This is a genomic window from Stenotrophomonas sp. TWI819, from assembly GCF_039673075.1.
Taxonomy (GTDB): domain Bacteria; phylum Pseudomonadota; class Gammaproteobacteria; order Xanthomonadales; family Xanthomonadaceae; genus Stenotrophomonas; species Stenotrophomonas rhizophila_B.
Genome location: NZ_JBDJKY010000006.1, coordinates 227,797 through 284,315, shown reverse-complemented (window position 1 = coordinate 284,315; position 56,519 = coordinate 227,797). Strand labels below are relative to the sequence as shown.

The 56,519-nt window shown below is 66.9% G+C and carries 51 protein-coding genes (2 of these 51 only partly in view); 33 read left to right on the top strand and 18 right to left on the bottom strand.

Annotated features, from left to right (window positions below; translation table 11 throughout):
* Positions 1 to 684, top strand: the 3' end of a protein-coding gene (locus ABE463_RS10930) for an FUSC family protein (protein WP_346468177.1). It extends 1,374 nt beyond the left edge of the window; only the last 684 of its 2,058 coding nucleotides appear in the window; the start codon falls outside the window, past its left edge; its stop codon occupies positions 682 to 684.
* Between the two features lie 85 nt (positions 685 to 769).
* Positions 770 to 1,165, top strand: a complete 396-nt coding sequence (locus tag ABE463_RS10925) for a hypothetical protein (RefSeq protein ID WP_088435243.1) — start codon at positions 770 to 772, stop codon at positions 1,163 to 1,165.
* A gap of 14 nt (positions 1,166 to 1,179) precedes the next feature.
* Here ABE463_RS10925 and recD read toward each other — a convergent pair whose 3' ends face one another.
* Genes recD through recC form a run of 3 tightly spaced genes read right to left on the bottom strand, consistent with a single transcriptional unit; the run spans position 1,180 to position 10,057 of the window.
* Positions 1,180 to 3,075: an exodeoxyribonuclease V subunit alpha gene (gene recD, locus ABE463_RS10920; protein WP_346468176.1), complete on the bottom strand. Its 1,896-nt coding sequence runs from the start codon at positions 3,073 to 3,075 to the stop codon at positions 1,180 to 1,182.
* On the bottom strand, positions 3,072 to 6,713 hold the full coding sequence (gene recB, locus ABE463_RS10915; RefSeq protein ID WP_346468175.1) for an exodeoxyribonuclease V subunit beta: 3,642 nt from the start codon (positions 6,711 to 6,713) through the stop codon (positions 3,072 to 3,074). Before recB ends, recD begins: the two co-directional genes overlap by 4 nt.
* Positions 6,710 to 10,057, bottom strand: coding sequence for an exodeoxyribonuclease V subunit gamma (recC, locus tag ABE463_RS10910; RefSeq protein WP_346468174.1), 3,348 nt, complete (start codon positions 10,055 to 10,057; stop codon positions 6,710 to 6,712). The genes recB and recC overlap by 4 nt, the downstream gene beginning before the upstream one ends.
* A gap of 224 nt (positions 10,058 to 10,281) precedes the next feature.
* Here recC and ABE463_RS10905 point away from each other — a divergent pair, with 224 nt between their 5' ends.
* From ABE463_RS10905 to ABE463_RS10880, 6 genes are all read left to right on the top strand, one after another.
* Entirely contained in the window at positions 10,282 to 11,070 is a 789-nt protein-coding gene (locus tag ABE463_RS10905; protein WP_019183992.1) for an ATP-binding cassette domain-containing protein, read from the top strand.
* Entirely contained in the window at positions 11,070 to 11,819 is a 750-nt protein-coding gene (locus ABE463_RS10900) for an MlaE family lipid ABC transporter permease subunit (RefSeq protein ID WP_019183993.1), read from the top strand. Before ABE463_RS10905 ends, ABE463_RS10900 begins: the two co-directional genes overlap by 1 nt.
* A 116-nt stretch (positions 11,820 to 11,935) precedes the next feature.
* Positions 11,936 to 12,463 (top strand): outer membrane lipid asymmetry maintenance protein MlaD, encoded by a 528-nt coding sequence (gene mlaD, locus ABE463_RS10895; RefSeq protein WP_019183994.1) that lies wholly within the window; start codon positions 11,936 to 11,938, stop codon positions 12,461 to 12,463.
* Positions 12,460 to 13,122, top strand: a complete 663-nt coding sequence (locus ABE463_RS10890) for an ABC transporter substrate-binding protein (RefSeq protein WP_019183995.1) — start codon at positions 12,460 to 12,462, stop codon at positions 13,120 to 13,122. Before mlaD ends, ABE463_RS10890 begins: the two co-directional genes overlap by 4 nt.
* Positions 13,112 to 13,423, top strand: a complete 312-nt coding sequence (locus tag ABE463_RS10885) for an STAS domain-containing protein (protein WP_346468173.1) — start codon at positions 13,112 to 13,114, stop codon at positions 13,421 to 13,423. The genes ABE463_RS10890 and ABE463_RS10885 overlap by 11 nt, the downstream gene beginning before the upstream one ends.
* Before the next feature lies 1 nt (position 13,424).
* Entirely contained in the window at positions 13,425 to 14,423 is a 999-nt protein-coding gene (locus ABE463_RS10880) for a VacJ family lipoprotein (RefSeq protein ID WP_346468172.1), read from the top strand.
* A 56-nt stretch (positions 14,424 to 14,479) separates the two neighbouring features.
* Here the strand turns inward: ABE463_RS10880 and ABE463_RS10875 are convergent, their stop codons facing one another.
* The 4 genes from ABE463_RS10875 to ABE463_RS10860 all read right to left on the bottom strand — a co-directional run bounded on the left by ABE463_RS10875 (position 14,480) and on the right by ABE463_RS10860 (position 18,169).
* Complete coding sequence (locus ABE463_RS10875) at positions 14,480 to 15,040, bottom strand: glutathione peroxidase (protein ID WP_088435249.1); 561 nt, start codon at positions 15,038 to 15,040, stop codon at positions 14,480 to 14,482.
* A gap of 56 nt (positions 15,041 to 15,096) precedes the next feature.
* A complete protein-coding gene (locus ABE463_RS10870; RefSeq protein WP_259260753.1) occupies positions 15,097 to 15,453 on the bottom strand; it encodes a hypothetical protein in 357 nt (118 codons plus the stop codon).
* A gap of 87 nt (positions 15,454 to 15,540) precedes the next feature.
* Entirely contained in the window at positions 15,541 to 17,124 is a 1,584-nt protein-coding gene (gene rmuC, locus ABE463_RS10865) for a DNA recombination protein RmuC (protein ID WP_346468171.1), read from the bottom strand.
* Positions 17,125 to 17,161: 37 nt separating this feature from the next.
* Positions 17,162 to 18,169, bottom strand: a complete 1,008-nt coding sequence (locus tag ABE463_RS10860; protein WP_346468170.1) for a zinc-binding alcohol dehydrogenase family protein — start codon at positions 18,167 to 18,169, stop codon at positions 17,162 to 17,164.
* A gap of 90 nt (positions 18,170 to 18,259) precedes the next feature.
* Here ABE463_RS10860 and ABE463_RS10855 point away from each other — a divergent pair, with 90 nt between their 5' ends.
* The 3 genes from ABE463_RS10855 to ABE463_RS10845 all read left to right on the top strand — a co-directional run bounded on the left by ABE463_RS10855 (position 18,260) and on the right by ABE463_RS10845 (position 20,413).
* Positions 18,260 to 19,183 carry a LysR family transcriptional regulator gene (locus ABE463_RS10855; protein ID WP_346468169.1) on the top strand — a complete coding sequence of 308 codons (924 nt, stop codon included), beginning with the start codon at positions 18,260 to 18,262 and terminating at the stop codon, positions 19,181 to 19,183.
* Positions 19,184 to 19,244: 61 nt separating this feature from the next.
* Entirely contained in the window at positions 19,245 to 19,871 is a 627-nt protein-coding gene (leuE, locus tag ABE463_RS10850) for a leucine efflux protein LeuE (RefSeq protein WP_102788761.1), read from the top strand.
* Positions 19,872 to 20,056: 185 nt separating this feature from the next.
* Positions 20,057 to 20,413 carry a hypothetical protein gene (locus ABE463_RS10845; protein WP_346468168.1) on the top strand — a complete coding sequence of 119 codons (357 nt, stop codon included), beginning with the start codon at positions 20,057 to 20,059 and terminating at the stop codon, positions 20,411 to 20,413.
* A 10-nt stretch (positions 20,414 to 20,423) separates the two neighbouring features.
* On the opposite strand, the gene ABE463_RS10840 is transcribed toward ABE463_RS10845, so the two are convergent.
* On the bottom strand, positions 20,424 to 21,323 hold the full coding sequence (locus tag ABE463_RS10840) for a LysR family transcriptional regulator (RefSeq protein ID WP_346468167.1): 900 nt from the start codon (positions 21,321 to 21,323) through the stop codon (positions 20,424 to 20,426).
* Positions 21,324 to 21,424: 101 nt separating this feature from the next.
* Here ABE463_RS10840 and ABE463_RS10835 point away from each other — a divergent pair, with 101 nt between their 5' ends.
* The 3 genes from ABE463_RS10835 (at position 21,425) to ABE463_RS10825 (ending at position 24,490) form a co-directional block, all read left to right on the top strand.
* A complete protein-coding gene (locus ABE463_RS10835) occupies positions 21,425 to 22,420 on the top strand; it encodes an aldo/keto reductase (RefSeq protein ID WP_346468166.1) in 996 nt (331 codons plus the stop codon).
* 100 nt (positions 22,421 to 22,520) lie between these two features.
* Positions 22,521 to 22,931: a hypothetical protein gene (locus ABE463_RS10830; protein WP_346468165.1), complete on the top strand. Its 411-nt coding sequence runs from the start codon at positions 22,521 to 22,523 to the stop codon at positions 22,929 to 22,931.
* Between the two features lie 146 nt (positions 22,932 to 23,077).
* Positions 23,078 to 24,490 (top strand): amino acid permease, encoded by a 1,413-nt coding sequence (locus ABE463_RS10825; protein WP_346468164.1) that lies wholly within the window; start codon positions 23,078 to 23,080, stop codon positions 24,488 to 24,490.
* Between the two features lie 125 nt (positions 24,491 to 24,615).
* Here ABE463_RS10825 and ABE463_RS10820 read toward each other — a convergent pair whose 3' ends face one another.
* Positions 24,616 to 25,869 carry a dipeptidase gene (locus tag ABE463_RS10820; protein ID WP_346468163.1) on the bottom strand — a complete coding sequence of 418 codons (1,254 nt, stop codon included), beginning with the start codon at positions 25,867 to 25,869 and terminating at the stop codon, positions 24,616 to 24,618.
* 159 nt (positions 25,870 to 26,028) lie between these two features.
* A complete protein-coding gene (locus ABE463_RS10815) occupies positions 26,029 to 27,198 on the bottom strand; it encodes a class I SAM-dependent rRNA methyltransferase (protein WP_346468162.1) in 1,170 nt (389 codons plus the stop codon).
* Positions 27,199 to 27,593: 395 nt separating this feature from the next.
* Here ABE463_RS10815 and ABE463_RS10810 point away from each other — a divergent pair, with 395 nt between their 5' ends.
* Together ABE463_RS10810 and ABE463_RS10805 are read left to right on the top strand one after the other, a co-directional pair.
* Positions 27,594 to 28,553 (top strand): TerC family protein, encoded by a 960-nt coding sequence (locus ABE463_RS10810; RefSeq protein ID WP_070474178.1) that lies wholly within the window; start codon positions 27,594 to 27,596, stop codon positions 28,551 to 28,553.
* 97 nt (positions 28,554 to 28,650) lie between these two features.
* The gene (locus ABE463_RS10805; RefSeq protein WP_346468161.1) at positions 28,651 to 29,433 is read left to right on the top strand and encodes a rhomboid family intramembrane serine protease; all 783 of its coding nucleotides are present in this window, start codon (positions 28,651 to 28,653) and stop codon (positions 29,431 to 29,433) included.
* A gap of 123 nt (positions 29,434 to 29,556) precedes the next feature.
* Here ABE463_RS10805 and ABE463_RS10800 read toward each other — a convergent pair whose 3' ends face one another.
* The 5 genes from ABE463_RS10800 to rpmH all read right to left on the bottom strand — a co-directional run bounded on the left by ABE463_RS10800 (position 29,557) and on the right by rpmH (position 34,535).
* Positions 29,557 to 30,612 (bottom strand): glycerophosphodiester phosphodiesterase, encoded by a 1,056-nt coding sequence (locus ABE463_RS10800; protein WP_346468192.1) that lies wholly within the window; start codon positions 30,610 to 30,612, stop codon positions 29,557 to 29,559.
* 136 nt (positions 30,613 to 30,748) lie between these two features.
* Positions 30,749 to 32,092, bottom strand: coding sequence for a tRNA uridine-5-carboxymethylaminomethyl(34) synthesis GTPase MnmE (mnmE, locus tag ABE463_RS10795; protein WP_346468160.1), 1,344 nt, complete (start codon positions 32,090 to 32,092; stop codon positions 30,749 to 30,751).
* A 108-nt stretch (positions 32,093 to 32,200) separates the two neighbouring features.
* Complete coding sequence (gene yidC / locus ABE463_RS10790; protein WP_346468159.1) at positions 32,201 to 33,898, bottom strand: membrane protein insertase YidC; 1,698 nt, start codon at positions 33,896 to 33,898, stop codon at positions 32,201 to 32,203.
* Positions 33,898 to 34,389, bottom strand: a complete 492-nt coding sequence (gene rnpA / locus ABE463_RS10785; protein ID WP_346468158.1) for a ribonuclease P protein component — start codon at positions 34,387 to 34,389, stop codon at positions 33,898 to 33,900. The genes yidC and rnpA overlap by 1 nt, the downstream gene beginning before the upstream one ends.
* A 5-nt stretch (positions 34,390 to 34,394) precedes the next feature.
* A complete protein-coding gene (gene rpmH / locus ABE463_RS10780; protein WP_006404565.1) occupies positions 34,395 to 34,535 on the bottom strand; it encodes a 50S ribosomal protein L34 in 141 nt (46 codons plus the stop codon).
* Between the two features lie 253 nt (positions 34,536 to 34,788).
* Here rpmH and dnaA point away from each other — a divergent pair, with 253 nt between their 5' ends.
* The 16 genes from dnaA (at position 34,789) to ABE463_RS10700 (ending at position 52,537) form a co-directional block, all read left to right on the top strand.
* Positions 34,789 to 36,123, top strand: coding sequence for a chromosomal replication initiator protein DnaA (gene dnaA, locus ABE463_RS10775; RefSeq protein WP_346468157.1), 1,335 nt, complete (start codon positions 34,789 to 34,791; stop codon positions 36,121 to 36,123).
* A 276-nt stretch (positions 36,124 to 36,399) separates the two neighbouring features.
* Entirely contained in the window at positions 36,400 to 37,500 is a 1,101-nt protein-coding gene (dnaN, locus tag ABE463_RS10770) for a DNA polymerase III subunit beta (protein ID WP_346468156.1), read from the top strand.
* A 1,148-nt stretch (positions 37,501 to 38,648) separates the two neighbouring features.
* Positions 38,649 to 39,746: a DNA replication/repair protein RecF gene (recF, locus tag ABE463_RS10765; protein ID WP_259260735.1), complete on the top strand. Its 1,098-nt coding sequence runs from the start codon at positions 38,649 to 38,651 to the stop codon at positions 39,744 to 39,746.
* Between the two features lie 113 nt (positions 39,747 to 39,859).
* Positions 39,860 to 42,319: a DNA topoisomerase (ATP-hydrolyzing) subunit B gene (gyrB, locus tag ABE463_RS10760; protein WP_123730945.1), complete on the top strand. Its 2,460-nt coding sequence runs from the start codon at positions 39,860 to 39,862 to the stop codon at positions 42,317 to 42,319.
* A gap of 73 nt (positions 42,320 to 42,392) precedes the next feature.
* Positions 42,393 to 43,253: a CPBP family intramembrane glutamic endopeptidase gene (locus ABE463_RS10755; protein ID WP_346468155.1), complete on the top strand. Its 861-nt coding sequence runs from the start codon at positions 42,393 to 42,395 to the stop codon at positions 43,251 to 43,253.
* 72 nt (positions 43,254 to 43,325) lie between these two features.
* Positions 43,326 to 44,132, top strand: coding sequence for a M48 family metallopeptidase (locus ABE463_RS10750; RefSeq protein WP_259260731.1), 807 nt, complete (start codon positions 43,326 to 43,328; stop codon positions 44,130 to 44,132).
* Between the two features lie 142 nt (positions 44,133 to 44,274).
* On the top strand, positions 44,275 to 45,468 hold the full coding sequence (locus ABE463_RS10745) for a tetratricopeptide repeat protein (protein ID WP_346468154.1): 1,194 nt from the start codon (positions 44,275 to 44,277) through the stop codon (positions 45,466 to 45,468).
* Positions 45,469 to 45,724: 256 nt separating this feature from the next.
* Positions 45,725 to 46,282, top strand: a complete 558-nt coding sequence (locus tag ABE463_RS10740; RefSeq protein WP_259260794.1) for an energy transducer TonB — start codon at positions 45,725 to 45,727, stop codon at positions 46,280 to 46,282.
* 86 nt (positions 46,283 to 46,368) lie between these two features.
* Positions 46,369 to 47,127: a TonB-system energizer ExbB gene (gene exbB, locus ABE463_RS10735; protein WP_259260728.1), complete on the top strand. Its 759-nt coding sequence runs from the start codon at positions 46,369 to 46,371 to the stop codon at positions 47,125 to 47,127.
* Between the two features lie 57 nt (positions 47,128 to 47,184).
* The gene (locus ABE463_RS10730; protein ID WP_046272259.1) at positions 47,185 to 47,610 is read left to right on the top strand and encodes a biopolymer transporter ExbD; all 426 of its coding nucleotides are present in this window, start codon (positions 47,185 to 47,187) and stop codon (positions 47,608 to 47,610) included.
* Positions 47,611 to 47,613: 3 nt separating this feature from the next.
* On the top strand, positions 47,614 to 48,027 hold the full coding sequence (locus tag ABE463_RS10725; RefSeq protein WP_046272258.1) for a biopolymer transporter ExbD: 414 nt from the start codon (positions 47,614 to 47,616) through the stop codon (positions 48,025 to 48,027).
* A gap of 115 nt (positions 48,028 to 48,142) precedes the next feature.
* Positions 48,143 to 49,603 carry a cardiolipin synthase gene (gene cls / locus ABE463_RS10720; RefSeq protein ID WP_152152796.1) on the top strand — a complete coding sequence of 487 codons (1,461 nt, stop codon included), beginning with the start codon at positions 48,143 to 48,145 and terminating at the stop codon, positions 49,601 to 49,603.
* Between the two features lie 68 nt (positions 49,604 to 49,671).
* Complete coding sequence (locus ABE463_RS10715) at positions 49,672 to 49,932, top strand: hypothetical protein (protein WP_070474188.1); 261 nt, start codon at positions 49,672 to 49,674, stop codon at positions 49,930 to 49,932.
* Positions 49,933 to 49,936: 4 nt separating this feature from the next.
* Positions 49,937 to 50,680 carry a pyridoxine 5'-phosphate synthase gene (locus tag ABE463_RS10710; RefSeq protein ID WP_346468153.1) on the top strand — a complete coding sequence of 248 codons (744 nt, stop codon included), beginning with the start codon at positions 49,937 to 49,939 and terminating at the stop codon, positions 50,678 to 50,680.
* Positions 50,681 to 50,964: 284 nt separating this feature from the next.
* Positions 50,965 to 52,056, top strand: a complete 1,092-nt coding sequence (locus ABE463_RS10705; protein WP_346468152.1) for a PA0069 family radical SAM protein — start codon at positions 50,965 to 50,967, stop codon at positions 52,054 to 52,056.
* Between the two features lie 103 nt (positions 52,057 to 52,159).
* Positions 52,160 to 52,537 (top strand): hypothetical protein, encoded by a 378-nt coding sequence (locus ABE463_RS10700; RefSeq protein WP_346468151.1) that lies wholly within the window; start codon positions 52,160 to 52,162, stop codon positions 52,535 to 52,537.
* Here the strand turns inward: ABE463_RS10700 and ABE463_RS10695 are convergent, their stop codons facing one another.
* From ABE463_RS10695 to ABE463_RS10685, 3 genes are all read right to left on the bottom strand, one after another.
* Entirely contained in the window at positions 52,538 to 53,248 is a 711-nt protein-coding gene (locus ABE463_RS10695) for a 2OG-Fe(II) oxygenase (protein WP_346468150.1), read from the bottom strand.
* 109 nt (positions 53,249 to 53,357) lie between these two features.
* Entirely contained in the window at positions 53,358 to 54,374 is a 1,017-nt protein-coding gene (locus tag ABE463_RS10690) for a class 1 fructose-bisphosphatase (protein WP_123730956.1), read from the bottom strand.
* Between the two features lie 131 nt (positions 54,375 to 54,505).
* Positions 54,506 to 55,708: an amino acid aminotransferase gene (locus ABE463_RS10685; protein WP_346468149.1), complete on the bottom strand. Its 1,203-nt coding sequence runs from the start codon at positions 55,706 to 55,708 to the stop codon at positions 54,506 to 54,508.
* A gap of 176 nt (positions 55,709 to 55,884) precedes the next feature.
* Here ABE463_RS10685 and ABE463_RS10680 point away from each other — a divergent pair, with 176 nt between their 5' ends.
* A protein-coding gene (locus ABE463_RS10680) for a TonB-dependent receptor (RefSeq protein WP_346468148.1) crosses the window boundary here: on the top strand, positions 55,885 to 56,519 show its 5' portion. Its footprint extends 1,495 nt past the window's final position; the window shows 635 of its 2,130 coding nt (coding positions 1-635); its start codon is at positions 55,885 to 55,887; the stop codon falls past the right edge of the window.

Here is a 56,519-nt window from a genome sequence, read left to right as displayed (position 1 = left end):
ACCGCATTGATCGGCCTGCCGCTTACGGTGAATCTGGTGGCGCTGCTGAACGTGCAGAACACCTACAGCGCCAACATCCAGAGCTTCATCAATTCGGCCGTGGCGATGTTCATTGGGATCGGCTTTGCGGTGGTGATGACGCGGCTGTTCCGCTCGGTGGGTGCCGAGTGGACCGCACGCCGGCTGGTACGCCAGGGCTGGAACACGCTGGCCGATGCGGCCGAGGGCCGTGGCCAGCAGGACCGCCAGCAGTTCGCCGCGCGCATGCTCGATCTGCTCGGCCTGCTCGCGCCGCGCCTGGCGGCGACGCCGGAAGGCAGCGATATCGCCTCGGTGGACATGCTCACCGAAGCGCGGATCGGCCTGAACATCCTGCAGCTGCGCCGCTCACGGCACGGCCTGCCCCCGGCCAGCGTGGCCGCGATCGACGCGATCCTGGACGACATCGCCCGCCATTACCGCGCCCAGGCCGCGCAGCGCCGGCCGGTGCCCGCCCCCACCGGGCTGCAGGCCCGGCTGGAGGCCTCGCTCAAGCGCGTGCAGACCGTGGCGGCCGGCAAGGCCCGCGATGAGGCGCTGATGGGTCTGATCGGGCTGCGCTATGCCCTGTTCCCCGAGGCGCCGGTGGTCGATACCCCTGCCGAGACCCCCGCAGCGGCACCCGGCCTGCCCACGTCGCGCTGAACCGGCCTGGCCGCAGACCGGCCGGCCCACGCCGATCAGGGCTATCCTGACGCATGCATTTGCGCATGGATCAAGGTGATTTCCAATGAGTTACGACCTGATGGTGTTCGACCCCGCCGTCGCCCCGCGCGAGGCCGAGGCCTTCCTGCAGTGGTATGACGCGCAGACCGAATGGAACGAGACGCACGACTACGACGACCCGAAGGTGTCGGTGCCGGCGCTGCAGGCGTTCTTCGCCGCGCTCGCCGAGCACTACCCGCCGATGGACGGCCCGCTGTCCGATGAGGAAGATGACCGCCCGGAAGTGACCGACTACAGCATCGGCCAGCACGTGGTCTATGCCTCGTTCGATGACGAGGTGGCCGAGAACGCGCACGGCCTGGTGCAGGTGCTGGCCAACACCCACCAGCTGGGCTTCTTCGATGTCAGCGGTGACGGCGCCATCGTGTTCCCCGATGGCACCGTGGTGATTCCGGAGTAAAACCGGACGCGGGGCTAGAACAACTGCCCTTGGGCCGGCGCCGTCACGACGGCGTCGGCTACTGCGTCCCCCTGGCCGCCCTGCAGGCGCGCCGCCAGGCCGGACAGACGGCTGGCATGCCGCGCCAACGCGGCCTCCAACACTTCCGCACTGCCGAGCACGTGCAGCGACTGCCGCGCGCGGGTCATGCCGGTGTAGATCAGCTCGCGCGACAGCACGCGGTTGTCGCGTCGCGGCAGCTGCAGCCAGACCTCATCGAACTCCGAGCCCTGTGCCTTGTGCACGGTCATCGCGAACGCACTCTCATGTGCGGGCAACGCACCCGGGTGGAAGCCGCGCGGCTGATCCGGCGTCTCGCCGGGGAACCATGCCGTGACGCTGCCGTGCCGATCAATCAGGCAGATGCCGATGTCGCCGTTGAACAGGCGGTGCCGGTAGCTGTTTTCAGTGATCAGCAGCAGCCGACCGTGGAAATAACCCGGCGCCATGCCCGGCCGCGGCACACCGGCCAGCAGTGCCTCGATGCGCGCGTTGAGCCCGCGCGCCCCCTGGGGGCCTTCGCGCACGGCGGTAAGCAGGCGGATGCGGCCGGCATTGGCCAGCGCCTGACCGGGATCGGCGGCTTCGCCGAGGCCACGCCAATGCCCGAGCAGGTGCTCGCGATGATGCTGCAGCGGGTCGCTCTGGTCCTCGTGGAAGTGCACACCGGCCAGCGTGCCCACGCGTAGCAGGGCAAGTGCGGTGGCACTGTTGCCCTCGCGCACGGCATGCGCCAGCGGCGCCAGATCGAGCGCGTCGGTCTGCCGGTAGCCGCGCTGCAGCTGCACGCGCCGGCCCGCGAACCGGCGTGGCGGTGCCAGCGGTTGCAGCGCGTCGGGCGCGAGCAGCGCCCGTAATGCCTGCGCGTCGTCGGCCTGCGTGCCCAGACCATCGCCACTGGCACGCAGGATCGCACTGAGCACATCGCCGGCTTCCACCGAGGGCAGCTGGTCCGGATCGCCGAGCAGCACCAGCCGGCTGCCATCGGCGACCGCCTCGACCAGCTTGGTCATCAACGGCAGATCGATCATCGAGGCCTCGTCCACCACCACCACGTCATACGGCAGCGGGTTGTCGGCGTGATGGCGGAAGCGCGGCGAATCCGGGATCACCCCGAGCAGGCGATGCAGGGTAGTGCCGGTGCTCGGCATCGCATCGCACAGGGCCGGCGCGATGCCGACCAGCCGCAGCCGCTGCACGGCCAGGCGCAGGCTCTCGGCCATGCGTTCGGCGGCACGGCCGGTCGGCGCGGCCAGCGCGACCCGTGGCAATGCCTGGTCCGCCTGCACCGCCTGCGCGGCCAGCAGTACCAGCAGCCGCGCGATGGTGGTGGTCTTGCCGGTGCCGGGGCCGCCGGTCACCAGCACCAGCGGATGGCAAAGGGCCACGGCCGCCGCACGGGCCTGGTGATCGATGCCGTCGCGCGCCTGCGGGAACAGCTGGCCGAACAGCGTGGCCAGGGTGCCGGGATCGGCCTCGGCCAGCGGATGCGTGGCGATGCGCTGCAGACCAACGGCGAGGCGGCGCTCGTACTCGCGGTAACGGCGCAGATAGAGCAGCCCGTTCTCCAGTACCAGCGGCGCATCCCCGGCGACCACGTCATCCGTCTCCGGCACATCCACCCACGGTGAGGCGCGCAGCTGCGCCAGCCAAACGTCGGGCGCAGGCCACTCGGCGTCGGCCTCGATCAGCCGCTGCGGTTGGGTCGGGTCCAGACCGGCGTGCCCGTCCGACACCGCCAGCGATGCCAGTGCAGCACCGAACAGCACCGCCTCGGGCGTGTCCGGGCGCAGCCGGCGCAGGCTCTGCGCCAGTGCGTGATCGAGTGTGCGCAGCGCATTGCCGCGGTACAGCGTGGTAAGCAGGCTCATGCGTCCCCCCGTGCGCGCGCGGCCATGCGGGCCTGTGCGTGTTCGCCACCGGCGAACAGCGCATCCAGTGCATCGACCAGGGCCGGATCGAAGCGGTGTGCGTACAGGCCGGGACTGTCTTCGCGGCGGGCATCCAGGCCGCGGCAGAACAGATAGCGGATGCCGCCCATGTCACGGGTGTAGTCGTACTGCGCACCCAGCCGGAAGCGCAGCCAGCGATGCAGTGCCACGGTGTAGATCAGCGCCTGCAGGTCGTACTCGCTGTGCTGCATGGCGCTCGTCAGCCGGGCTGCGTCGTAGCCGGGCAGGCGATTGGATTTGTAATCGAGCACGTACCAGCGGTCCGCACGCACGTAGGTGAGGTCGATCTTGCCGGTCATCAGGCCCTCCAGCCGCCGCCGTGTGCCGAAGCCATGGCGGTCACGCACCAGTCCATGCGCGTGCAGCAAGGTCAGCAGGGCGGGCACGGCGGTCGGCTGCATCGCGAAGTGGAACTCGATCTCGGCACGGCGTGCATCGGCCGGCAGGTCGTGCAGTGCGCCGCCTTCCGGCAGGGGCACGGTCAGGGTCTGGCCGACCAGCGCGGTCAACATGGCCACGCCATCGTCCAGATCTTCCTCGGCATAGCCTTCCGCGCGCAGCGAAGCACGCAGGACCTCGGCTTCCTCGCCGGGTGCCGGCTGCCCGGCCTGCCAGCCGCCCCACAGCGCGAAATCGGTGTTCTCCAGCGCATCGTGCAGCACATTGCCGAAGCGGCTGCCCATGAAACGCGGGTCGATCTCGTCGCTGGCCACGGCCGGTTGCTCGGCGTCCAGGGTGAGGTCCACGCCGGCCGGTTCGTCGGCCGCGGGGGCCGGCACTTCGGTCGCGGCGGCATCGGTGTCGTGGCCCGCATCGGCATGCGCCAGCTGGGTGAAGCTGTACACCCACCAATCGTGCGGCACGCGGCGGGTCAGCGCGCGTACCGGCGGCAGTTCGCCCTCGCGTTCGAAGGCGAGCTGGGCCGGCCGGGTCTCCACCGGGCCTTCGATCACGGCGATGTCCGGGTGGTCACGCAGGGCGGCCATGTTCGACAGCATCGGTGCCAGGCGGGTCTTCGCCAGGCCGGCGAGATCACCGGCGGCGATCCACAGCGCGTGCTCGGCGCGGGTCAACCCGACATAGAGCAGGCGCGCGTCTTCGGCCTCCTGTTCCTGCGCGCTGCGCGTGCTGGCCGCGCTCCAGCTGTCGTCCTTGTCCAGTTTCCAATGCAGCTCGCGGCGGCCGTTGGCGTACACCGTGCAGTTGGCCTCGGTGTTGGGCGCGCCACCACCGATGCCCACGAACGGCAGGAACACCAGCGGATACTCCAGGCCCTTGCTCTTATGCAGGGTGATGATCTGCACGCGGCGCGCATCCGATTCCAGGCGCAGCAGCTGCTGCTCGTCGTTCTGGTCGGCATGCGCCATCTGCACCTGCAGCCAGTCGAGCAGGCCGTGCATGCCCAGCGTCTGCCCGGCCGCCTGCTGCAGCAGTTCGCCCAGCTGCAGGTAGTTGGTCAAGCGGCGCTCGCCATCGAGCAGGCCGAGCAGGCGCTCGGCGTGCTCGGCACAGAGATCGGTGATCACCGCGAACGGGCCGCCGCGCTGCCAGCGCTCACGCCATTCCAGCAGCCGCACCTGGAACGAGCGTTGTGCATCCCCTTCGCGCTCCAGCGCATCGATCGCCTCGGCATCTTCGCCAAGCAGCACGGTCGACAGCGCGGCGCGCAGCCGTCCTTCATCGGCAGGCTGCAGCAGCGCCAGCAACAGCAGGCGCAGGTCGTGCGCTTCGGGCGTGGCATACAGGCTCTGCTTGCCTGCAGCGACGGCGGGAATACCCACCGCACCGAGCGCCTGCTGGATGCGCGTGGCCTCCTTGTGCGAGCGCACCAGCACCGCGATGTCGCCGGGCTGTACCGGCATGTCGCGCAGCAGCGCGCGCCCTTGCCGGGCCTCGCTGAGGATCTGGTGGATCGCGGCCACGCAGGCGTCGCTGGCCTGCTGGCGCGAGGGATCGGCCTTGAGATCGCCGGCCTCGGTGTTGTGCAGCACGCGCACGGTCAGGCCGGGTGCGGGAATCCCGTCGCGCAGGAAATCCGCATCCACGCGGGTGCTGCCGGGGTGCACCGGCTCGAAGGCGATGTCGGCTTCGAGGAAGGCGCGTTCGCCGGCATTGGCGTACAGCGCTTCGATCGCGTGCAGCACCGCCGGACGCGAGCGGAAGTTGCGGTCCAGCGCGGGCGCTGCATCGGCCTGGCGTTTGGCTTTGAGGTAGGTGTGGATATCGCCGCCACGGAAGCCGTAGATCGCCTGCTTCGGATCGCCGATCAGGAACAGCGCCGGTGTCAGGCCGGCCTCGCGGGTCTCCTGCGAATCGCCGAACACGCGCTGGAAGATGCCCCACTGGCGGTCGTCGGTATCCTGGAACTCGTCCACCAGCGCGATCGCGTACTGCGCGCGCAGCTGCTGCACCAGGGTGGCGCGGTGCGGGCCGTCGAGTGCATCGGCGACACCGTCGATCAGGTCATCGTAGGTCTGCACGCGTCCGATCCGCTTGAGCTCAGCCAGGCGCGCACGCGCTTCATCGCGCAGGTCATGCAGGAACGCGGTGGCCTGCTGGCGCAGCCACTGCTCGCGCGCGTCGGCGGCGTGCCACCAGCGTTGCAGTGCATCGAACAGCGGCGAGACCGGGCACTGGCCGTCCATGCCGTCCTTGCAGAAGGCCAGCAGCTGCACCGGCAGCAGCTTGCCGAGGTGGCTCTTGTCACCGCGCGGCCAGTGCTGTGCGCTGCGGCCGGCGAACAGCTCGCCGAAGGCCTTGTCGAAGCTGGGCCGTTTGGCACGGCGACCATCGAAGACCTTGCGATCGAAGGCGGCGGCGATCTGTGCCTGCGCGTCTTCGCCGTGGCTCTCGATCGCCTCGGCCAACGCGGCCGCGGCGAGCCGCAGCTGCGGCGCGGGGTCGTCGAAGGTGTGGGTCGGCCGCGCTGGGAGCAACGGCAACGGCTTGATCAGCGTGGTGAGATCGCCGGCCAGCGCCTCGGGCGAGGACCACAGCCAGGTCAGCGCATCGACCGTGGCCGCGTCGTTGGCATGCACGCGCCACAGGTCGGCGGCGAGTTCCTCGTGCAGCGCGCGTTCGCTCGGCAGCAGGGTCGGCGGATCGAAGGTGTGTCCGCTCTCCAAGGCATGCTCACGCAGCACGCGGGTGCAGAAGCCATGGATGGTGAAGATCGAGGCGAGATCGATTTCGTCGGCCGCGGTCTGCAGCCGGCGCGCCAGCGCGGCCGGCGTTTCTTCGCCGAGGGCGAGCTGGCGGTGGAGGATCACCTGGGTCAGGACGACCTCCGGGCTGTCCTGTTCGCTCGGCGCGCGCTCGACCAGCTGTGCGGCCAATGCAAGGCGCTCGCGGATGCGCTTGCGCAGTTCCTGCGTCGCGGCATCGGTGAAGGTGACCGCCAGGATCTGGCCGATGCGCCAGCCCTTCTCCACCACCAGCCGGGTGAACAGCGTGGCCAGGGTGAAGGTCTTCCCGGTACCGGCGCTGGCCTCGATCAGGCGCACGCCCTCCAGCGGCAGCGCCAGATAGGGATCGTTGAGCAGGTCGTGGTCGATCATCGCAGGGCTCCTTCCTCGTCAAAGCCCGGGAACACACGGCCTTCGCGCACCGCGGTGAACACCACGAAGCTGTTGTGCAGCAATTGTCGGTAGCTGTCCGCGCTGGCGAACGGATCATGGCCACGCAGCGCGAGCTGGTAGCCGGCGCCGGTGGATTCGCCCCAGGTGCGTTCGCTGCCATGCCACTTGGCGCGGCCCTCGGCTTCGCGCTTGGCCGCGGCGGCGGTGTACAGCACCCAGCCGGTGGACGGGCCGTACAACAGCGGCGCGCGCAGCCCTTCGCTGCGCAGCTGCAGCAGGCGCCGCAGCACCTCGTGCGCCCGTTCGGCCTCCAGCGGCGGCAGCGTGTGTGGGCCCAGCCCGTCATCGCCCGCGTCGTGGAACTGGACCAGCGGCTGTGGGTCGCCGGCGGCGTTGGCGAGCAGCCAGTCCAGGCCCTGGCGGATCGCGGCACGGCCATTGAGCGGGCCCGGACGCAGGCGCACCAGGCCATGCGGATGCAGGCCGTCGACGCGGCCGTGCAGGCGCACCCCGTCGATATCCACTTCGTAGCGGCGGCTGCCGGCCGCAGTACCGGCCTGCCATTGCGCCAGCGCCTGTGCGTAGGGTTCGGTCTGCGCCTGCAGCAGCGCGAACTGACGCTCGCCCAGTGCACCGGAGGGCAGCAGCGCACGCGCGCGCAGCCGGGGGTACAGCGGCGCGGCATCCTCGTCGAGGGTGGCCTCGATCACCGCCTGCTGCAGCAGTACGGTATCGCCACCGCGCGCCGCCATCACCAACGGCTCCACATCCTCGGCGTTGTCCACGTCGTCGGGCAGGCGCAGGCCGAGCCGTTGCGAGAGGAACTGGCTGGCCGGATCGGTGAGGAAGCGACGCAGCGCATCCACGCTCAGTTCCGCCTCGCCCACCACGCTCTCCATCGGTGGCAGTGGCCGTGCGAACCAGGGCGCCAGCGCACGCCGTGCGCCGCCAAGCGAGCCGGCGGCCGGGTGCCATTGCTGGCGATAGCTGAAACGTCGCGGTTCCTCACCGCCACCGAAGGCCGCCGGTGCAAACGGCTGCAGCGAGTGCCGCACCGTCATCCGCTTGGCCGCCGCGGGCGGATCCAGGTGGTACTCGGCAGCGGCATCGATCAGCTCGCTGACCAATACTGACGGTTCGCGCACGCTGCCATCGCGCGGATCGGCGCCCAGGTAGCTCAGGTAGAACACGTCCTGCGCCGAGGCGAACAGCTGCAGGAACAGGAAACGGTCGTCCTCGCGCAGCGAGCGGTCGCCATGCCGGCGCTTGTCGGTGCCCAGTTCGGCGGTGAGCTGGTTGAGCCCAGCAGCCGGGTCGCGGCGCGGGAAATCGCCATCGTTCAGCCCGAGCACGCAGATCACCCGGAACGGCAGCAGGCGCATCGGCACCATCCGCCCGAAACTGACGCCGCCGGTCAGCAGCGGCGCACGTGTATCGGCCTGCGCGAGCACGCCGGCGAAATGCGCGCGCAGCACCTCCGGCGGCACGTCGCCCTCGAAGCCGGCGGTATCCGCATCACGGGCGAACTCGTTGATCAGTTTGCGCAGCCGCTCCAGCGCGCGCTGGCTGTTGGCGGCCTGCGGCGGCTCCGGCAGCAACGCATCGAGCAGCGCCAGCAGACGCTGCCGCCACTGGCCGGGCGACATCGCCTCTCCCAACGCCTTCTGGTAGCGCGCCAGCACCCGCAGCAGGCCGAGCAGGCGGTCCAGCGCATCCAGCGCGCTGCCTTCCAGCTCCGGCCACGGCGCGACCCCGGCGATATCGCCGTCGCTGCCGCTGGCATGACCCAGCAGCAGGCGATCGAGTGCGAACTGCCAGGTGAAGGCGTCATCGACCGGGGCCTGGTGCTGGCCGCGATGGGCGGCATCCAGCCCCCAGCGCGCGCCCGCGGCCTGCAGCCAGTCGTGCAGGCGGTCGAACGCCGCCGCATCCAGACCGGCCGCTTCGGCCAGCGGCGCGCTGGCGAGCAGATCCAGCACTTCGTTCAAGCCGAAGCGCGAGACCGGCAACCCGAGCAGGTGCACGAACACATCGGCCAGTGGCTCACCCGCCAGCGGGCTGGTGTCGGCCAGCGCATAGGGAATGTGGTCATCGCCGCCGCCGCGCCCGCCGAACACCGCTTCCAGGTAGGGCACGTAGGGATCGATGTCCGGCGCCAGCACCGCGATCTCGCGCGCCTGCAACGGCGGATCGAAGCGCGGGTCCTGGAGCAGGCCGCGCAGCTGGTCGTGCAGCACCTGCAGTTCGCGCAGGCGGGTATGGCAGGCATGCACCTGCAGGCTCGGGTCGTCGTAGCGCAGCGCCTCGCGCAGAGGCCCGGCGGGCTGCCCGCGGCGGTGGAACAGGTCGCGCTGCAGGCGATGCAGCAGGCTGTCGGACAGGCCGCCGGCGTCCATGTCCGGGCGCGCGTCCTCTTCGGGATCATCGTAGGCGGCGATCTCACCGGAGGGGTGCACGACCTCGTAGCTGCCCAGCACCGCCATGAAGTCGCGGCCCGCCGCGCCCCAGGCCTGCAGCAGGCGGTTCTCGCCGGCCGCCTCGCCGAACGGATCGGGCGCGCCACTGCGCAGCTTCTCGCCCAGGGTCTGCAGATCGCCCCAGTAGGCCTGGGTGGGCGTGGGCAGATAGAAGTGCATCGTGCCGACCCGCGCCTGGGTGGCCATCACCCGCAGCACGTCCGGGGAGATGTTGAGCGTGGCGAAGGCGAACACCCGCGCCGGCAGGCCCTGCGGCAGCGGCTGGTCGGCGCCCTCGAAACGGGCGAGATAGGCATCGATGCGGCGCGCACGGTACTGCTTGCCGCTGGCGATATGCCGCCACAGGATCGCCTGCGGGTCGCTCGGTGCCGCGCCGGCCTCCCAACGCAGCAGCCAATCGCGACGCCAGGCCTGGTACTTCTCGAACACCGAGGCCAGCTCGGCGGCCAGCGCCCACGGCTTGAGCGGATCGGCCGCGGACAGGTAGGCCTGCAGGGCCGCCATCGGCGGCTGCGCCATCAGCACCGGGTCACGCAGCGCGGCGTACAGCCCCCAGCGCAGGCCCTCGGCATTGAGATCGTCATGTTCGCCGGGCACGTTGGCGTTGAGGGCGCGGGCGACCAGCTCACCGGGGGTGAGGAACTCGAGATTGGCGGCAATGCCATACTCGGCCGCCAGGGTCGATTGCAGCCAGCGGCGCATCGCGACCTGCGGGATCAGGACCACCTCCGGCACCAGGATCGATTGGCCCGGCACGGGCGTGCGCAGCGTCGTGGCCAGCAGGGCGGCCAGCACATCGAGCGAGTTGGAGTGGTACAGGCGGAAGTCTGAAGCGGCGTCGGTCATCGCAGGAGTGTGCCGCAGCCCGCGCACGAACGCAGCGCTGAGGGGTGTCCGGACGTGGAAAAGGCCGTGGCCGGTACCGGCCCGACACGCTGTGTTGCAGCCCACGGCATGGCCGTCGGGGCGCTGCCCTCACCTGCCCGTGCGACAATACTGCACGGTGCAGTTCGGTTATGTTCAGCCGTTCACGACGATCTTACAACGTTGGAATTTTGTTAATGGCGCTCATGACGGTTTCCGAAGAGAGTCTGGTGCAGTTGTCCAACGTCCGCATCGACCGCGGCGGACGTACGATCCTGCGCGACGTTTCGCTGACCGTTCCGCGCGGCAGCATCACGGCCGTGCTCGGCCCGTCGGGCAGTGGCAAGTCCACCCTGCTGGCCGCGCTGACCGGTGAGCTGCGGCCGGTTGCCGGCGAAGTCACCCTGTTCGGCCAGCCCATCCCGACCGGCGCACGCGCGCTGTTGGAGATGCGCAAGAGCGTGGGCGTGCTGCTGCAGGGCAACGGCCTGCTGACCGATCTGACCGTGGCCGAGAACGTGGCGCTGCCGCTGCGCACCCACACCCGCCTGCCCAAGCCCGTATTGCGCCGCCTGGTGCAGATGAAGCTGCACGCGGTCGGCCTGCTGGCCGCTGCCGATGCCTGGCCGCGCGAGCTGTCCGGCGGCATGGCGCGCCGTGTGGCCCTGGCCCGCGCGCTGGCACTGGACCCGCCGCTGATGATCTACGACGAGCCGCTGACCGGGCTGGACCCGATCGCCTCGGGCGTGATCATGAGCCTGATCCAGCGCCTCAACCACAGCCTGGGGCTGACCAGCATCATCGTCAGCCACCACGTGCACGAGACCCTGCCGATCTGCGACCAGGTGATCGCGATCGCCAACGGCGGCATCGTGTTCCAGGGCAGCCCGGCCGCACTCGAATCCAGCCAGGACCCGCTGCTGCGGCAGTTCCTGCATGGTGAACCGGACGGCCCGATCCCCTTCGATGCCGCACCGCGTGCGAGGGTTGCCTGATGCCGTTCGTTGACGCCACCCGCTCGCTCGGTCGCGCCGGCCTGTTCTCGCTGACGGTGCTGCGCGGCTCGCTGCCGACCGCCGATTTCCTGGCCGAGCTGACCCGCGAGATCTACAAGATCGGCGCACGTTCGCTGCCGATCATCGCCGTGGGCGGTGCCTTCGTGGGCCTGGTGCTGACCCTGCAGGGCTACCGCACGCTGACCACCTTCGGTGCTGCGGACGCCTTGTCCACCCTGCTCGGCCTGTCGCTGTACCGCGAACTGGCCCCGGTGCTGACCGCGCTGCTGTTCATCGGCCGCGCCGGCAGTTCGATCGCCGCCGAGCTGGGCCTGATGCGGGCCACCGATCAGATCAAGGCCCTGGAGCTGATGGCGATCGACCCGGTCGCCAAGGTCGTTGCTCCGCGCTTCTGGGCGGCGGTACTGACCGTGCCGCTGCTGACCGGCATCTTCTGTTCACTGGCGATCAGTGCCAGCTACTTCGAGGCCGTGCACGTGCTCGGCCTGGACAATGGCGTGTTCTGGTCGGCGCTGAGCAACAGCGTGGACTTCTGGGACGACTTCGGCGTGGCGATGCTGAAGTCGGCGATCTTCGGCGGCACGGCGGCCCTGGTGGCCTCCTATGTCGGTTTCCATGCCGAACCCACCATCGAAGGCACCTCGGTCGCCACCACGCGTGCGGTGGTCAACGCCTCGCTGCTGGTGCTGGTCTTCAACTTCGTGCTGTCCGCCATGATGTTCCAGTAGGTACCGACCGTGGGTCGGTACGGCCGTTGTCCCTGGCCAGTAACCCGCTTGAGTACGCAAAGACTTCCCGCCCGGACACCTGTCCAGGCACCTGACAAAGAACAGTGAGATATCCCATGGCCATCCGCGGTCCCAGACTCGAATTTTCCGTCGGCGCGTTCCTGCTGCTGGCGCTGGCCTCGCTGCTGGTGCTGGCCGTGGCCTCCACCAATCAACGGTGGGGCACCGGTGGCAGCGGCTACGAACTCAAGGCGCGCTTCACCCAGATCGGCCAGCTGCGCAAGCAGGCCCCGGTCAAGATCGGCGGCGTCACCATCGGCCAGGTCTCGGGCATCGAGCTGGATCCCCAGAAGTTCGACTCGATCGTGACCCTCAAGCTCGACGGCAAGTTCAAGGATCTGCCCGCCGATACCTCGGCCGGCATCTTCACCAGCGGTTTGCTCGGCGAGAGCTATATCGGACTGCAGCCGGGCGGAGATCCGGACGTGCTCAAGTCCGGCGACGAGATCGTCTTCACCCAGCCGGCGGTGGACCTGCTCCAGCTGGTCGGCAAGTACATGTTCAGCGGTCCGGCCAACACCGGTGGCGCTGACTCCCACGATGGCAACGGCGCGCCCGCGCCTGCAACGGAACCGCAACCATGAAAAAGACCCTGATCCCGGCGCTGCTGGCCTCGGCCCTGCTCGCCGCCACGCCCTCGCTCTCCTTCGCCCAGGCTGCCCCGGCGGCCGCTGCCGCCCAGCAGGGCCAGGCCAGCAAGGCCGTGATGGACGCCAGTACCCGCATCCTGACCTCGCTGCAGCAGCGCCGCACCGAGTTCCGGGCCAACCCGGCCGTGCTGCGTGACTTCATCAACAGCGAGCTCAACAAGACCTTCGACCGCGACTACGCCGCCCGCCTGGTGCTGGGCGTGCACGGCCGCGGCGCGTCCGATGCCGACGTCAAGCTGTTCGCCGATGCGATGGCCGACAACCTGATGCAGCGCTACGGTTCGGCCCTGCTCGAGATCCAGGGCAAGCCGACCTTCCGCCTCAAGAGCGAGTCGCCGCTGCCGGGCAACCGCGGCGTGCGCGTGTCCACCGAGCTGATCCGCGCCGGCAACGAGCCGACCCCGGTCGACTACCTGATGCGCAACGTCAACGGCCAGTGGAAGATCTTCGATGTGATGATCGAAGGCATCTCCTACGTGCAGACCTTCAAGACCCAGTTCGACGCCCCGCTGCGCCAGAAGTCGATCCAGCAGGTCGCCACCGAACTGCGCAACGGCAGCATGCAGGCCGGGCAGGCCCCGCGTGGCAAATAACAGCGCCAGCGTGCAGCACAACGGCAGCTCGCTGGTGTTCAGCGGGCCGCTCGACCGCGCGGCGGTGACGGCCCTGTGGCCCTCGCTGACCGCGCTGGACGGCGTGCAGCAGGTGGATCTGGCGGCGGTGAGCCGGCTCGACAGCGCCGGTCTGGCGCTGCTGGCCGAGCTGGCCGCCCGCCTGCGCGCAAACGGGACAACGCCGACGATCGTCGGCAGCCCGGACGGTTTCACCGACCTCAGTGCCGCCTACCGGCTGGCACCCACCCTGGATTTCCATGCCCTTTCTGCGGCGAGCTGACATGAACGTCATACGCACCCTCCCCCTCCTTGTGCTGGCGCTGGCCCTGAGCGCCTGTGCCGGCAAGCCTGCACGCGACAGCGCACCGGTCAGCGTCGAGGTCACCCCTGCGGCGGCACCGGCTGCCGATGTCGCCAACACCGATGCGGTACCGGCCGAGGCCGTCGCCGACACGGCCACCGAAGCAACGCAGGCCAGCACCGATCCGGCGGCCGCACCGGTCACCGGCGGCACCGCGCCGACCAATGCCGAGGACGACTTCGCCGCGCTGTACGGTGGTCCGGCCCCGACCGCAGACGGCACCGAGCCCACCGGCGCGCCGTACGATCCGTGGGAACCGTTCAACCGCAAGGTGCACAGCTTCAACAACGTGGTCGACCGTGCGGTCGCACGTCCGCTGGCGGTGGCCTACACCAACGTGGTGCCGCGCTTCGCACGCACCGGCGTAAGCAACTTCTTCAGCAACCTGCGCGCGCCGGTGACGATCACCAACCAGCTGCTGCAGGGCCGTCCGGACGACGCCTGGGACAGCCTGGGCCGCTTCCTGATGAACTCCACGCTGGGTATCGGCGGTCTGTTCGATCCGGCCAGCAAGGCGATGGTGCCGCGTCGCAAGGAAGACTTCGGTCAGACCCTGGGCACGTGGGGCTGGCGCCGTTCGCGCTACGTGGAACTGCCGTTCTTCGGCCCGCGTACCGTGCGTGACGTGTTCGGCCTGGCCGGCGACATGCCGCTCTCGCCGATCCGCACGATCGAGGACGACAAGATCCGCATCGGCCTGCAGGGCCTGCAGCTGGTGGACATGCGTTCGCAGCTGCTGGCGGTGGATGACATGCGCGACAACGCCGTGGATGAGTACTCGCTGGTCCGTGATGCGTGGCTGCAGCGCCGCAACTACCAGATCGAGAACGACCTGCGCGGCAAGCATGCGCGCGGCAAGGACGATCCGGACGCGCCGATTCCGGTCGATGCGATGCCGATGCCGAACTGGGGTAACTGATACCCACGAAAAAGCCCCGCCGAAGCGGGGCTTTTTTTTGTTTCCGGGTCCGCCGATCAGGCCGCCAGCGCGGCGTCGATCGCGGCCACCAGGCGGGCATCGTCAGCCGGCACGTCCGGGGCGAAGCGTGCGATGACCTGGCCGTCGCGGCCGATCAGGAACTTCTCGAAGTTCCACAGCACGCCCGGGGCGGCATTGACCACCAGCTCCGGATACTTGGCCACCGCGCCCTGCAGCTTCTCGCGCATCGGGCCTTCGCCGGTGGCGGCCGGCTGCGCGGCGGTCAGCTGCTGGTACAGCGGATGGGTGTCCTCACCGGCCACGCTGATCTTGGCGAACATCGGGAAGCTGACGTTGTATTCCAGCTGGCAGAACTGCTGGATGTCCGCTTCGCTGCCCGGCTCCTGGGCCAGGAAGTTGTTGGCCGGGAAACCCAGCACTTCCAGGCCGGCGGCCTGCTTGTCGGCGTACAGCGCCTGCAGGCCTTCGTACTGCGGGGTCAGGCCACACTTGGAGGCGACGTTGACGACCAGCAGCACTTTGCCGCGGTAGTCGGCCAGCGAGGTCGGCTGGCCTTCGATGGTGGTCACGGGGATGTCGTAGACGGTCTGGCTCACTTCGGGTTCCTTGCGTTGCATCGGGGGAGGCACAGCATAGCCGTGCCGTTGGTAAGTCAGTCGACGCAGATCGTGCCCAGGGTCACGCCGCCATCGATGCGCTGGCGGCAGCCGAAGTTCTGGCTGACATCGCGCTGGCAGACGCCACGCGCGGCCGTTCCCGGTGCGGCATCGCCGGTGGCCAGGCACTGGCCACTGCAGTCGGCCTTGGCGCTGCAGGCCTTGCCGGCATCGGCGTAGGGCACCACGCACTGCACGCGCTGCAGGCGACCCAGCGGCTGCAGGCTGCCACCGGCGGCGGTGCATTCGGCGGCGCTGGGCGTTGTCGGTGTCGCTGCGGTGGTGTCGGCAGGTGGGGTGCTGCTGCACCCGGCCAGGGCGAACAGGAGGGACAGCATCAGGGGCAGGCGCATCGGCGGTTCCTTGAAAGGACGGAAGAAGGCAGGCAAAAGAACGTGCCACGCAGCATGCGCGATCGCGTGCATGCGTGGCGTCGGCGCTCAGTCCTGCACGGCGCTGGTTTCGTCGCCGGCCACGTCCTCATCCTCGCCGCTCATATCGCCAAGCAGGTCCTGGGTCTGTTCGCTGCCCAGCGTTTCCACGCTGCGCAGGCGGCGCTCGATGGTGCGCGTCTTGCGGCTGGCTTCGCCGAGGCTACGGCCGACCGTGGTGATCTGCTTCTCGGCCTTTTCCAGGATGCCGGCGAACTTGCCGAACTCGCTCTTGACCGCACCGAGCAGACCCCACACTTCACTGGAGCGCTGTTCGATGGCCAGCGTGCGGAAGCCCATCTGCAGGCTGTTGAGCAACGCGGTCACGGTGGTCGGGCCGGCCACCACCACGCGATGGTCGCGCTGCAGCAGATCGATCAGGCCAGGGCGGCGGATCACTTCGGCGTACAGGCTTTCAGTAGGCAGGAACATCACCGCGAAATCAGTGGTGTGTGGCGGGGCGATGTACTTGTCGCAGATCGATTTGGCCTGGATGCGGATCGCGCGCTCGAGCTGCGCGCCCTGCACGCGCACGCCCTCGACGTCGCCCTGCTCTTGCGCATCGAGCAGGCGCTCGTAATCCTCGCGCGGGAACTTGGAATCGATCGGCAGCCACACCGGCGTGTCTTCATGGCCGCGGCCCGGCAACCGCACGGCGATATCGACGATCTCGTTGCTGTCCGGGCGCACTTTGACGCCGCGCGCGTACTGCTCCTGGGTGAGCGTCTGCTCGAGGATGTTGTCCAGCTGCACTTCACCCCAGCTGCCACGGTTCTTGACGTTGGTCAGCACGCGCTTGAGGTCGCCCACGCCGGTGGCCAACTGCTGCATTTCGCCGAGGCCGCGCTGGACCTGCTCCAGCCGCTCGGAGACCAGCTGGAACGAAGCGCCCAGCCGCGTTTCCAGGGTGGTCTGCAGCTTCTCGTCCACGGTCACCCGCATCTGGTCGAGCTTCTCGGCGTTGTCGCTCTGCAGGCTCTTGAGCTGCTGCTCGAGCGTGGCGCGCATCTCGCCGATACGCTGCTCGTTGCGCTGGGTCATCTCCTGCAGGCGCAGGCCCAGCGATTCACCCAGGCGCTGCTGGGACTGACCGGTTTCCTCACGGCCCAGGCGGGCGTCTTCGGCCAGGGCCTGGCGCAGCGCGGCCATGTGGCTGTCGGTACGCGTGGTCAGTTCCACCAGCTGCTGGCCGAACGCTTCGATGCGCGCCTGCTGCTGTTGCCCGAACGCTTCCAGCTGCACACGCACTTCCTGCATGCGCAGGGCCAGCAGGTCGCCGGTGCGCTGCTGGCTGAGCGTGCTTTCCTCGCGTGCCTTGCGCGCGTCTTCGCCGAGCGCATCGCGCAGCAGGTCCAGGCGCTGGTCGGTGCGGGTGGACAGATCGGTCAGCGCGCGCGCGAAACTTTCCAGCCGGGCATCCTGCTGGCGGCCCAGGCCTTCGAGCTGCTCGCGCAGTTCGCTGCGTCCGACCCGCGCTTCCTCGCGCAGGGTCTGTTCGAGATCGCCATGGCCGGAACGCCGCAGCAGCGCGAGCAGCTGCAGCACGAGGACGGCACACACCAGGCCGCCAAGGATCAGAGATTCGGTTTGCATGCGCCAAGTGTAGGCCGCGGCGGTCTCATTGGCTGCGTCAGAACCCTTCGAGCACGAGCTTGCCGCGCGCGCGGTGGCTCTCGATCAGGGCATGCGCCTGGCGCAGGTTGGCGGCGTTGATACGGCCGTAGTGTTCGCCGAGCGTGGTGCGCAGCACGCCGGCATCGATCAGCGCGGCAACGCGCTCGAGCAGATCATGCTGGCGCTGCACATCGGGCGTGTTGAAGCTGGAGCGGGTGAACATCGATTCCCAGTGCAGGGACAGGCTCTTGCGCTTGAGCGCCATCACATCGAGCTGGCCGGGATCGTCGATCAGCGCCACCTGACCCTGCGGCGCGAGCACCGCGACGATCTGGTCGTAGTGCTGGTCGGTATGGGTCAGGCTGGCCACATGGCTGACCTCGGCGATGCCCAGGCGCTGCAGGCCTTCGCTCAGCGGCTGGGTGTGGTCGATCACATGGTGCGCGCCCAGCGCGTAGACCCAGTCCTGGGTATCCGGGCGCGAGGCGGTGCCGATCACGGTCAGGCGGGTCAGCTGGCGGGCCAGCTGGACCAGGATCGAGCCGACACCGCCGGCGGCACCGATCACCAGCAGGGTCTGCCCTTCGCCGCCGTTCTCGGCGATCCGCAGGCGGTCGAACAGCAGTTCCCAGGCGGTGATCGCCGTCAGCGGCAACGCCGCGGCGGCGGCGTCATCCAGGCTGGCCGGCTTGTGGCCGACGATGCGCTCGTCCACCAGCTGGTACTCGGCGTTGCTGCCGGCGCGGCCGATCGCACCCGCATAGAAAACCGCGTCGCCGGGCTGGAACAGCGTCACCTCGTCGCCCACCGCATCCACGATGCCGACCGCGTCGAAGCCGAGCACGCGCGGCTCGGTGACCGCCACGCCGGTGCGGACCTTGGTATCGACCGGGTTCACCGAGATCGCACGGACTTCCACCCGCAGATCGCGCGGGCCGGGGGTGGGGATCGGCAGGGTGATGTCCACCAGCGCGGCGGGGTTGCTGATCGGCAGGCCATGCTGGGTATAGGCGACGGCTTTCATCGGGGGAGATCCAGTGGGGAGGACGGACAGCCTGCGCTTCACGGCCGGGTGGAGAAAGGCGCAAAATCGGGCAGCACTTTCACAGCAGGAATGAAAATGGTCCGGTTCGATGACCTCACCCTGTTCGTCCGCACCGCCGCGCTGGGCAGCTTTTCCAACGCCGCGCGCGAGGCCGATCTGCTGCCCGGCCAGGTTGCTGCGGCGGTAGCGCGGCTGGAACGCGAGCTGGACCTGCGCCTGTTCGTGCGCTCCACCCGCAGCCTGCGCCTGACCGCCGAGGGCGCGCTGTACCTGCCCTATGCGCAGGAGGTGCTGGCCGCGCTGCGCGAGGGCGAGGCCCGGGTGCGTGGCGAAGATGCCGAACTGCGCGGCACGCTGCAGGTGGCCGCGCCGTCGGATCTGGGCCGCAACCTGCTGCTGCCATGGCTGACCGAGTTCCGCGCCGCGCACCCGAAGCTGCAGTTGCGCCTGCAGTTGTCCGACCAGGTTGCCGATGTGTTCCGCGACCCGGTCGACATCGCGTTCCGCCTGGGCCGCTTCGACAACGCCAGCTATGTCGCCCTGCCCCTGCTGCCCGGCAATCGCCGGGTACTGGCCGCGTCACCGGATTACCTGGCCCGGCATGGTGCACCGGACAGCCTGGAGGCGCTGAAGGAGCACCACTGCCTGCTCTATCAACTCGCTGGGCGGGCCTACGACCGCTGGAGCTTCGAGGCCGATGGCCGGCGCACGGTGATCCCGGTGCGCGGCAACATGGTCTGCGACGATGCCGACGTGGTCCGCCGCTGGGCAGTGGCGGGGGAAGGCATCGTCTTCAAGTCGTGGCTGGATATCTGCGCCGATGTGCAGGCCGGGCGCCTGCAGGTGCTGCTGGGCGGGGCCGGCGACAGCCTGCCGTTGAACCTGGTGTGCCCGCACCGCAAGCAGTTCTCGCCGGCGATCCGGCAGCTGCATGCGATGTTCGCGCAACGGCTGCAGCCGCTGCTTGCCGGGTTGCCGGCCGGCGCGCGCTGACGCTATCGCCCGGCGCGCGGCTGCCGGACAATGCCCCTCCCCCCGTAGTCGAGTCGCCGCCATGCCGTGGATGGGCATCCAGGATCTGTGGACCTTTGTTGCGGCCGTGCTGGTGTTCCTGGCACTGCCGGGCCCAGGCACGTTCACTCTGCTCACGGCCACCGGCCGCGGCGGGGTGCGCGGCGGCTACACGGCGCTGTTCGGGCTGCTGCTGGGCGACCAGATCCTGATGTGGCTGGCGGTGGCCGGCGTGGCGGCGCTGCTCAAGGCCAACCCGCTGGTGTTCCACGCGGTGCAGTACCTCGGCGCGGCGTACCTGGTGTGGATCGGCATCGGCCTGTTGCGCCAGCCGCGCGCCCAGGGCGAGGAAGGTGGCATCCGCCTCACGCCGGGCCACTACTTCCGCCAGGCGGTGCTGATCAACCTGCTCAACCCGAAGGCGATCATCTTCTACATGGCCTTCCTGCCGTTGTTCATCGATCCGGCACGGCACCAGGGTGTGGTGACGTTTGCGACCATGGCGCTGATCATCTTCGTCATGGGGCTGGCTTACTGCTCGGTGCTGATCGGGGTGGGCAACCTGCTGCGCCGTCGGATTCTGCAGCACCCGCGTGTCGGGCTTTGGCTGAGGCGCGTGGCGGGGGTGTTCCTGGTCGGGTTCGGTGTGCGGCTGGGCGTGAGCGGCTGAGCCCTTGCACGCAAGCGTGGTGCACGACGACAGCGCGCGTCGCGTTCGGCCGCGGATAGGCAGCATCATCGCGACGCTCGGTTTTCATTCAAACATTGAGATTCCCCTGCGTACCGGCGAGGTGTCCAATCGGCGCCATCGTCCAACGTCGCCTCACCGGCGCGTGCGCAACACTGCGGGGACCCATGCCGCCACCTGTCTACTTCGTGCAGCACCTGAGCGGTCATGACGAGCGCCTGCTCGGCATGCACACCCGGCGCATCGATCTGGCCCATCCAGCCGTGACCCGCATCGTCGCGGGGCTTCAGCCGCTGGACCGGATCGATCTGCGTGCGTGCCTGTTCGACTGCCACGCCAGCCTGGTGCTTGGGCTGCGCCATCGCATCGCCGAGGCCGAAGCGGCGGCGCAGGGCTGGCGTCTGTTCGATGCCGACGGCGTGTTGTGCTGCAAGCGCTTCCCCGGGGATGCGCAGGTGATCTATCCACAGGGCCATCCACCGCAGGCAGACTGGGCACGCGCCCTGCTGCCGGGCACCGGCTGAGCCGCACGCGTCAGTGCCGCATCGCCTCACGCAGATGGTCGATGAACACCCGCAGCTTGGGTGCCATCTGCTCGCGTGCCGGGTAGTAGAGGTGGAAACCGGCGAACGGCTGCTGCCAGTCCTGCAGCACGCACTGCAGCCGGCCGGCCGCCACATCGCCGGCGTACAGCGCCTCGAACCCCTGGGCCAGGCCCATGCCCCGGGTGACAGCGGCATGGATCAGCCCGGCGTCGTTGAACACCAGCCGGCCCGCCACCTCGACCTCGAAATCGCGACCCTCGCCGGTGAACTCCCACGCCATCCGCCGGCCGGTGCTGAGCCGGTGCACGATGCACTCGTGCGCGACCAGGTCGGCCGGGGTGGCGGGCACGCCGTGCGTGGCCAGATAGTCCGGCGTGGCCACCACCACCTGGCGTTCCAGCGGCCCGATCGGCACCGCGATCATGCCGCGGGCCAGGCTTTCGCCCAATCGGATCCCCGCGTCGAAGCCGCCGGCGACCAGATCGGTCAGCGCGGTTTCCACGAACAGCTCCACCTCGATCTGTGGATAACGCGCCAGGAAGCCGGGCAGGTGCGGCAGCACCAGCAGTTCGGCAGCGATCCGCGGCACGTTGATGCGCAGCTTGCCGGCGGGGACATCGCGCAGCTGGTCCAGGTCTTCGAACGCGGCATCGATCCGGGCCAGGCCATCGCGTACCTGCGCCAGGAAGCGCGCGCCCTGCTCGGTCAGGCCGACCCGGCGTGTGGTCCGTTGCAGCAGCCGCACGCCAAGGTGGGCCTCCAGCGCGCGCACCGTCTGCGAGAGCGCCGAGGGCGATACGCCCAGCTCGTCGGCCGCCCGGGTGAAGCTGGCATGGTGCGCGACGCGGGCGAAGGCAACCACGGCAGGCAAGGGATGCTGGGCGCTCATTGTGAAGGCTGGCTTCAAGGACGATGCAGGAGCAGCCAGTTTATCCACATAGTCCGCAGGAGGATGCTGGTCCTGTTCCTTCCCTCCCCCTGGAGTACCGCATGCAGACCCGCACCCTTGGCCGTGATGGCCCCACCGTTTCCGCGCTTGGCCTGGGCTGCATGGGCATGAGCGCCTTCTATGGCGGCCGCGGCAGCGATGCCGACGCGATCGCGGTCATCCACCGCGCGCTGGAGCGCGGCGTCACCCTGCTCGACACCGCCGACATGTACGGCCCGCACACCAACGAGGTGCTGGTCGGCAAGGCGATCGCCGACCGCCGCGACCAGGTGTTCCTCGCCACCAAGTTCGGCATCCGGCTGGAGCCGAGTGATACCGCCGCGCGCAGCGTCGATGGCCGCCCCGAGTACGTGATTGCCGCCTGCGAGGCCAGCCTGCAGCGTCTCGGCGTGGACCACATCGACCTGTACTACCAGCACCGCGTGGACGGCACGGTGCCGATCGAAGACACCGTGGGGGCGATGGCGCGGTTGGTCGAACAGGGCAAGGTGCGCTTCCTCGGCCTCTCCGAAGCCTCGGCCGGCACGATCTGCCGCGCCCATGCGGTGCATCCGATCACCGCGGTGCAGACCGAGTACTCGCTGTGGTCGCGCGATCCGGAAGACAACGGTGTACTGGCGACGGTGCGCGAGCTCGGTATCGGCTTCGTGCCCTACTCGCCGCTGGGCCGTGGCTTCCTGACCGGCGCGATCCGCAGCCCGGCCGATTTCGACGCCGATGACTACCGCCGCCAGTCGCCGCGCTTCCAGGGCGAGAACTTCGAGCGCAACCTGGCCCTGGTGGATGCGGTGACCGCGATGGCCGCGACCCAGGGCGTGACGCCCGGGCAGCTGGCCCTGGCCTGGGTACTGGCACAGGGGGAGGACCTGGTGCCGATCCCGGGCACCAAGCGGCTGGCCTATCTGGAAGAAAACCTCGGCGCGCTGCAGGTGCAGCTCAGTGCCGACGAACTGGCCCGGATCGATGCGATCTTCCCGGCCCATGCCGCCGCCGGCCCGCGCTATGCCCCTGCGGCCATGGCGACGTTGAACCGCTGACGTCCACCGGCCCGATCGGCATGTTCGATCCGGCCGACGCGTCGCTAACCCTGCGTGAGGTGGACAATGGCCCTCTTTCTCTCTGGATGGACCCTGCCCCATGCGCTGGCTCGCCCCGCTGTTGCTGCTGCTGGCCATCGCGCCGGCGCACGCCGATGAGATCCGCTGCCTGACCGGTGGCAGCCGCCAGCAGATCCACCTCGAATGGAAACTCCCCGAAGGCACCGCGGACGGTGAGCGGGTCAGCCATGTGCGTTACGCCGGCAAGACCGCGTGGTTGCGGCTGACCCTGGCCTCGCAGGAGAGCACGGTGCTGGCCGAGGACCGCCCGTGGCAGTTCGACACGGTGTGGGACGAGCACCTGGACGGCAAGGTCATCGGCCACTATGCGATCAGCTCGCAGGGCGCGCGCATCTATGGCTTCTCCCATACCAACGCGCGTACGGGCCAGCAGACCGCGTTCGGTGAAGACTTCGGTGCGATCACCGACACCGGCTGCCATTGGGAATGAGCGTCCGGCCTTTGTGCCGCTTTCGTCACCTTCGCCTCAGTCATGCGGGCCGTGCAGCCGCTTACGACGCTTGGCAGTAGTAATGCTGCGCCGCGTTCGGTAAAACTCGCAGACTTGTCGTTCACAGTCATCCACCGCGAGGCCCCATGTCATTGCTCCGGCGCAAGTCCCTAGACACTGTCACCGTCCATGAAGCCGGCAGGCAACTGATCCCGACCCTGAGTTGGCCGCACCTGATCGCGCTGGGCATCGGCGCCATCGTCGGCACCGGTATCTACACCCTGATCGGTGTCGGCGCGAACCTGGCCGGCGCCGCGGTGCTGATTTCCTTCGCCATCGCCGGCGCGGTCTGCGCCTGCGCGGCCCTGTCCTACGCCGAGCTGTCGACGATGATGCCGGCCGCCGGCAGCGCCTACACCTACAGCTACACCGCCCTGGGCGAGGTGGTGGCCTGGGTGGTTGGCTGGAGCCTGATCCTGGAGTACTCGCTGGTGGTGAGTACGGTCGCGGTCGGGTGGTCCGGCTACGCGGTCGGCTTCCTGCACGGCTTCGGGATCGACCTGCCCTTGATGCTGACCGCCGGCCCCCACGTGGAAGGCGGCTTCATCAACCTGCCGGCGGTGTTGATCACCTTCCTGGTGGCCGGCATGCTGATGGCCGGCACCAAGGAAAGCGCGACCCTCAACGCAGTCCTGGTGGTGATCAAGATCATCGCCCTGACCGTGTTCGTGGCGATCGCCCTGCCGCACTTCGATACCGGCCACATGGAGCCGTTCATGCCGTTCGGCTTCGTCAAGTCGCTGGGCGCCGATGGTGTGGAACGCGGGGTGATGGCGGCCGCCGCGATCATCTTCTTCGCGTTCTACGGCTTCGATGCGATCTCCACCGCCGCTGAAGAAACCAAGAAGCCCGAGCGCGACCTGGCGATCGGCATCATCGGCTCGATGGTCGGTTGCACCATCATCTACGTGCTGGTGGCGCTGGCCGCCGTGGGTGCGATGAGCTACACGATCTTCGGCCAGAGCGCCGAGCCGCTGGCGCTGATCCTGCGCGAGCTGGGCAGCCCGGGCGCGGCCAAGTGGATCGGCGCAGCGGCGGTGATCGCGCTGCCGACCGTGCTGCTGGCCTTCCTGTACGGCCAGAGCCGCATCTTCTTCGTCATGTCGCGCGATGGCCTGCTGCCGCGTGGCCTGTCCAAGGTCAGCGCGCGCACCGGCACGCCGGTCGCCACCACGCTGTTCACCGCCGTGCTGGTTGCCGCGCTGGCCGGCGTGGCACGTCTGGACGAGATCGCCGCGCTGGCCAACGCGGGCACCTTGGCCGCGTTCACCGCGGTGGGCCTGTGCCTGGTGGTGCTGCGCAAGCGCGAGCCGAACCGCGTGCGCAAGTTCCGCACGCCGCTGGCCTACGTGGTCGGCCCGCTGGCGATGATCGGCTGCGTGTACCTGTTCTTCAGCCTGCCGAGCACGACCCAGCTGTACTTCCTGGGCTGGAACGTTCTGGGCCTGATCGCCTACTTCGCTTACGGGCGTCGTAATGCGGTGCTGGGCAGGCGCTGAGAGATCGCGCCGGCCACCGGCCGGCGATGACCGGGTGTGAGAAAGGCAGGCCCTGGGCCTGCCTTTTTCTTTGCGGGCGCTGGTGAAGCCGCGCTGCCGGGCAGCGCGCATGATGCCCCCTGTACTCAGGGCTTCGCGGCGGCGGCAACCTTGGCCGCGTGATCCTGCGCCTGCTGCATGACGCGCAGCAGATTGCCGCCCCAGATACCGGCGATCTGTTTCTCGCTGTAGCCCTTGCGCAGCAGCCACGCGGTGATCTTCGGCAACTGGCTCACGTCGGGCAGATCGGCCAGGCCACCGCCGCCATCCCAGTCCAACCCGATACCCACGTGTTCGGGGCCGACCACGGTGAGGATGTGCTCGAGGTGGGCGAAGAAATCGTCGAGCGTGGCCTTGCGCAGCGGAATGCGCTGGTCGATTTCCTCCAGCCCCTTCTTCAGCGCGACACCCTGCTGGATGCTCATGCCGTCGTAATCGGTGCCCAGCTGCGCCATCAGCGCCGTCTCGGCCGCCTTGCGCGCCTCGCTCTTGGCGGTGTCGATCAGATAACCACCATAGGCGTTGACCTGGATCACGCCACCGGCCTTGGCCAGCTGCTTCAGACGCGCATCATCGAGGTTGCGCGGATGGTTGTAGATCGCCTTGGCCGAACTGTGCGAGAGCACGAACGGCACCGGCATGCGCTCGATCAGGTCATCGAACACCGCATCGGCAGCATGCGACTGATCGATGACGATGCCCAGCCGCACCGCTTCATCCACCAGCGCTTTGCCGGCCGGACTCAGGCCCTTCCACTCGGCACCCTTGGGATCGGTGGCCGAATCGGCGAACTCGTTGTTGGCGAAGTGCACCGTGCTGAGCAGGCGCAGGCCGGCCAGGTGGTAGTAACTGAGCAGCGTGGGATCGTCGACCAGCGGGCTGGCGTTCTCCATGCTGATGTAGACCACGCGCTTGCCGACGGCCTTGATGCGCGCGGCATCGGCGGCGGTCAGCGCGAGCTGGAAGGTGTCCGGATGCGCGGCGAGCATCTCGCGGATCTCGGTCAGCCGCAGCAGGCCGGCATCGCGGTCATGCTGGTGCGCTTGTGCGCTGCGGTCGCCCTGATCGGTGTAGATCGCCCAGAAGCCGCCATCCAGCGCGCCTTCGACCATGCGCGGGTAATCCACCTGCGACAGCGCGTTATGGTCGTGCCGCTGGGTGATGTCGAAGCCGTCCCGGTGGAAGTTGGCCGGCGTATCCAGATGGCTGTCCAGCGTCAGCAGCCGCTGCTGCAGCGCGGACGCCTTGGCCAGTTCCTGCGGGGTGAACGCGATCGCGTGGGCGGCCAGCGGCGTGCACAACGCCAGCGAGACCAGCAAAGACAGACTGCGCAACGTCATGACGCCTCACCTTGGTTGAGAAGCGTCAGACCATAGCGCTGAGAGGACAACAAACGGTAGTGCCGGCCGCTGGCCGGCTCCCCGCGACAATCGGCGACTAGGAGGAGCCGGCCAGCGGCCGGCACTACCCGATGCCGAACGTGGCCGGGATCCTGCGAATCAATCCACCACGCGGCAGAACACGGCCTTGAGGTAGCGCGATTCCTGCACGTGGGCCATGAACGGGTGATCCGGACCGGCGCCGGCCACCTTCAGGATCTGGATGGTGCGGCCGGCGTAGAACGCAGCGCGGCGCAGCATGTCCAGGAACTGGTCTTCGGCCACCAGGCCGGTGCACGAGAAGGTGGCCAGCAGGCCACCGGGCTTGACCACACCCAGCGCCAGCTTGTTCATGTCCAGGTACTTCTTCAGCGCGGTGATGACCTGGTCGCGGTCGCGGGTCATCTTGGCCGGATCGAGGATCACCACGTCGAACTTCTCGCCGCGGTTGGAGGCATCGCGCAGCCACGGGAAGATGTCGGACTGGATGAACTTCGGGCGCACGTTGTTGAGCTTGGCATTACCCTTGGCGATGGCGATCACGTCTTCATCGATATCGATGCCGACCACTTCGGCCGCACCGCGCGCGGCGGCATACACCGCAAACCCACCGGTGTTGCAGCACAGGTCCAGCACGGTCTTGCCTTCCACCTGCTGGCTCAGCCACTGGCGGTTCTCACGCTGATCGGCGAAGAAGCCGGTCTTGTGCGCACCGGCCGGGTCGGCGCGGAACTTCACGCCGTACTCGGTGATCACCGAGGCGTCGGTGGTGGTGTTGCCGTGGAAGTCGAAGCTTTCCTGCTTCTGCACGTGCTCGTCGGCGAAGCTGTGGAAACGGCAGCCCGGGAACTGTTCGCGCAGGGCTTCATACACCCACTCGCGGTGGCGGAACATGCCGGCGGCGAAGAATTCGACCACGACCAGGTCGCCATAGCGGTCCACGACCAGGCCGGACAGACCGTCGCCTTCGCTGTGGACCACGCGCCAGGCATCGGAGATCTCGTCCAGCTTGAGCACCTCACGACGCAGCGACACCGCCTGGGCGATCTTGCGCGAGAACCAGCCGGCGTCGACCGGGATGGCCTGATCGGTCTCCAGGATGCGCACGGCAATGCGCGAATGACCGTTGTAGAAGCCCCGGCCGATCCAATCCCCGTCCACGCCGACGACGTCGACGATGGCACCGGGTTTGGGACGGACGGCCGGCTTTTCGACCAGTTTCTGGAAGATCCACGGGTGGCTGGAGCGCCAGGCGTTCTTGAGGCGGACAACGGGGGCAGGGGTATTCATGTACGCATTGTATGACGCGCCACCGCATGCGCGCTGCCGCCCCACGGTCTGCTGCGCATACCGCGGGCCCCGTCATACCCGCAACCACACCCCCGCGCCTGCGGCGCTGCCCCCTGACTCAGGGGGCGATCATTCATCACGAACGGGGCATGGAAACCATTTGACGCCGGCCCCGGCACCCCGCAGAATCGGCCTCAGAAGGGGAGTAGCTCCCAGACGTTGTCGCCGTCAATTCGAGCCCGCAGGCTCCGGTGCAACGGCAGTCCCACCCATCGGGACTGCGAGCGAGACCTTCGCCGTATGGCGAAGCTCTGTCCCTGGATCCCCCCGATCCTCCGTTGCAGATCCTCGCCATCCGGCTTGAGGCACTCTATTTTTTCCAACGGATAAACCCAATGCAGACGATCGGTAATGTGTGGTTGTGGGGCGGCTTCGGCGCGGTGGTGATCATCGCGCTGCTGGTCGACCTCGTCTTGATGCGACACGGCGGCCCACACAAGGTCACCTTCAAGGAAGCCCTGTGGTGGTCCATCGGCTGGGTTGCCCTCGCCCTGGCCTTCAACGGTGGCCTCTGGTACTACCTGAACGAGACCGCCGGCCAGGTGGTGGCCAACAAGGTCGGCCTGGAGTTCCTGACCGGTTACCTGGTCGAGAAAGCCCTGGCCGTGGACAACATCTTCGTCTTCCTGATGATCATGGGCTACTTCGCGGTGCCCGAGGAACAGCGCCAGAAGGTGCTGATCATCGGCATCCTGGGCGCGATCGTGCTGCGTACGATCATGATCTTCGCCGGCAGCGTGCTGCTGACCAAGTTCCACTGGCTGCTGTACGTGTTCGGCGCGTTCCTGCTCTTCACCGGCTGGAAGATGTGGTTCTCGGCCGGCAGTGAGCCGGATCTGGAGACCAACCCCGCCCTGCGCTGGATGCGCAAGCACCTGCGCCTGCTGCCCGACTATGCCGGCAACGCCATGAGCGTCATGCGCGATGGCAAGCGCTGGTTCACCCCGCTGTTCGTGGTGCTGATCCTGATCGCGGTGACCGACGTGATCTTCGCGGTGGACAGCATCCCGGCGATCTTTGCGATCACCACCGACCCGTTCATCGTGCTGACCTCCAACGTCTTCGCGGTGCTGGGCCTGCGCGCGATGTTCTTCCTGCTGGCCGGCATGGCCGATCGCTTCCACCTGTTGCCGTACGGCCTGGCCCTGGTGCTGGCCTTCATCGGCATCAAGATGATGCTGATCGACCTCTTCAAGATCCCCACCCCGATCTCGCTGGGTGTGGTGGCGGTGATCATCGCCGCGACCGTGGTGCTGAGCCTGAAGAACCCGCCGAAGGAAGGCGGCCACGCCTGACCGACCGTGCCGCCTGCGGGATTGTCCCGCAGGCGGTACCTCTCTCTCCCACGACGTTGCCCTTGTGTTCATCCGGGGCGACGCCATCCCTAAGGGTATGAACGCCAACCTGCCCCAGCCCACCGGCGCGCCGCCGGTCCCGTCCCGCAACGACCGTGGTGGTGTACTGCGGGCGTTCAACCTGAGCCTGGCCTTCGTGCTGCTGCTGGTCGCGGTGTATACCGCCCAGGGCCACTTCGACTGGCGTCCGTGGGCGGTTGCCCCGCTGGACAAGGCCGGCCTGCTCGGCATTCTCGGTGCACCGCTGCTGCACGGCTCGATCCAGCATCTGGGCGCCAATGCGGCAGCCCTGCTGATCCTCGGCACCCTGGCCGGCAGCGTTTATCCCAAGGCCACCGTGCGCGCGCTGCCCCTGTTGTGGGTCGGCTCGGGGCTCGGGGCCTGGCTGCTCGGCGATCTGGGCAGCCGCCATCTGGGCGCCAGTGGCATCACCCACGGCCTGATGTTCCTGGTGTTCGTGCTCGGCCTGCTGCGCCGCGACCGGCCAGCGATCGCCGCCGGGCTGATCGCCTTCCTGTTCTACGGCAGCATGCTGCTGACCATCCTGCCGCACGAGCCGGGCGTGTCCTGGCAATCGCATATGGGCGGTGCCTTCGCCGGCATCATCAGCGCGCTGCTGTTCCGCCTCTCCGACCCGATGGCGCCGCGCAAGCGCTACAGCTGGGAGGACGAGGAAGAGGACGACATCGAGGCCGCGCACGACGCCGATCTGGAACCGCCTTCCCCGACCCGCGTGCCGGTGCTGTGGCAACCGCGCGAGGGCCGCGACTTCGTGGTGCTGCCGTTCCGGCGGCGCGATGAAGGGTCATCGCTGGACTGACCGGCAGCGCCATCTGATTACATGCCACGGTAGGGCCACGCCATGCGTGGCTGCCGTGCGCCGGATAGTCCGATATCGCGCCCACCGACCAAGCGCAGCCACGCATGGCGTGGCTCTGCACGCTCAAGGATTCGCTGCGGTCGTCCCATCCCCATCCACCGCACGCCGGCCCAGCGCCGGGTCATCGGTGAAGAACGCATCGATGCCAGTGGCCAGGTAGGCGCGCATCTCCGCGACCGAGCCTTCGGCGTTGCGGGCATTCGGCTCGCCGCTGCGGAACTCCGCGGCCTGGAAGTAGTTTTCCGGCCGGAACGTATACGGCACCACCATCAACCCGGCCGCATGCGCATCACGCACCAGCGAGGTCGGGGTGCCGAGCTTCCCCTGCGCATCCAGTGGAATGACCATGCGCAGGCTGGGGCCGATGCCGTCGGCATAGGTGGCCACGTCGCGCAGCCCGGCCGGGGTGATCAGGTCGGCATAGCGCTGGTTGCCCTTGGCGGCCAGCACGTCACCGGGCTGCTGTTTGGGATCGCCGAGCAACTGCAGCAGGCGGATGTTGCTGTCGCGGCCGAGCTTGCCGCGCAGGTAACGCAGGTTGCCGACCTCGAAGGACTGGATCGTCACCGGCGCCACGCGCGTGTACGCGTTGCCCTGCAGTGCCGCCAGTACCTTGTCTTCCATCGGCAGGCCGATGCGCGTGAAGTAGGTGCCGTGCTTGATCTCCGGCACCAGCCCGATGCCGCGGTTGGCGCGCCCGGCCTGCTGCACCAGGAAGGCAATGATCTCGTCCAGCGTGGCGATGCGGAACTGGCCGTCGAAGGCGGTGCTGCGCAGCTGCGGCAGGCGCTCGCGGGCGTACAGCGTCTTCAGCTCGGCCAGGGTGAAGTCTTCGGTGAACCAGCCTTCGATGCGCTCGCCGTCGATGGTCTTGACGGTCTTGCGGCTGGCGAACTCGGGGTGCGCGGCCACATCGGTGGTGCCGCCGATCTCGTTCTCGTGGCGCGATACCAGCACGCCGTCCTTGGTCATCACCAGGTCCGGCTCGATGTAGTCGGCGCCATCGGCAATGGCCTGCGCGTACGCGGCGAGCGTGTGCTCGGGCAGCAGCGCACTGGCGCCGCGGTGGCCGTAGACGGCGGCCTTGGCCGGCGTGGAGGAAGACGATTCAGCGCTCATGGCCACCGATGGTGCCACGGCCAGCGACACCAGCAACACACATCCCCACAACTGCTTGGACACTGCAAATCCCTGTCGATAAAGAACCCGGTCAGTCTGCTGCAAGGCTGTGACAGCGCGAAGAAAGGCCGCGTGCCTACTTCCCGATACAGAAGCTCGAGAAAATCCGCCCGAGCAGATCATCGGCGCTCATCCGCCCGGTGATCTCGCCCAGCGCCTCATGGGCCAGGCGCAGTTCCTCCGCCGCCAGCTCCAGGTGCTCGTGGACCAGCTCCGATTCGGCGCGCTCGGCATGGCCGATGGCCTGGCCGATCGCCTCGACGTGGCGGGCGCGCGCGGAGAACTCACCGTCCACGCTGTCGCCGGCACTACCGCTGGCCAGCGCGCGCAAGCATGCGTGCAGCTGATCCAGGCCGAGGCCGGTCGCGGCCGAGACATGCACCACGTCCGCAGGGGCATCGGACGGCAGGGTGTCCAGCAGGTCACTCTTGTTGTGGATCCACAGCTGCTGCGGTACGTCGGCGATGCTGTCGCCCACCGCGTCGCGGCCGGCCTGCGGCTCGCGCGCATCGACCACCACGATGGCCAGGTCGGTGCGCTGCATTTCTTCGCGGGCGCGGCGCATGCCCTCGCGCTCGATCGCATCGCCGCCTTCGCGCAGACCGGCGGTGTCGACCAGGGTCAGTTCCAGACCGTCGATGCGGATGGTTTCGCGCAGGGTGTCGCGGGTGGTCCCGGCGATGTCGGTGACGATCGCCCGCTCGCTGCCGGCCAGTGCATTGAGCAGCGAACTCTTGCCGGCGTTCGGCGGCCCGACCAGCACGGCGTGCAGACCGTCGCGCAGTTTGCGGCCGCGTTCGGCATCCTCGCGCAGCCGGATCAGCGCCTGCAGCGCGGTGACCAGGCCACTGCGGACCTGCGCGCCGCCGAGGGTATCGAGCGGTTCGTCGGCGAAGTCGATCGCTGCTTCCACGTGGATCCGCAGCAGAACAAGCTGTTCTGCGACCTCGTCCACGCGGCGCGAGAAGACCCCGTCCAGCGAGCGGCGTGCCGCGCGCGCTGCGCGGGTATCGCTGGCGGCAATCAGATCGGCAATCGCCTCGGCCTGGGCCAGGTCGAGCTTGCCGTTGAGGAAGGCCCGCTCGCTGAACTCACCCGGCCGCGCCTGCCGAGCCCCCAGTGCGATGCAGCGCGCGACCAGTTGCTGGAGCACCACCGGGCTGCCATGCCCCTGCAGTTCCACCACTTCTTCACCGGTGAAGCTGTTCGGGGCGGGAAACCACAGCGCGATACCGTCATCGATCACCTCGCCGCCCGCATCGCGGAAGCGTGCGTAATGCGCGTGCCGCGGCTGCATCGCGCGCACGCCGATCGCCTCGGCGATGGGCCGCGCCTGGGGGCCGGACAGCCGCAGCATGCCGACGCCGCCCGCGCCGGGCGCGGTGGCGATGGCCACGATGGTGTCGGGGGCATGGGTCATGTCGGGCTCACTGCAGGGTGCGGGGAATCAGGGGGCATTCTACGGACCGCACGGTTGGCCGGGCCGCAGATGCAGGAAACCCGCCTTGCGGCGGGTCTCCTGTGTGGCTCACTTCTTGGCGGTGACGACCGGCAGCGGATCGCTGCCATGACGCTTGGTCATCCACCACTGCTGGAGCAGGCCCAGGCCACCGTTGACGACCCAGTACAGCACCAGACCGGACGGCATGAAGGCCATCATGACGCCGAACACCAGCGGCATCAGCTGCATCATCTTGGCCTGCATCGGGTCCATGCCCGGCGCCGGAGTCAGCTTCTGGGTGGCCCACATCACCGCCACGTTGATCACCGGCAGGATGAAGTACGGGTCACGTGCGGTCAGATCCTGGATCCAGCCCAGCCACGGGGCCTGGCGCAGTTCCACCGATTCCACCAGCACCCAGTACAGCGCGAAGAAGATCGGCATCTGGATGAGGATCGGCAGACAGCCGCCCATCGGGTTGATCTTCTCTTTCTTGTACAGCTCCATCATCGCGGTCTGGAACTTCTGGCGGTCATCGCCATAGCGTTCCTTGAGCTGCGCGATGCGCGGCTGGAAGCGGCGCATCTTGGCACCGGACTTGTACTGCACGGCCGAGAGCGGATACAGCACCAGCTTCAGCAGCACCACCAGGCCGACGATCGCCCAGCCCCAGTTGTTGACGACCTTGTGGACCTGGTTGAGGACCCAGAACAGGCCCTGGCCGATGATCGCCATCAGCGAGAAGCGGCTGTAGTCGACCACGCGGTCCAGGCCCTTCACGTCTTCCTTGGCGATCAGGTTGACCAGCTTCGGGCCGACCCACAGGCGGGCTTCGGTGCTGACCTGCTGGCCCGGGGCCACGGTGAAGGCCGGGCCACGAGATTCGATCTGGTCGCGGCCGTTGTTCTGCGCCAGCGAGTACTGCGCGGCCTGGTCGGCCTGCGGAATCCACGCGGTGAAGAAGTGGTGCTGCAGCATCGCCAGCCAGCCGCCGGTGATGGTGCGGTTGAGGTGGCCGTCGTCCAGGTAATCCTTGAACGCGCGACGCTCGTAACCGTCCTGCGGGCTGAACCAGGTCGCGCCGTTGAAGCTGAACGAGTCCGGGTTGGTCATGCTGCGCGAGAGGATGGTCGGGGTGCGGTCCAGGGTGCGGAACACGTAGCCGCTCCACGGGGCGCTGCCGCCGTTAACCACTTCATCCTTCACCGTGATCGCGTACTCGTTGCGACCCAGCGAGTAGGTGCGGCGGATGGTCACGCCGTTCGGGCCGGTCCATTCGAACGGCACCGTGACCTCGTCCTGGCCCTTGGCCAGCACGAAGTCGTGGTTGTCACCGACCAGCTTGAAGCCGTTGGCGGCCGGCACCGGCATGGTCTTGTCTTCGCTGATCCAGCCACTCACCGCGCGGTACGGGTGGGTCGCTTCTTCAGTCAGCAAGCGGACCGGCGGGCTGCCTTCTTCCTTGGTCTGCGGGAACTGCAGCAGCTCGGCATCCAGCACCGTGCCACCGTCCAGCACCAGACGCAGGACGTCGGTGGTGATGGTCACGCGGGCCGGACCGGCCTCGGTCTGTGCGGCCGGCTGTGCCGCCGGCAGGGAACCGTCTGCCTGGGGCACGGGCGCACCGGGGATGCTCCCGGCAGCCGCACCCGGCACGCTGGCCTGGGTAGTCTGGGTGGCCACGGCCGGGGTCGGCGGCGCGGCTTTATCGCGGCCCCACTCCATCCACAGCAACACGGCCACCATCAGCCAGGCAAAAATCAGGAAAACGCGGGTCTGGTTCATCAGCGTGCAGGCTCGACGGGGCCGGCACGCAATGCCGGCTCGGACTGGGAAAGGGGTGCAACGCCCAGGGGCGGCGGCATTGTGCCGTCCGCGCCCGGCATGGGCAATGCGCCAAGGCGGCGCAACAGGCGTTCAAACGCCTGGCGGATATCTGAATTGCTGGCGGTACGGGCGGCACTGCGGGCAACGACGACGTAATCGCCGGCACTCATCCACGGCCGTACGTGGCGTGTGGCATCGCGCAGCACACGCTTCACTCGGTTGCGACCCACGGCTCGGGGATCGACTTTGCGCGACACCGCAAGACCCAACCTGGCTGGCGTATCGCTCTTCAGCCAGTGCAGGGTCATCAGCGGATCGGATACACGGCGGGCGCCGTTGAAGACCGTTGTATATTCGGCACGCGTACGAACCCGCGCAGAGCGAGGAAATCGCTTGCACGGGTCGGAACTGCTCACAGTCAGGATTGCGTCTGCCGCGGAAAGCGGCATTGCAATCAAGCGCTCAGGACTTTACGGCCCTTGGCGCGGCGACGCGACAGGATCTTGCGGCCGTCAGCGGTCTTCATACGGGCACGGAAGCCATGGTCGCGCTTACGCTTGAGGTTGCTGGGTTGGAAAGTGCGCTTGGTGGCCATGCGGGCCTCTATATGAAGGGGACGGAAAGAACCGGAAATTCTATAGACCTCATTGAGGTCCCGTCAAGTGTCTGTCACTAAGGGAATTCACCGGGCTGTGCAATAGCTGTGGATCGTTTTGTGAATAACTTTGGGACAACCATTCCCGGCCCCCCTCGTCGGTGGTAGTCTGCGCCATCCATTCTTCCCCCCTTCCGGCCTGCGGTGCGGCGCTTTTGTTCGCCTATCCGCTGGCCCCAGACGATTATTGCCGATGGATGCCTGGTCTCGTTCTCTCGAACGCCTCGAAGCGGAGTTTCCGCCCGAGGATGTTCACACCTGGTTGAAGCCGCTGCAGGCAGATCTGCGCGCGGACAGCCTGGTGCTTTATGCGCCAAACGCCTTCATCGTCGACCAGGTGCGCGAGCTGTATCTGCCGCGCATCAAGGAACTGCTGGCGCACTTCGCCGGTTTCGGCGACGTTTTTCTTGAAATCGGCTCGCGTCCGCGTCCGGTAGAGGCGCAGATCGGGCCGATTCCGGGCCTGTCCGCACCGGCGGCGCCGGCCGAACCCCTGGTGCCCTTCGCCGGCAACATGGATTCGCACTACACCTTCGCCAACTTCGTGGAAGGCCGCAGCAACCAGCTGGGTCTGGCCGCGGCGTTCCAGGCGGCGCAGAAGCCGGGCGACCGGGCCCACAACCCATTGCTGCTGTACGGCGGGACCGGCCTGGGCAAGACCCATCTGATGTTCGCGGCCGGCAATGCGATGCGTCAGGCCAACCCGGCGGCCAAGGTGCTGTACCTGCGTTCGGAACAGTTCTTCAGCGCGATGATCCGTGCGCTGCAGGAAAAAACCATGGACCAGTTCAAGCGCCAGTTCCAGCAGGTGGACGCGCTGCTGATCGATGACATCCAGTTCTTCGCCGGCAAAGACCGTACCCAGGAAGAGTTCTTCCATACGTTCAACGCCCTGTTCGACGGCAAGCAGCAGATCATCCTGACCTGCGACCGGTACCCGCGCGAAGTCGAGGGGCTGGAAGCACGGCTGAAGTCGCGACTGGCCTGGGGCCTGTCGGTGGCGATCGAGCCGCCGGACTTCGAGACGCGCGCAGCGATCGTGCTGGCCAAGGCTCGTGAGCGTGGCACCGATATCCCCGACGATGTGGCGTTTCTGATTGCCAAGAAGATGCGCTCCAATGTCCGCGACCTCGAAGGTGCGTTGAATACCCTGGCCGCACGCGCCAACTTCACCGGCCGTGCGATCACCACTGATTTCGCCCAGGAAACCCTGCGCGACCTGCTTCGCGCCCAGCAGCAGGCGATCAGCATTCCCAACATCCAGAAAACCGTGGCCGACTACTACGGGCTGCAGATCAAGGATCTGCTGTCCAAGCGTCGTACCCGGTCGCTGGCCCGTCCCCGTCAGGTTGCCATGGCCCTGACCAAGGAACTGACCGAGCACAGCCTGCCGGAAATCGGCGACGCCTTTGCCGGCCGGGACCACACCACGGTGCTGCATGCCTGCCGGCAGATCCGGACGTTGATGGAAGCGGACGGCAAGTTGCGGGAAGACTGGGACAAGCTGATCCGGAAGTTGAGCGAATGATGCATGTACGCCGCTAAGGCGTCATCGCATAAAACGGTGCAGAATCCGGTAGTAAGCGAGGTATAGGTTGTGGATAAAAAAGCCGGCGGATTCGACGGTAAAGTTATCCACACCTTTCCCCACCCCTTGGGGGCTAGTAATGCAGAGGGTTTCGCGGTCAAAAACCCTAATGTTTACAAAGGCTTAGTCGTGTTTTCCCGCGATTCTGGCCCTACCAGCACCACCAAGCTTTTGATTTATTCCACATTTTTTTAAAGCATAGGGGCACGGAACCACATGCGTTTCACACTGCAGCGCGAAGCCTTTCTCAAGCCGTTGGCACAAGTCGTCAACGTGGTCGAACGCCGCCAGACCCTGCCGGTTCTGGCTAATTTCCTGGTTCAGGTCCAGAACGGACAGCTGTCGCTGACCGGCACGGACCTGGAAGTGGAAATGGTGTCGCGGATCGCGGTGGAAGATGCCCAGGACGGCGAGACCACCATCCCCGCCCGCAAGCTGTTCGAGATCATCCGCGCCCTGCCTGACGGCAGCCGGATCACCGTCTCGCAGACCGGTGACAAGATCACCGTGCAGGCCGGGCGCAGCCGCTTCACCCTGGCAACGTTGCCGGCCAACGACTTCCCGTCTGTCGACGAAGTCGAAGCGACCGAGCGCGTGGCCATCGGCGAAGCGACCCTGAAGGAACTGATCGAACGCACCGCGTTCGCGATGGCACAGCAGGACGTGCGCTACTACCTCAACGGCCTGCTGTTCGACCTGCGTGGCGATGCCCTGCGTACCGTGGCGACCGACGGTCACCGCCTGGCGCTGTGCGAAACCGAGCTGGAAAAAGCCAGCGCCGCCAAGCGTCAGATCATCGTGCCGCGCAAGGGCGTGACCGAGCTGCAGCGCCTGCTGGAAAGCGGCGATCGCGAGATCGAGCTGGAAGTCGGCCGCAGCCACGTTCGCGTCAAGCGCGACGATGTGACCTTCACCTCGAAGCTGATCGACGGTCGCTTCCCGGATTACGAGGCCGTGATTCCGATCGGTGCCGACCGCGAAGTGAAGGTGGATCGCGAAGCCCTGCGTGCCTCGCTGCAGCGCGCCGCGATTTTGTCCAACGAGAAGTACCGCGGCATCCGCGTGGAAGTCTCGCCGGGCAACCTGAAGATCAGCGCGCACAACCCGGAGCAGGAAGAAGCCCAGGAAGAGATCGAGGCCGATACCACGGTCAGCGATCTGGCCATTGGCTTCAACGTGAACTACCTGCTGGACGCGTTGTCCGCCCTGCGCGACGAGCATGTCGTGATCCAGCTGCGCGATTCGAACTCCTCTGCCCTGGTCCGTGAGGCCAGCAGCGAGAAGTCGCGTCATGTGGTGATGCCGCTGCGTCTCTGACCGGAGACGTGCAGGTTCCACGTGGAACCGAGTGGTGTTGAGAAGCCCGGCATTGCCGGGTTTCTTTTTGGGCGGGAGAACGATGTTCCACGTGGAGCATTTGTTTTGCGGTTGAGCTTTGGCTGTAGCCGGACTGTTCGTCTGATCCTTTGCCGACCCAGCCCAACTCTCGTGAGACCGATGCCAAGCAGCGAGTCGGCGGTTGGGAAACGAGCCCCAAGAGGTGATGACCCCGTTTTGCGCCCCTGGTCCTTCGGTTGGTGCGGCACCCGCGGGGTCAGCGGATGACTGGCGATGGACCGCTGCTGTGCGTGTCGATTCTGCATGCGTCAACCGAGCCAAAGGCGCGAATTGCTCGTCGGCTCCGAAGCACTGCGGTACCCGGCGTTTTGACCGCTGGATCACAGCTCTATGCTTTTAAAAACTGTATATAAATCTAAAGCTTGGTGGTGGTGGTAGGGCCAGATTTGGTTGAAAAGTAGGTTAAGTGGTTGGTTTTAAAGAAGAATATAGGCTCGAAACCCCCGGTAAAACAGGGTCTGAGCCTGGGGGTGATCCTGTGGATATCTTTCGAGGCAGTTCAAGAGGCCTTTTTTATCCACAGATTGCCCAGAGGCTGTGCATAAGCCATACAGAGCGGGTGTGGACAGTCTCGTTTGGGTCTGCGCGCGTTGCTCGGGTTCTACGCTGGGGCGATTGAACCTCACCTCCAGATTTAAAAAAAAACAGGGCACCGGCCGCGTCCTCGCTCGCAAGGCGGGCAAAAAACGGTGCGAATTCGTTGAAATCTGCAGCACCTCAGTGCTGCGCAGGTCGCAGATTTGAAGAAATTCAACCCCTCCGGCGGGCCATGCGGCGGTAAACGGAGGTTTCACGTGGCGGTCCTGGCCGCGGCGCTGACGTCGGCGGCCGACATCCGGCTTGTCTGGCCCAATGACCGTTGGCGCCACCCGAAATGGACGCATGGCAGACCGAGCCGCCACCGCGCGGAACACCGGGACAGGCCGATCCGCTCCTTCCGCCTTCGGCGACGGGTCCGGTACCCACTCGCGGCGCGCGGCGCATCCGGCCACGTGGAACCGGGGCAATGCAGTAAGCTGATCGATTCCCCTACCCCTCTGCCGCCCCGTGCGGCGTTGATCGTCCGCATGCACATCCGCCGTTTGTCCCTGCACCAGGTCCGCCGCTTCGATACCGTCGAACTGGCACCACAACCGGGCATCAACCTGATTACCGGTGACAATGGCGCCGGCAAGACCAGTGTCCTGGAGGCGTTGCACGTCATGGCGTACGGGCGCAGTTTTCGCGGCCGTGTCCGGGATGGCCTGGTGCGACAGGGCCGGGAGGCGCTGGATGTGTTCGTGGAATGGGATGAGCAGCGCGAAGGTGCCGATACCCCGACCCGTCGCAAGGCCGGGCTTCGCCACAGCGGCCAGGAATGGAAAGGCCGACTGGACGGGGAAGATGTCGCTCAGCTCGGGACGCTTTGTGCCGCACTGGCGGTCGTGACCTTCGAACCCGGTAGCCATGCGCTGGTAAGCGGCGGTGGCGAGCCCCGCCGACGCTTCCTGGATTGGGGTTTGTTCCACGTGGAACCAGACTTCATGGGTCTGTGGCGGCGGTACTCGCGGGCCCTGAAGCAGCGTAACGCCCTGCTCAAACAAGGTGGGCATCCGCACGCGCTGGATGCATGGGATCGCGAGCTCGCGGAGGCCGGCGAACCGCTGACCACCCGCCGCCAGCACTACCTGGAGCGGCTGCAGGAACGAACCGTGGAACTGGCGGCCGTCTTGGCCCCGAATCTGGGAATCCAGTCACTCAGTCTCAGCCCTGGCTGGCGGAAGCAGGAGGTATCGCTGTCGGATGCCCTGCTTTTGGCCCGGGAACGTGACCGCATGGCCGGCTATACCTCGGTCGGTCCGCACCGGGCGGACTGGAGCGTCGGATTCGAGACCATTCCGGGCCGGGATGCACTCTCGCGTGGCCAAGCCAAGCTGACCGCCCTTACCTGCCTGCTGGCGCAGGCCGAGGACTATGCCGAGCAGCGTGGCGAGTGGCCGGTGATCGCGTTGGACGATCTGTCTTCAGAGCTGGACCGGCATCACCAGGCGCGGGTGCTGGAACGGCTGAAGGCCGGCCCGGCGCAGATCTTCATTACCGCCACCGAGGTACCGGCGGCGCTGGTCGACGCGACAGATATCACCCGGTTCCACGTGGAACATGGACAGGTCCTGCCTGTGCCATAGTGGTCCCCCAGGGGCCACGGTGCCCGGCTGGTATAATTGCTGTTGCAACCCCTTATTACTCGGCGCCCCGCCTCACCGCGGCGGCCCGACCTGCGGAGCCTACGGCAAGCGCAATGACTGAAGAACAGAACATCCCCGCAAACAGCGGCAACTACGACGCCAACAGCATCACCGCCCTGGAAGGCCTCGAGGCTGTCCGCAAGCGTCCTGGTATGTACATCGGCGACGTCCATGACGGTACCGGTCTGCACCACATGGTGTTCGAGGTCGTCGACAACTCCATCGATGAAGCCTTGGCCGGCCACGCCGACAATGTCTCGGTCATGATCCACGCCGATGGCTCGGTGTCGGTCTCGGACAACGGTCGCGGCATCCCGACCGGCAAGCACGAGCAGATGAGCAAGAAGCTCGACCGCGAAGTGTCCGCGGCCGAGGTCGTGATGACGGTCCTGCATGCCGGCGGCAAGTTCGACGACAACAGCTACAAGGTCTCCGGCGGTCTGCACGGTGTGGGTGTCAGCGTGGTCAATGCGCTGTCGCAGAAGCTGGTCCTGGATATCTACCAGGGCGGCTTCCACTACCAGCAGGAATTCGCTGATGGTGCCGCGGTCAACTCGCTCAAGCAGGTCGAAGCCAGCACCAAGCGCGGCACCACGCTGCGCTTCTGGCCGTCGGTGAAGGCCTTCCACGACAACGTGGAATTCCACTACGACATCCTGGCCCGCCGTCTGCGCGAACTGTCCTTCCTCAACTCCGGCGTCAAGATCGTGCTGGTCGACGAGCGCGGCGATGGCCGCCGCGATGACTTCCATTACGAAGGCGGCATCCGTAGTTTCGTGGAGCATCTGGCGCAGCTGAAGACGCCGCTGCACCCGAACGTGATCTCGGTGACCGGCGAGTCCAACGGCATCGTGGTGGACGTGGCGCTGCAGTGGACCGATTCCTACCAGGAAACGATGTACTGCTTCACCAACAACATTCCGCAGAAGGACGGCGGTACCCATCTGGCCGGCTTCCGCGGCGCGCTGACCCGTGTGCTCAACAACTACATCGAGCAGAACGGCATCGCCAAGCAGGCCAAGATCAACCTGACCGGCGATGACATGCGCGAAGGCATGATCGCGGTGCTGTCGGTGAAGGTGCCGGACCCGAGCTTCTCCAGCCAGACCAAGGAAAAGCTGGTCAGTTCGGATGTGCGCCCGGCGGTGGAAAGTGCCTTCGGCCAGCGCCTGGAAGAATTCCTGCAGGAAAACCCGAACGAAGCCAAGGCGATCGCCGGCAAGATCGTGGACGCGGCGCGTGCACGTGAAGCGGCGCGCAAGGCGCGCGATCTGACCCGCCGCAAGGGCGCGCTGGATATTGCCGGCCTGCCGGGCAAGCTGGCCGACTGCCAGGAAAAGGATCCGGCGCTGTCCGAGTTGTTCATCGTCGAGGGTGACTCGGCAGGTGGCTCGGCCAAGCAGGGCCGCAACCGCAAGAACCAGGCGGTGCTGCCGCTGCGCGGCAAGATCCTCAACGTGGAACGTGCCCGCTTCGACCGCATGCTCGCCTCGGATCAGGTCGGTACGCTGATCACCGCGCTGGGCACCGGCATCGGTCGGGACGAGTACAACCCGGACAAGCTGCGTTACCACCGCATCATCATCATGACCGATGCCGACGTCGACGGCGCGCACATCCGTACGCTGCTGTTGACCTTCTTCTACCGTCAGATGCCGGAGCTGATCGAGCGCGGCCACATCTACATCGGCCTGCCGCCGCTGTACAAGATCAAGCAGGGCAAGCAGGAGCTGTACCTGAAGGATGATCCGGCGCTGGACGCGTACCTGGCCAGCAGTGCGGTGGAGAACGCTTCGTTGATCCCCGCCGAAAGCGAGCCGGGCATCGAAGGCGTGGCCTTGGAGAAGCTGCTGCTCTCCTACGCCTCGGCGCAGGAAACCATCGCGCGCAACGGCCATCGCTATGATCGCCAGGTGCTCGAAGCACTGATCGATTTCACGCCGATGGATCTGGAGCACCTGCGCAAGGCCGGCGCCAACGAAGGTCTGGCCGCGCTGGCAACCCGCCTCAACCAGGGCAGCCTCGGCTCGCCGCGCTATACGCTGGAACTGCAGGAACCCACCGACGAGCGTCCCGCCGCTGTGCTGGTCACGCGTCGCCACATGGGCGAACAGCTGATCCAGGTGCTGCCGCTGGGCGCATTTGAAACCGGCGAACTGCGTGCCCTGCACCAGTCTTCCCTGCTGCTGCACGGCCTGGTCCGTGCCGGTGCGAAGATCAGCCGCGGTGCCAAGTCGGCCGAGATCGGCAGCTTCGCCGAGGCGCGCAACTGGTTGCTGGATGAGGCCAAGAAGGGCCGCCAGATCCAGCGATTCAAGGGTCTGGGTGAAATGAATCCCGAGCAGTTGTGGGACACCACGGTCAATCCCGACACCCGCCGCCTGCTCCAGGTGCGGATCGAAGATGCCGTGGCCGCCGATCAGATCTTCAGCACGCTGATGGGCGACGTGGTGGAACCGCGCCGCGACTTCATCGAAGACAATGCGCTGAAGGTCGCCAACCTGGATATCTGACACAATCGGGGAAGGGCCGGCCCGGATGCGACCTGCATCCGGCCGGCCACCGCTCCCCGATGCCAGGAATCCGATGTCTGCTACCCCCCCGGCGTCCATGACGCCTCCGCTGCCTCCGCTGCCTCCCGCCGTCCCGTCGTCACCGCGTAAACCGGGCTCCCCGCTCGCGGGATTCTTCATCGATCTGGGCATCGGCATCGCAGTCCTGTTGTCACTGAGTCTGATCGGTGGCCTGATCTGGGGGCTGTATCGCGGTGCGATCATCGGGTACCAAGCGGCTCGCGACGGCGCCGATGCCTCCGCCGTAGCCGGCCTTACCCAGCAGCTGGGCCAACCCGGTGCCCTCGCCCAGATCCTGATGGCGCTGAGCGCTACCGGCGGCGCTGCGCTGGTGCTGTACTTCTTCCGCCGCCGGGCCACGCCCGCCGAACGTGCGTTGTCCTTCCAGGCCGCAGGCCGCCCCTCGACCTGGGGCTGGACGTTGTTGGTCGCCACCGGTGTAATCATCGGCAGCAACCTGATCGCGTGGCTGGCCAAGCAGGCGGGCATCGAACCGGTGCCGACCAACCTGGCGCTGATGGAACAGGCGATGACGCGCTTCCCATGGTTTCTCGCGCTGTTCGCTGTGGTGCTCGCCCCTGCGTATGAAGAGCTGTTGTTCCGCCGCGTGCTGTTCGGCCGCCTCTGGCAGGCGGGTCGCCCTGTGCTGGGCATCGTGCTGAGCAGCCTGGCCTTTGCGCTGGTGCATGAAATCCCCGGCACCAGCGCCAACGGCCCATGGGAAATCGCCCAGTTGTGGCTGGTCTACGGCGGCATGGGCGCCGCCTTTGCCTGGCTCTACCAACGCACCGGCACTCTGTGGGCGCCGATCGCCGCGCATGCACTGAACAACGGCATCGCCCTGGCAGCGCTGATGTTTCTCGGCGTGCAATGATCGATCACGCGGCTTGACGAAAATTTACGTCGCCACGTTCCACACTGCCTACATGAACACGGGGGAGCGCACATGAAACCAGTGCTGTTGGGAATTGCCATTGCCATGCTGGTGAGCGCGTGCGCCACCACCACCTCGCCAACCGGCCGTCGTCAGATGGTCGGCGGTGTCTCGCAGGCCGAACTGGATCAGCTGGGCGCGCAGGCGTTCACTGAAACCAAATCCAAAGGCACGCTCAGTACCGATCCGAAGCAGAACGCCTACGTGCAGTGCGTAGTGAATGCGCTGGTCGCCCAGCTGCCTGCTCAGTACCGTGGCGTACGGTGGGAAACGGCGCTGATGGTCGACAAGGAGCCCAACGCGTTCGCCCTGCCCGGCGGTAAGGTCGGGGTCAATACCGGCATCTTCACCGTCGCCAAAAACCAGGATCAGCTGGCTGCCGTGATCGGCCATGAAATCGGCCACGTCATCTCGCGGCACCACGAAGAACGCCTCACCCGTCAGATGGGCGCGCAGACCGGCTTGTCGGTTCTGGGCGCGCTGGCGGGCGCCGCCTACGGTGAGGGCGCGGCCAGTACCGTCAGCCAGCTCGGTGGCGCTGGCGCCCAGGCCGCCTTCCTGCTGCCCGGGTCGCGGACCCAGGAAAGCGAGGCGGATATCGTCGGTCAGCGGTTGATGGCCGAGGCCGGCTTCAATCCCGCCCAGGCGGTGGATCTGTGGCAGAACATGATGGCCGCCAGCGGCGGGCGCTCGCCCCAATGGCTGTCCACCCACCCCGACCCCGCCAACCGCATCCGTGAACTGCAGCGAGACGCGCCGTCCCTGAGTGGTGTATACCAACAAGCCCAAGCGGCCGGGCGCAGGCCAAAGTGCGGTTGATGCGCCCGGATACGACCAAAAGATGCTGTATTGCAGCATCGGAAACGATTTCTCACGCCATCAGTTTCTGATACGTTTGGCGGCTCAGATTTTTCTGACAGTCCGTTTTGATGCCGCCGCGGCGGTTCGATCGAGGTGAAAGATGATTTTCAGCAACCACAAGCAAGCCGTCCTTTCCGTCCTCATCGCGACCGCTATTGGTGGCGCCATGGTCACCGATGCGTTCGCCCAGTCCCGCTCGTCGGAACGTGGCAACCGCGGCGGCAAGCAGGCGAAGGCCGAAGTGCTCTACCCGAACGCGACCCGTCAGGAGCCGGAGCAGAAGTCGTCGCCCAAGGTCGGCCCGAAGCTGCAGAAGCTGATTGACAGCTACAACGACCAGAAGTTCCCGGAGACGCGCGCGCAGGCCGACGAAGTTCTGGCCAATCCCGCCGCCAATAACTACGACAAGTCACTGGCCGCGCAGCTTGCCTCGCAGGCTGCCTATCAGCTCGACGACGTCGCCGCTGCCAAGAAGTACCTTGAGCAGGTGTTGCAGCTCGGTGGCCTGGACAACAACGGCCACTACCAGTCGATGCTGATGCTGGGCCAGCTGCAGCTGCAGGACGACCAGATCAACGAAGGCCTGGCGACGCTGGACAAGTACTTCGCCGAAACCAAGTCCACCAAGCCGGAAGAGCTCGTGGCCAAGGGTCAGGCGCTGTACCAGGCCGAGCGCTACGCCGAAGCGATCCCGGTGCTGCAGCAGGCCATCGCCGGCGCGACCGAGCCGAAGGACAGCTGGAACCAGCTGCTGATGGCCGCCATGGCCGAAGCGGGCCAGACCGGTGAAGCGGTCAAGCAGGCCGAGGCGCTCGCCGCCAAGAACCCGAACGACAAGAAGGCCCAGCTGAACCTGGCCAGCATGTACATGCAGGCCGACCAGATGGACCAGGCGGGCGCGATCATGGGCAAGCTCTACAGCGCCGGCCAGCTGACCGACGAGCGCGAGTACAAGCAGCTCTACTCGATCTACGCCAACAGTGAGAACAAAGAAAAGGACGTCATTGCCGTTATCAATGATGGCTTGCAGAAAAACATCCTGAAGCCTGATTATCAGGTGTACCTGGCGCTGGCCCAGGCGTACTACTACTCGGATCCGCCGCAGGCAAACAAGGCGATCGAGGCGTGGCAGAAGGCTGCCCCGCTTTCCAAGGACGGTGAGACCTACCTGAATCTGGCACGCGTGCTGCATTCGGAAGGTCGCATCCCGGAGGCTAGGCAGGCCGCCCAGCAGGCGCTGGCGAAGGGTGTGAAGAACCAGGCGGATGCCAAGAAAATCATCAACCTGAAGTAAGTAGGAATAACGCCTGAACGCCTGCATTAGTGATGCGCAGGCGCTCAGGATTGGTATAAGCTTGGAGGTTCCTGCGGTGTCATGCACCGCTGATCATGGGCTACCTGTCCTCGGGTACCCGGCCCCACTAATGAGCTCTTGGCGCATGACGGAACAACTAGTCGTTCACAGGTACGAACAACGCGATGACACCGGCCTCTCCTGGCCGCGTATCGTGGGTATCGCTTTTGTAATCGCACTGCATCTCGCCGCCTTCATGATGCTTTTGATCCCGGCTGTGGCCCCCAAGGCCGCTGCGGAGAAAGAACGCAACATCATGGTGACCCTGGTCGACGCTCCGCCGCCGCCCCCACCGCCGCCGCCGCCGCCGCCGCCGGATGACACCCCGCCGCCGCCGGTGAAAAACCTGTCGCCGCCGAAGCCGTCCCCGGTTCCGCCGCCGCCGCAGGCCCCAGTGGTCGATATCCCGGACCCGCGTCCGACCGACATCGTCACGCCGCCTTCGCCGCCGTCGCCGCCGCAGCCGCCGAGCACCATTGAGGCAAGCGTCGACATCTCGTCGAAGAACATGAACCCCCCGCGTTACCCGCCGGCCGCGTTCCGTGCTGGTATCCAGGGTGAAGTCATCCTGATCATTGATGTCGATGCCAATGGCAACGTCACCAATGTGTCGGTCGAGAAGTCCAGCCGTAACCGTGACCTCGATCGCGCCGCCATGGAAGCAGCTCGCAAGTGGAGCTTCCGTTCCGCGGAATCGGGCGGGAAGAAGGTCGCAGGTCGCGTTCGCGTCCCGGTCAACTTTGCGCTGAACTGATAGTGGGCGGTGGCCCGCCGGCCACCGCTTCTACCGGTTATTTCTAGCAATACCCTTTATCACCACACACAACAAAGGTAAGCGTCATGCTGCAGGAACTTTTCATCGCCGCTGCTGCCGGGGGCAACTCCAACGCCCTGTCGCAGATGGGCTTCGAGCACCTGATCCACGAGATGACCACCCAGCCGGGTGACTTCGCCGTCTCCTGGGTCGTGCTGCTGACCCTGATCATCATGTCGGCCATGTCCTGGTACTGGACCGTCATCAACATCTTCCGTGCTTCCCGTCTGAAGGCTGCTGCCGACAAGGTCGTGAGCCTGTTCTGGGATACCCCGAACGCCCAGGACGCCATCCGTGCGATGGAAGAACAGCCGGCTTCGGAACCCTTCTCCAAGATCGCTCTGGACGCTGCACAGGCTGCTGCGCACCACCAGCGTTCGGAAGGCGGCGCCACCGGTGGCCTGGGTGAAAACCTGAGCCGTTCGGAGTTCGTCGATCGCGCCCTGCGTCAGGCCGTGACCCGCGAAAGCAACAACCTGCAGTCGGGCATGACCCTGCTGGCCACCGTCGGCGCAACCGCTCCGTTCGTGGGTCTGCTGGGTACGGTGTGGGGCATCTACGGCGCGCTGATCAAGATCGGTGCCACCGGTTCCGCCTCGATCGACGCCGTTGCCGGCCCGGTGGGTGAAGCACTGATCATGACCGCCATCGGTCTGTTCGTGGCTATCCCGGCCGTGTTCGCCTTCAACTTCTTCAGCAAGATCAACAGCGCCACGATCAGCAAGTTCGATACGTTCGCTCACGACCTGCACGACTTCTTCGCCACCGGTTCGCGCGTTCGCTAATAGCGACGCGCGTCACCCAGCGAGAACGTAGTCAACACGATCTAGACGGAGCCCGTTATGGCTTTCAGTAGTGGTAACAGCGGCGGCCCCATGGCCGACATCAACGTTACGCCCCTCGTGGACGTGATGCTGGTGCTGCTGATCATCTTCATCATCACGGCGCCCCTGATGTCCCACAAGGTCAAGGTGGATCTGCCTGAGGCCAACCTGGTGCAGAATCCGGAAGACGCTGAAAAGCGGGCGAGCCCGATCACCTTGGCAGTCAAGGAAGACGGCTCGATCTACTGGAACGACGAGGAAATCGACAAGCAGACTCTTGAGTCGCGCTTGGCGACCGCCGCCCAGCAGACCCCGCAGCCGCCCCTCAACCTGCGTGGTGATCGCACCACCAAGATGCGCGTCATCAATGAGATGACGAAGGTCGCGCAGGAACAGGGCATGCTCGACGTGGGCTTCGTCGCCACCAAAGTAAAGGGGCAGTAAGCCATGGCGTTCAGTACTGGTGGTAACAAAGGCCCCATGGCCGACATCAACGTCACGCCCCTGGTGGACGTGATGCTGGTGCTGCTGATCATCTTCATCGTCACCGCGCCGATCATGACGTACCCGATCGCCGTTGACCTGCCGCAGCGCGTGCTCAACCCACCGCCGGTGACGGTCGAACCGCCGCCGCCGATCGAGCTGAAGGTGGACGCCAGCAACCAGGTGTCGTGGAACAACAGCCCGGTGGCTGTGGGCGAACTGCAGCAGCGTATGGAACAGGAAGTGCAGCGCGATCCGACCAACCAGCCGGAACTGCGCATCGATGCCAGCCCGGACTCCGAGTACGACGTGATGGCCAAGGTGTTGGCTGCCGCGAAGAATGCTCAGATGAAGAAGATCGGCTTCGTACAGCAGTAATACGCAAGACGCAGTCATGACGCGACTGGAAAACGCCCCTGGAAACAGGGGCGTTTTTTTTGTGCCGCCGGCCGTGGATACGCGCCATCGCCACGCCGCCCGCTATCATCCGGCCATGCTCGCAACCTTCGACGTCTTCGGGGACTGGCTCGATGCCATCCCCCACCTGCGCCCCCTGATGGTGGCGGCCTACATTCTCTATCTGCTGTGGCTGACCGGCTGGATCATGCTGCAGAAGCGCGAGCCGGTCGCCACGTTGAGCTGGATCCTGTCGCTGGCTGCCCTGCCCTACCTCGGGCTCTTCATCTATTACCTGCTCGGCCCGCAGAAGGTGAAACGGCAACGCCTGCGCCGCGGTCGTTCGCGCTCGGGCATGGAGCACTACAGCAGCGTCTGCCCACCGGACGCGGACTGCACCGAGCTGGCCAAGATCGCCCAGGCCACGACCGGGCTGTCACCCAGCTCGGCCACCGAAGTGGAGTGGCTGGTCGACGGTGCGGCCACCTACAGCGCGCTGCTCGCGGCCGTGGCCAAGGCGCAGGATCACCTGCACCTGGAGTACTACATCTTCAATCCGGACCACGCCGGCACCGCGCTGCGCGATGCGCTGACCGAGCGTGCCGCTGCCGGTGTACGCGTGCGGCTGCTGCTGGATGCGGTTGGTTCGTCATCCATCCGCAAGCGCTTCCTGCAGCCGCTGCTGGATGCCGGTGCCGAAGTGGTGTGGTTCCATCCCCGGCAGCTGCTCAAGCCGTTCAAGCGGCCGTGGTTGAACCTGCGCACGCACCGCAAGCTGGTCATCATCGATGGCCTGCAGGCGTTCACCGGTGGCATCAACATCACCGATGAGGAAGACGAGAGCGTCCGCCCGGATGCGTATCGCGACCTGCACATGCGCCTGCGTGGCCATGTGGTGCGCAGCCTGCAGCTGGTCTTCATCGAGGACTGGATCTACGCCACCGGCCAGGAGCCGGCGCGCTTCAACATCGCGCAGTTGTGGCCGGAGACCATGCCCAGCCGCAGCGAGGGCAGCATCAATGCGCAGGTGCTGGTGTCCGGTCCGGATTCGTCGTGGGAGACCATCCACCGGCTGCATGTGGCGGCGATCCACGAAGCGAAGGAGCGCGTCTGGCTGGTGACGCCCTACTTCGTCCCGGGCGAAGCCGCACGCATGGCACTGACGTCGGCCGCACTCGGTGGGTTGGACGTGCGTCTGCTGGTGCCGAAAATGAGCGACTCCTGGTTCGTCACCCAGGCCGCCCGCTCCTACTTCGACGAGCTGCTGCAGGCCGGGGTCAAGATCTACGAGTACGGCCCGCGCATGCTGCACACCAAGGCCTTCATCGCCGATGACGACGTCTGCATCGTCGGCAGTGCCAACTTCGATCACCGCAGCTTCCGGCTCAACTTCGAGCTCTCGATGATGATCAGCGATACCGGCCGCGTTGCCGCGCTGGCCGAGATCCTGCTGGCCGAATACAGCAGCGCCTCACCGGTCTACAACGACCGCCAGCGTTCGCTGTGGCGGCACCGTGTGCCCGAGGCGTTCGCCCGCCTGGCCTCGCCGCTGCTGTAGCCGTCACTTCCCGTGGAACCGCACCGGGCGCCAGCGCTACACTGGCCCGGTCAATCGGGGAGAACGACATGTACTGGCTGTTCCTGCTGTTCGCGCTGGCCTGTTTCGGCATGGCGCTCAAGACCCCCCACATGGGGCTGATGGCGCTGTCGCTGCTGGGCACCCTGGTGTTCCTGCTGGCGTGGGTCCGCGGCCTTTACGTGGCCCGCTTCGGCGATGTGCAGCCCACCCGCGCGGCCATCACCGATCCCAACGAACTCCGTCGGCTGCGGGAGCTCGCCCTCCAGGCGCGTACCCCGGCCGCTCAGGGCGAATCCGACCCCTCGTAGTGCCATGACCCAACTCAGCGTCAACGTGAACAAGATCGCCGTCCTGCGCAACTCGCGGGGTGGCACCGACCCGGACGTACTGCAGGCCGCCCGTACCTGCCTGGATGCCGGCGCGCACGGCATCACCGTGCACCCGCGCCCGGACCGCCGCCACATCCACGCCGAGGACGTGCTGGCGCTGTCTGCGCTGACGGCCGAGCGAGGCGTGGAGTTCAACATCGAGGGCAACCCGTTCGCGCCCCCGCGTGAGGGTTACCCCGGTCTGCTGCCGCTGTGCGCGCAGACCCGTCCCGCCCAGGCCACCCTGGTGCCGGACGGCGACGGGCAGCTCACTTCCGACCATGGCTTCGACTTCGGCCGTGATGCGCAGCGCCTGCGCCCGCTGATCGCCGAGTTGAAGGCGTATGGCTGCCGGGTCAGCCTGTTCGTGGACGCGGGCAATGCCGACATCGCCCAGGCCGCGGCCATCGGTGCCGACCGCGTGGAGCTCTACACCGGCCCCTACGCCGAGGCGCATGCCGCCGGCGATGCCTCCGCCATGCTGGCGGTGTTTGCCGATGCCGCCAGCCGCGCCCAGGCGGCCGGCCTGGGCGTCAACGCCGGGCACGACCTGTCGCAGGACAACCTGGCGGCGTTCCTGCAGGCGGTGCCGGACGTGCTGGAAGTCTCGATCGGCCACGCCCTGATCAGCGAGGCGCTGTACGCCGGGCTGGATGCCACGGTGAAGGGGTATCTGCGGCTGCTGTGATGCGGCGCACCCCTGCCACGTAAGGCGCGCCGCATCCGGTAGGAGCCGACCGCTGGTCGGCTCAGCCGCCGGGTGACATGGCACGCCAGGCACGCGCCCTGACCCTGTGGATAATCTGGGGGATCAAATCGGTCCCCACCTCCGGCGACCCTTATCCGGCGCGGGTTTCACTTCCAATCGCCCCTGTGGTTAGTAATACTACTAACCATGGATATCTCCCATCCCCGCCGTTCCGATGCCACAACGTCTCATTCCCTGAGACGTCCCGGCGATAGCCTTTGACGATGGGTATTGCGATCAAAGGCCGGGGCTCCCGCACGCACCTGGCGGGCCGCTTCGAGGTCACCGTCAGCGAAGCGATGGACGACGGCTGGGCGCCGGACGAGAGCGAGGAGTTCGCCGCGCCGCGGCTGCGTACCGAAGTGCGCGCCGAGACCGCGCGCAGCATCATCAGCCGCAACAAGTCGCCGGACGTCGGCTTCAGCCAGTCGGTCAATCCGTACCGCGGTTGCGAGCACGGGTGCTCGTACTGTTTTGCCCGGCCCTCGCACGCCTATCTCAATCTCTCGCCCGGGCTGGACTTCGAGACCAAGCTGTTCGCCAAGACCAATGCGCCGCAGCTGCTGCGCAAGGAGTTCTCGCGCCCCGGCTACGTGCCGCAGCCGATCGCGCTGGGCATCAACACCGACGCCTACCAGCCGATCGAGCGCAAGCTCAAACTGACCCGCCAGCTGATCGAGGTGATGCTGGAAACCCAGCATCCCTTCTCGCTGATCACCAAGAACGCGCTGGTCGAGCGCGACATCGACCTGCTTGCGCCGCTGGCCGAAAAGCAACTGGTCAGCGTGCACTTCTCGGTGACCTCGCTGGACCCGCATCTGTCGGCAAAGCTGGAACCGCGCGCCTCGGCCCCGCATGCACGGTTGCGCGCGATGCGTCGCCTGAGCGACGCCGGCATCCCGGTCGGGGTGATGGTCGCGCCGGTGATCCCGTGGATCAACGATGCCGAACTGGAAGCCGTACTCGAGGCCGCCCACGATGCCGGTGCCACCACCGCCGGCTACGTGCTGCTTCGGCTGCCGCTGGAAGTGGCGCCGCTGTTCCGCGATTGGCTCGACACCCACCATCCGGACCGCGCCACGCACGTGATGAGCACCATCAACCAGCTGCGCGGTGGCAAGGATTACAACAGCCAGTTCGGCACGCGCATGCGCGGCGAAGGCGTCTACGCGGATCTGCTGTCCAACCGCTTCAAGCTGGCCCGCAAGCGCCTGGGCTTCGATGCGCAGCACAGCCACTGGCCGAAGCTGGACTGCACCCGCTTCCTGCGGCCGTTGCCGCCGCGGGCGGAGTCACCGCAGGGCTCGTTGTTCTAGTCAGCGGCCCCGATGGACTTTAGGGCGCGCCCGCCCAACAATCGGGCCAAGGCACCGCGCCGCGGTGGCCTGACGTCCATATCGGATATCCAGGGGGAACCACATGTCATCGGCAGCCACCTCGGCCGCGTCGAACGCGGCCAACATCGCGATCAACGCCGCCATCACCGCCGCCATCACCGCCGCGGTGCAGCAGCAGCGCGACGCGTTGATCGCACACTTCACCGGCCATCAGGCGCTGTCGCCGCAGAGCGCGATCGCGGCGGACAGCATCGACCCTGCATTGCAGGTAGCGCTGAAGTACTACCGCGACAACGGCGTCATCCGCGACGCGGGCGCTGATCGTCTCTATCTCGATCTGGACGTGCTGGCCGGGTTGAAGGCGAAGGCGAAGCGCACCGGGCGCAATGTGCTGATCACGGTGATGGTGTTGGCCGTGCTGGTGGTGGTCGGTGCTGTGTTGCTGGTGTGGGCGCGCTGATCAGTTCCCACCAAATAATTTCTGAGCACTCTGGAAAAGAATCCAGCTCGTCGCAATGAACTTGTCCCCACCCTGCGGCCGGTTGCCCCGGTGCGTATGGGTGAACGCGGTCGGTGCGATCAACAGGCTGCCCGTGCTCGGCGCGACCTTGCGGCCCTGGAACAGGAACTCGGTTTCGCCCGCATCGAAATCGTCGTTGAGGTAGAGCGTCCACAGCAGGTGGCGGTGCAGTGTTTCGCCGGCCGGATCGCGTGGGTACAGCTCGCAGTGCCAGTATGGATAGCCGCCCTCGCCCGCCGCATACCATTGCAGATTGATGGCACCGGGCCGCAGGCAGGTGCGGGCCAGGTCGGACAGCGTGGCGTCGTCCATGTCGGGGAAATCCTCGGCGGCCAACCGGCGCGGTTGGCCGTCGCTGTCCTGGATCTGCAACATCAACGGCGAGATCAGGGCCTGTGGATAACGGCGTAGATAAGTCAGCAAACCCTTGAAAACCGCCTGCTGCAGCACCGCTTCCGCCTGTCGCCACTCGGGGCGCCCGCTGATGCGAAGATCCTTGCTGTGCTTGAGTTCCGGGAACACACCGCTGCCCACTTCGCCCGGCTGCAACTGCGCACTGGATCGCATCTGGGCCTGCAGGGCCGCGCAGACCTCGTTGGGGACGGCGTTGTGGATTACTTCGATGAAATCGAGCGGCGCGTCGGCAGTCATGGGATCGTCCGTGGGCACGAGTGGCCGATGGTGACCGCTGCCGTGGCCGATGTCACGCCGTTGCCACGTAACAACAGGGCTGACCGATCGGCCAGCCCTGTGTAGGAAATCAACCTGCCGCGCTGTCGTGTTCGCGGTGATAACGGGTGGCTTCTTCCACTTCATTGCGCGAGCCGAGGAAGACCGGCACGCGCTGGTGCAGCTGATCGGGCTGGATGTCGAGAATGCGCTCGCGGCCGGTGGTGGCGGCGCCGCCGGCCTGTTCGACCAGCAGGCCCATCGGGTTGGCTTCGTACATCAGGCGCAGCTTGCCGGCCTTGGACGGATCCTTGGTGTCCCACGGGTAGATGAAAATGCCGCCGCGGGTCAGGATGCGATGCACGTCGGCGACCATGCTGGCGATCCAGCGCATGTTGAAGTTCTTGCCGCGCGCGCCTTCCTTGCCGGCCAGCAGGTCCTGCACGTAGCCCTGCATTGGAGTTTCCCAATGCCGCTGGTTGGACATGTTGATCGCGAATTCCTGGGTGTCCGCCGGGATCTGCATGTCCGGCGTGGTCAGCACGAACTCGCCCTTCTCGCGGTCCAGGGTGAACGCGTGCGTGCCGTGGCCGACGGTGAGCACCATCTGCGTGCTCGGCCCGTAGATGCAGTAGCCGGCCGCGACCTGCGCGGTGCCCGGCTGCAGGAAGCTGGCATCGCTGGGCTGCTCGGTGCCCGGCGGGCAGCGCAGCACCGAGAAGATGGTGCCGACCGACACGTTGACGTCGATGTTGGAGCTGCCATCGAGGGGATCGAACAGCAGCAGGAAGTCACCGCGCGGGTAGGTGTCGGGCACCGGCTGGCAGTGATCCATTTCTTCCGAGGCGCAGGCGGCGAGGTGGCCGCCCCAGGCGTTGGCTTCCAGCAGGATCTCGTTGCTGATCACGTCCAGCTTCTTCTGCGCTTCGCCCTGCACGTTGCCGGTACCGGCTTCGCCGAGCACACCGCCCAGCGCGCCCTTGCTGACCGCGATGGAGATGCTGGTGCAGGCGCGGGCGACGACAGCGATCAGCTGGCGTAGATCGGCGTTGATGCGGCCGGCATGTTGCTCTTCGATCAGATAGCGGGTCAGCGACGTCTGGGACATGGAATCAGGCGGCCTTCAGAGGGGAAGCGCCTATTGTCGCCCTTCGCCGGAGCCATTACGAGGCGCGGGCGGCACCGCATAGCAGAACGGCCGCGCAGGGCGGCCGTTCTGCTTCACCGGGGCAATGGAGCTCAGCCCTTGCTGACGGTCGCCACGGCCTTGGCCACGTACTCCAGGTTGCCCTGGTTGAGTGCGGCCACGCAGATGCGGCCGGTGCCGACGGCGTAGATCGCGAACTCGTCACGCAGGCGGTCCACCTGGGCGCGGCTCAGGCCCGAGTACGAGAACATGCCGGCCTGGTCGTTGATGAAGGCGTACTCCGGTGCGCCGGCGGCGACCAGGTTCTCCACCAGACCATGGCGCAGGGCGTGGATACGCTCACGCATCTGCGTCAGTTCCGCTTCCCACACCTGGCGCAGCTCGACGCTGTTGAGCACACCGGCCACCAGCGCAGCGCCGTGGTTGGACGGGCTGGAGTAGATCGTGCGGATGATGCGCTTGACCTGCGACTGCACGGCCTTGGCCGCGTTCGCGTCCGGGGCGACCACCGACAGCGCGCCAATGCGCTCGCCATACAGCGAGAACGACTTGGAGTACGAGTTGGCGACCACGAAGCTGTCGATGCCGGCCTCGGCGATGATGCGCACGGCGGCGCCGTCTTCGCTGATGCCCTTGTCGAAGCCCTGGTAGGCCATGTCGATGAACGGGAACAGCTGGCGATCCTTCAGCAGCTCGGCCACCTGCTTCCACTGCGCGACGGTGAGGTCGGCACCGGTCGGGTTGTGGCAGCACGCGTGCAGCAGCACCACGGTGCCCGGCTGCAGCTTGCCGAGGTCGGCCAGCATGCCGTCGAAGTCCACGCCATGGGTGGCGGCATCGAAGTAGGTGTAATCGACCACGTCGAAGCCGGCCGCGCCGAACACCGCGCGATGGTTTTCCCAGCTCGGGTTGCTGATGGCGATGGTGGCGTGCGGCAGCAGCTTGTGCAGCAGGTCCGCGCCGATGCGCAGCGCACCGCTGCCGCCGATGGTCTGCGAGGTGGCCACGCGGCCGGCGGCCAGCAGCGGCGAATCCTTGCCGAAGACCAGCTCGCGGGTGGCCTGGTTGTAGGCCGGCAGACCGTCGATCGGCAGGTAGCCGCGCGGTTTGGCGTCATTGGCCAGCTGCTGTTCGATCGTGTTCACGGCGCGGAGCAGCGGGATGCGGCCGCTCTCGTCGTAATAGATGCCCACGCCCAGGTTGACCTTGATCGGGCGGCTGTCGGCGTTGTAAGCCTCGGTCAGGCCCAGGATCGGGTCGCCTGGGACCAGTTCCACATTTGCAAAGAAGGACACGGCGGTACTCATTCGGATGACGGAAGGGGGAGGGTGGCGCGACGCGGCGTTGGCGGCAGAATCAGCCAAAACCGACCCATCGTAACAAAGCCCTGCAGAGGGCGCCGAGGCTGTCGTCACGTCACCTTCCGTACCATGGCGTGCGGCACGCCCATTTACCGAGGATCCCGCCCCGCATGCTCCGTCTTACCCCGCTGGCCCGCCACTGTGCGCTGGCCTCGGCCGTGTTGCTGCCATCGCTGGCGCAGGCCCAGAACACCCCCGCCCCCGCTGCCTCGATCGAGCGGCTGCCCACGGTCCAGGTCCAGGCCGCGCGCGTGGCGCAGGTGGCCGATATCGATCTGCCGGCCTCGCTGACCACGGTCTGGGTGGACGAGGACCGCACCGGGCCGCTGGCCCAGCTCGCCGAGGCCCTCAACGGCATTCCCGGGGTGGTTGCCCGTGATCGGCAGAACTATGCGCAGGACACCCAGCTCTCGATCCGTGGCTTCGGCGCGCGCTCGACGTTCGGCGTGCGCGGCGTGCGGGTGCTGGTGGACGGTGTGCCGGCCACCATGCCCGACGGCCAGGGCCAGCTCTCCCACGCCAGCCTGCTCTCGGCGCAGCGCGTGGAGGTGCTGCGCGGGCCGTTCTCGGCGCTGTACGGCAACTCCTCTGGGGGCGTGGTGCAGGTGTGGAGCGCGGACGGCACCGAGGGCGACCCGTGGCGCCTGCGGCTGGATACCGGCAGCGACAACACCCTCAGCGCCGGCGCCCAGCTGCGTGGCATGCAGGGGCCGATCCGCTACAACGTCGCCGCCAACCACTTCCG

Excerpts from the sequence above, each read along its gene's own strand:
- ABE463_RS10925 (WP_088435243.1), top strand. The coding sequence starts at position 770 with ATGAGTTACGACCTGATGGTGTTCGACCCCGCCGTCGCCCCGCGCGAG.
- recD (WP_346468176.1), bottom strand. The coding sequence starts at position 3,075 with ATGAGCCTGCTTACCACGCTGTACCGCGGCAATGCGCTGCGCACACTC.
- recB (WP_346468175.1), bottom strand. The coding sequence starts at position 6,713 with ATGATCGACCACGACCTGCTCAACGATCCCTATCTGGCGCTGCCGCTG.
- recC (WP_346468174.1), bottom strand. The coding sequence starts at position 10,057 with ATGACCGACGCCGCTTCAGACTTCCGCCTGTACCACTCCAACTCGCTC.
- ABE463_RS10905 (WP_019183992.1), top strand. The coding sequence starts at position 10,282 with ATGACGGTTTCCGAAGAGAGTCTGGTGCAGTTGTCCAACGTCCGCATC.
- ABE463_RS10900 (WP_019183993.1), top strand. The coding sequence starts at position 11,070 with ATGCCGTTCGTTGACGCCACCCGCTCGCTCGGTCGCGCCGGCCTGTTC.
- mlaD (WP_019183994.1), top strand. The coding sequence starts at position 11,936 with ATGGCCATCCGCGGTCCCAGACTCGAATTTTCCGTCGGCGCGTTCCTG.
- ABE463_RS10890 (WP_019183995.1), top strand. The coding sequence starts at position 12,460 with ATGAAAAAGACCCTGATCCCGGCGCTGCTGGCCTCGGCCCTGCTCGCC.
- ABE463_RS10880 (WP_346468172.1), top strand. The coding sequence starts at position 13,425 with ATGAACGTCATACGCACCCTCCCCCTCCTTGTGCTGGCGCTGGCCCTG.
- ABE463_RS10870 (WP_259260753.1), bottom strand. The coding sequence starts at position 15,453 with ATGCGCCTGCCCCTGATGCTGTCCCTCCTGTTCGCCCTGGCCGGGTGC.
- rmuC (WP_346468171.1), bottom strand. The coding sequence starts at position 17,124 with ATGCAAACCGAATCTCTGATCCTTGGCGGCCTGGTGTGTGCCGTCCTC.
- ABE463_RS10860 (WP_346468170.1), bottom strand. The coding sequence starts at position 18,169 with ATGAAAGCCGTCGCCTATACCCAGCATGGCCTGCCGATCAGCAACCCC.
- ABE463_RS10855 (WP_346468169.1), top strand. The coding sequence starts at position 18,260 with ATGAAAATGGTCCGGTTCGATGACCTCACCCTGTTCGTCCGCACCGCC.
- leuE (WP_102788761.1), top strand. The coding sequence starts at position 19,245 with ATGCCGTGGATGGGCATCCAGGATCTGTGGACCTTTGTTGCGGCCGTG.
- ABE463_RS10845 (WP_346468168.1), top strand. The coding sequence starts at position 20,057 with ATGCCGCCACCTGTCTACTTCGTGCAGCACCTGAGCGGTCATGACGAG.
- ABE463_RS10840 (WP_346468167.1), bottom strand. The coding sequence starts at position 21,323 with ATGAGCGCCCAGCATCCCTTGCCTGCCGTGGTTGCCTTCGCCCGCGTC.
- ABE463_RS10835 (WP_346468166.1), top strand. The coding sequence starts at position 21,425 with ATGCAGACCCGCACCCTTGGCCGTGATGGCCCCACCGTTTCCGCGCTT.
- ABE463_RS10830 (WP_346468165.1), top strand. The coding sequence starts at position 22,521 with ATGCGCTGGCTCGCCCCGCTGTTGCTGCTGCTGGCCATCGCGCCGGCG.
- ABE463_RS10825 (WP_346468164.1), top strand. The coding sequence starts at position 23,078 with ATGTCATTGCTCCGGCGCAAGTCCCTAGACACTGTCACCGTCCATGAA.
- ABE463_RS10820 (WP_346468163.1), bottom strand. The coding sequence starts at position 25,869 with ATGACGTTGCGCAGTCTGTCTTTGCTGGTCTCGCTGGCGTTGTGCACG.
- ABE463_RS10815 (WP_346468162.1), bottom strand. The coding sequence starts at position 27,198 with ATGAATACCCCTGCCCCCGTTGTCCGCCTCAAGAACGCCTGGCGCTCC.
- ABE463_RS10810 (WP_070474178.1), top strand. The coding sequence starts at position 27,594 with ATGCAGACGATCGGTAATGTGTGGTTGTGGGGCGGCTTCGGCGCGGTG.
- ABE463_RS10805 (WP_346468161.1), top strand. The coding sequence starts at position 28,651 with ATGAACGCCAACCTGCCCCAGCCCACCGGCGCGCCGCCGGTCCCGTCC.
- ABE463_RS10800 (WP_346468192.1), bottom strand. The coding sequence starts at position 30,612 with ATGAGCGCTGAATCGTCTTCCTCCACGCCGGCCAAGGCCGCCGTCTAC.
- mnmE (WP_346468160.1), bottom strand. The coding sequence starts at position 32,092 with ATGACCCATGCCCCCGACACCATCGTGGCCATCGCCACCGCGCCCGGC.
- yidC (WP_346468159.1), bottom strand. The coding sequence starts at position 33,898 with ATGAACCAGACCCGCGTTTTCCTGATTTTTGCCTGGCTGATGGTGGCC.
- rnpA (WP_346468158.1), bottom strand. The coding sequence starts at position 34,389 with ATGCCGCTTTCCGCGGCAGACGCAATCCTGACTGTGAGCAGTTCCGAC.
- rpmH (WP_006404565.1), bottom strand. The coding sequence starts at position 34,535 with ATGGCCACCAAGCGCACTTTCCAACCCAGCAACCTCAAGCGTAAGCGC.
- dnaA (WP_346468157.1), top strand. The coding sequence starts at position 34,789 with ATGGATGCCTGGTCTCGTTCTCTCGAACGCCTCGAAGCGGAGTTTCCG.
- dnaN (WP_346468156.1), top strand. The coding sequence starts at position 36,400 with ATGCGTTTCACACTGCAGCGCGAAGCCTTTCTCAAGCCGTTGGCACAA.
- recF (WP_259260735.1), top strand. The coding sequence starts at position 38,649 with ATGCACATCCGCCGTTTGTCCCTGCACCAGGTCCGCCGCTTCGATACC.
- gyrB (WP_123730945.1), top strand. The coding sequence starts at position 39,860 with ATGACTGAAGAACAGAACATCCCCGCAAACAGCGGCAACTACGACGCC.
- ABE463_RS10755 (WP_346468155.1), top strand. The coding sequence starts at position 42,393 with ATGTCTGCTACCCCCCCGGCGTCCATGACGCCTCCGCTGCCTCCGCTG.
- ABE463_RS10750 (WP_259260731.1), top strand. The coding sequence starts at position 43,326 with ATGAAACCAGTGCTGTTGGGAATTGCCATTGCCATGCTGGTGAGCGCG.
- ABE463_RS10745 (WP_346468154.1), top strand. The coding sequence starts at position 44,275 with ATGATTTTCAGCAACCACAAGCAAGCCGTCCTTTCCGTCCTCATCGCG.
- ABE463_RS10740 (WP_259260794.1), top strand. The coding sequence starts at position 45,725 with ATGATGCTTTTGATCCCGGCTGTGGCCCCCAAGGCCGCTGCGGAGAAA.
- exbB (WP_259260728.1), top strand. The coding sequence starts at position 46,369 with ATGCTGCAGGAACTTTTCATCGCCGCTGCTGCCGGGGGCAACTCCAAC.
- ABE463_RS10730 (WP_046272259.1), top strand. The coding sequence starts at position 47,185 with ATGGCTTTCAGTAGTGGTAACAGCGGCGGCCCCATGGCCGACATCAAC.
- ABE463_RS10725 (WP_046272258.1), top strand. The coding sequence starts at position 47,614 with ATGGCGTTCAGTACTGGTGGTAACAAAGGCCCCATGGCCGACATCAAC.
- cls (WP_152152796.1), top strand. The coding sequence starts at position 48,143 with ATGCTCGCAACCTTCGACGTCTTCGGGGACTGGCTCGATGCCATCCCC.
- ABE463_RS10715 (WP_070474188.1), top strand. The coding sequence starts at position 49,672 with ATGTACTGGCTGTTCCTGCTGTTCGCGCTGGCCTGTTTCGGCATGGCG.
- ABE463_RS10710 (WP_346468153.1), top strand. The coding sequence starts at position 49,937 with ATGACCCAACTCAGCGTCAACGTGAACAAGATCGCCGTCCTGCGCAAC.
- ABE463_RS10705 (WP_346468152.1), top strand. The coding sequence starts at position 50,965 with ATGGGTATTGCGATCAAAGGCCGGGGCTCCCGCACGCACCTGGCGGGC.
- ABE463_RS10700 (WP_346468151.1), top strand. The coding sequence starts at position 52,160 with ATGTCATCGGCAGCCACCTCGGCCGCGTCGAACGCGGCCAACATCGCG.
- ABE463_RS10695 (WP_346468150.1), bottom strand. The coding sequence starts at position 53,248 with ATGACTGCCGACGCGCCGCTCGATTTCATCGAAGTAATCCACAACGCC.
- ABE463_RS10690 (WP_123730956.1), bottom strand. The coding sequence starts at position 54,374 with ATGTCCCAGACGTCGCTGACCCGCTATCTGATCGAAGAGCAACATGCC.